A 55,814-nucleotide genomic window follows, 5' to 3' on the forward strand; every position below is an offset into this window, starting at 1 on the left:
GATCGGTTGGCGATGCCCGGAGCTGCCAAGTGCCGTGGTGGAATAGCAGAAGCTGGACGAAGCGGCGGCCGCCTGCTCGAACAGATCGAGGATGCGGGTGCGATCCGGTGCGTCATAGCAGTTCATCAGGCTGAGCAGCCCGCATTCCGACGTGCTCAAACCATGCAGCATCGTGCTCCACTGGCCGAGCTTGATGAGGCCGCTTGCCAGATCGCCGGTCCATCCTTCGGAAACGCAGAACTGCGCCATGAGATCGGGATCGTGACCGCTGAACTCCAGCGATCCCGGAGCAAAAGGTACGGCAAGACTGGCTTTGGCGATCTTGAACAAGATGTTCCCCAACTTGAGGCGCGGGTTCCCCTGCGCGCGCTTCAATCGAATTCCAAGCAAGCAGTGAGCGGAGTATCGCTCCACATTCGCACAGCCACAGGCGGGCGAAGCCGCCTCTTCGCCAACTCCCTGAACCCGGGATGTGCTCCCGATTTCGACCCAATCATTCAGGTCGACTCAAGTAATAATTTTGTGTGCTTTATCTAACGAAAAAATTGAGATCGCAGCTTGATGCGCATCATGCGCTGAAATCAAGTAGAAATCATTGCCCCTGCAACGATCATCTCCAAAATCGCCACGTTGCGATTTATAGGTGCTTTTACAAAAACAGCAATGGGGCAATTTGCACAAATGAAATCTTATGAAGAAAGTATCGCGTCACGGCGGATAAATGAAAAGGGCGGCCCGAGAGCCGCCCTTCGTCCATTCCGGATGCCGGATTGAACAGTCGTAACAGGCGTGGCCTATCACATCATGTCCATGCCGCCACTTCAGGCCGCTTGGCGGCCTGAAGCACTAAAAGTGCATGGGCGAAGCTTTATGGACATTCCTGTAATCGGCCGCTGGCCCATCACATCATGTCCATGCCGCCACTTCAGGCCGCTTGGCGGCCTGAAGCACCAAAAGTGCATGGGCGAAGCTTTATGGACATTCCTGTGATCGGCCGCTGGCCTATCACATCATGTCCATGCCGCCCATGCCACCCATGCCGCCCGGCATGCCGCCAGGGGCATCCTTCTTCGGCAGTTCGGCGATCATGGCTTCGGTGGTGATCAGCAGCGAAGCAACCGAAGCTGCGTCCTGCAGAGCCGTGCGAACGACCTTGACCGGGTCGACGATGCCCATGGCGATCATGTCGCCGTAGACGCCCGTCTGAGCGTTGTAGCCGAAGTTGTCTTCGTTCTTGTCGAGGATCTTGCCGACAACGATGGAGGCTTCGTCACCAGCGTTTTCAGCGATCTGGCGAGCCGGAGACTGCAGAGCGCGGCGAACGATGTTCACGCCGGCTTCCTGGTCGTCGTTTTCGCCCTTGACCGAGATCTTGACGGAGGAACGCAGCAGAGCCGTGCCGCCGCCCGGTACGATGCCTTCCTGAACGGCAGCGCGCGTCGCGTTGAGAGCGTCGTCGATGCGGTCCTTCTTTTCCTTGACTTCGATTTCCGTCGAGCCGCCGACGCGGATAACGGCAACGCCGCCAGCGAGCTTTGCAAGGCGTTCCTGCAGCTTCTCGCGGTCGTAGTCAGAGGTGGTTTCTTCGATCTGGGCCTTGATCTGGGCAACGCGGCCTTCGATGTCGGACTTGGCGCCAGCGCCGTCGACGATCGTGGTGTTTTCCTTGGAGATCGAAACCTTCTTGGCGCGGCCGAGCATGTCGAGGGTGACAGACTCGAGCTTGATGCCGAGGTCTTCGGAGATGACAGTGCCGCCCGTCAGGATGGCGATGTCTTCCAGCATGGCCTTGCGGCGGTCGCCGAAGCCCGGAGCCTTGACGGCAGCGATCTTGAGGCCGCCGCGCAGCTTGTTGACGACGAGGGTCGCAAGAGCTTCGCCTTCGACGTCTTCAGCGATGATGAGGAGCGGCTTGCCGGTCTGAACGACGGCTTCGAGAACCGGGAGCATGGCCTGCAGGTTCGAGAGCTTCTTCTCGTGCAGGAGGATGAAGGCGTCTTCGAGGTCGGCCACCATCTTTTCCGGGTTGGTTACGAAGTAGGGGCTGAGGTAGCCACGGTCGAACTGCATGCCTTCGACGACTTCGAGTTCGGTTTCGGCGGTCTTGGCTTCTTCAACCGTGATGACGCCTTCGTTGCCGACCTTCTGCATGGCTTCGGCAATATCGAGACCGATCTGCTTTTCGCCGTTTGCCGAGATCGTGCCGACCTGGGCGACTTCTTCAGACGTGTTGATCTTCTTGGCCTTGGCGAGCAGGTCCTTGACGACTTCTGCAACGGCGAGGTCGATGCCGCGCTTCAGGTCCATCGGGTTCATGCCGGCTGCAACGGCCTTGGCGCCTTCGCGAACGATGGCCTGGGCAAGAACGGTTGCGGTGGTGGTGCCGTCACCGGCGACGTCGTTGGTCTTCGAAGCGACTTCGCGGACCATCTGGGCGCCCATGTTTTCGAACTTGTCTTCGAGTTCGATTTCCTTGGCGACGGAAACGCCGTCCTTGGTGATGCGCGGAGCGCCGAAGGACTTGTCGATAACGACGTTACGACCCTTCGGGCCGAGCGTGACCTTCACGGCGTCAGCGAGGATATCGACGCCACGAAGCATCTTTTCGCGAGCGCTGCGGCCGAATTTTACTTCTTTAGCTGCCATGTTAGAAACTCCTGAATTCGCGTTGTCCGGGTTTGTGACCCGTCAGCTGTATCGGAAAAAAGGGAACCGGCCGGATCAGCCGATGATGCCCATGATGTCGGCTTCCTTCATGATCAGAAGGTCTTCGCCGTTGAGCTTGACTTCGGTGCCGGACCACTTGCCGAACAGAACGCGATCGCCAACCTTGACGTCGAGTGCTACGACCTTGCCGGATTCATCACGGGCGCCCGAGCCGACGGCGACGATTTCGCCTTCCTGCGGCTTTTCCTTGGCGGTGTCCGGAATGATGATGCCACCCTTGGTCTTTTCTTCAGACTCGACGCGACGAACGACGACACGGTCATGAAGGGGGCGGAAGTTGGTGCTTGCCATTGTCTAATCCCTCGATCAAATGACATTCACGGACCAGCGGGGGGCCCGTATGGATTTTGTTAGCACTCGTCTCTGGAGAGTGCTAGCGACGGTGATTTAGGATTGGCTGCCAAACGAGTCAAGAACAGCGCGATGAAATTTTTCGGACAGCGCTTCGTTGACTTGCCGTGGGTTTTGCCGGAAAATTCTGAATATGGGGTTTGCGAATACCCCACGAGGCGTCATGCCGGAGTTTCGCGTCCATCTTTTTTGAAAGGGACGTAACATGACTTCGTTCAACGCCATCACCCCCGAAAAGCTTCTTCGTCTGCTGGGTACGCCGAAAGCGCCCGCGATCCTCGATGTTCGCGACGCCGATGATTTTGCCGCCGATCCCTATCTGCTGCCGGCCTCCCGACGCCGGGATCACGGGACCGTCCAGGCCTGGGCCGCCGAATTTCGCGACCGGAATGTCGTCTGTCTCTGTCAGCATGGCGGCAAGCTCAGCGAAGGCGTTGCCGCATGGCTGCGGCTGGCCGGCGCTACTGCGGAAATCCTCGATGGTGGCCTCGACGCCTGGCGGACAGCCGGATTGCCGCTGATCCCGGTTTCGATCCTCCCCGGGGCGGACGCGTCGGGTCCGAGTGTGTGGGTGACCCGCGCCCGGCCGAAGATCGATCGCATCGCATGCCCCTGGCTGATCCGTCGTTTCGTCGATCCCAGCGCATCGTTTCTCTTCGTGACGCCGCAGGAAGTCGACGGCGTTGCCGAGCGTTTCGGCGCGACGCCCTTCGACGTGGAGGGGGTATTCTGGAGCCATCGCGAGGAGGAATGCACTTTCGATACGATGGTCAAGGAATTCCGGCTTGACCTGCCGGCGCTTCATCATCTTTCCCGTATTGTGAGGGGCGCCGACACCAACCGGCTCGACCTCGAACCGCAGGCGGCCGGCCTGCTTGCCATTTCGCTCGGACTGTCGCGCATGTATGCTGACGATCTCGAACAGTTGGAAGCGGGCATGCTGTGTTATGACGCGCTCTATCGCTGGGCGCGCGACGCGACGCAGGAAAAGCATGACTGGGTATCGCATGGGGCACGGAAATCGTGAGCGAAACCGTTTTGGCTGACGATCTCGCCCCAGAGCCTTCCTTCGCGGAGGCGACCCGTGTCTGGACGCGCATCGGCCTGTTGAGCTTCGGCGGTCCGGCCGGGCAGATCGCCTTGATGCACCGTATCCTGGTCGACGAGAAGCGCTGGATCGACGAGGAGCGCTTCCTGCATGCGCTGAGCTACTGCATGCTGCTGCCAGGCCCGGAGGCGCAGCAGCTTGCCACCTATATCGGCTGGCTCCTGCATGGCGTGCGCGGCGGCCTGGTCGCCGGCCTGCTGTTCATCCTGCCGGGCTTTGCCGTCATCCTGGCCCTGTCTTCCTTCTACGCGCTGTTTCACGATACCAGCCTGTTGGCGACCGTCTTCTTCGGCATCAAGGCCGGCGTGCTGGCGATCGTGCTGCAGGCTCTGATCCGGCTCAGCGGCCGGGCGCTGAAGACGCGGTTTCATGTCGCCGTCGCGGTGGCGAGCTTCCTCCTGCTCTTCGTCTTCGATCTGCCGTTTCCGCTGGTCGTGCTTCTGGCGGGGCTTACGGGGTACGGCCGTGTGCTGCATCGTGCCTATCGCGACGACGGCTGGCGGCCGCGCCTGCCGCGGTTGGCGCTGTCCGGCTTTGGCATGGGTGGCCTGCGCGGCGTCCGTGCCCGGATGACCTTTCTCACCCTCTTGTGCTGGCTGGCGATCTGGCAGGCGCCGCTCCTGCTGGTGCACGGGCTGGATGGCCCGAAGGATATCATCGCCGAAACGCTGAGCGGCCAGGCGAATGTCTTCGGCGCGATCTTCTCCTTCTTCTCGCGCATGGCGGTCGTCACCTTCGGCGGCGCCTACGCCGTGCTTGCCTATGTCGCGCAGACGGCGGTGCAGCATTATGCCTGGCTGCGGCCGGGCGAGATGCTGGATGGGCTCGCGCTGGCGGAGACGACGCCGGGGCCGCTGGTGCTGGTCCTCTGTTTCGTCGGCTTCATGGCCGGCTTCCGCAACCCCTTCGGCTTCGATCCGCTGACGGCGGGCTTCCTCGGCGCAAGCCTTGCGGCATGGGCGACCTTCGCGCCGAGCTTCCTCTTCATCTTTGCCGGCGCACCCTATATCGAGCGCCTGCGCGGTCATGCCGGCCTGTCGGCGGCTCTGGCCGCCATCACGGCGGCGATCGTCGGGGTCATGGCCAATCTGTCGCTCTGGTTCGGCCTGCATGTGCTCTTTGTCGATGTCAGCCGGCTGGTGCTCCTCGGCCATCGTGTCCGCACCGCGGGTGGCGACTATGCCGATGTGCCGGTCGCCGGCATCGCCTGGCCGGTCTGGGCGACGATCGACGTTTCGGCGCTCCTGCTTTTCATCCTCGCCTGCGTGCTGGTCTTTCGCCGCAAGGCCGGGGTGGCGACCGTGCTCGGCGTGTCCGCCCTTGCCGGCTGCCTGCTCCGCCTTGGCGGCTGACGCGCATGCGGTCTATGTGCGGCGCAAAAACCTGGCGCTCCGCTCTTGTAATTTGCCGGCCGGTTTGCGATGTCAGCCCCGATTTCTTTGAATGCGAGGATGGCATGGGCAAGCGTATCGAAAGCTTTCGCGAGATCGGCGGACATTATGATGTCGCGCTCTGCGATGTCTGGGGTGTGCTGCACAACGGCGTCTCCGCCTATCCGGACGCGCCGGCCGCGCTCGAGGCGGCACGCGGCGAAGGCCTGACCGTCGTCCTCATCACCAATTCCCCCCGCGTGGCACCCAAGGTGGTCGAGCAGTTGCGCCAGATCGGCATTCCCGACAGCGCCTATGACCGCATCGTCACCTCCGGTGACGTCACCCGCCGTCTGATCGCCGAGGGACCGAAGAAGGTCTTCCTGCTTGGACCCGAGCGCGATACGGGCATTCTCGAGGGGCTGGACGTGGTTCGCGTCGAGGCGGAGGAGGCCGAGGCCATCGTCTGCACCGGCTTCTTCGACGACGAGACCGAAACGCCGGATGATTACACCGACATGCTGACGGCATGGGCGGCCCGCAAGGTGCCGCTGATCTGCGCCAATCCCGATCTGGTCGTCGAGCGCGGCCACCGCATGATCCCCTGCGCCGGCGCCATGGCCGCCTATTACGACCGCCTCGGCGGCGAGACGCGGATCGCCGGCAAGCCGCATCGGCCGATCTACGATGCCTCGATCGCCGCCGCCCGCGAGGTGCGCGGCGAATTCCCGCTGTCGCGGGTCGTCGCCATCGGCGACGGCATGCCGACCGACGTGCGCGGTGCGCTCGATTACGGTCTCGATCTTCTTTATATCAGCCATGGCATCCATGCCCGCGAATATGTCGTCGATGGCCACACCGACGAAGCTGCGCTCGGCGCCTTCCTGGCGCGTGAGCAGGCATCGCCGAAGTGGTGGATGCCGCGCCTTGTCTGACCGGAGTGGTAGCCGATGACCGTTTTCCACCGCAACGAGACCCGCGAGCCGCTGCCGGACAATCTGAAGGGCGGCGTCATCGCCATCGGCAATTTCGACGGCGTGCATCGTGGCCATCAGTCGGTGCTCGACCGCGCGCTGGAGATCGCCAGGGAGCGCGGCGTGCCGGCGCTGGTGCTCACCTTCGAGCCGCATCCGCGCACCGTCTTCCGCCCCGACCAGCCGGTTTTCCGCCTGACGCCGGCGCCGCTCAAGGCGCGCATCCTCGAAGCGGTGGGTTTCAACGCCGTCATCGAATATCCCTTCGACCGGGCCTTTTCGCAGCGCTCCGCCGATGAGTTCGTCCATTCGATCCTGATCGACTGGCTGCATGCCTCCGAGGTCGTCACCGGCTTCGATTTCCATTTCGGCCATGACCGCCAGGGCGGCCCGGCCTTCCTGATGAATGCCGGCAGCAAATATGGCTTCGGCGTGACGCTGATCGATGCCTATCGCGATGAGAATACCGATGTGGTCTCGTCAAGCCGCATCCGGACGCTGCTGACCGAGGGCAACGTCGCCGAGGCCGCCGGCCTGCTCGGCTACCGCTATACGGTCGAGGCGGAGGTGATCGGCGGCGAGCAGCTTGGCCGCACGCTCGGTTTCCCCACGGCCAACATGCGCCTGCCGCCGGAAGTGGAGCTGAGAGCCGGCATCTATGCCGTGCGCTTCCGCGCCGCCGATGGCATCATTCGCGATGCAGTGGCCAGCTACGGCCGCCGCCCGACCGTGACCGACCACGGCGCGCCGCTGCTCGAAACCTTCGTTTTCGACTTCAGCGGCGATCTCTACGGCCAGATCTGTTCCGTCTCCTTCTTCGGCTATCTCCGTCCCGAGCTGAAGTTCGACGGGCTCGATCCGCTGGTGGCCCAGATCCGCAAGGATGAGGAAGAGGCAAGGGCGCTGCTGGCCGGCGTACGTCCGCTCGGGGTGATCGATCAATTCATCGCTTTCTCTTAAGCGCGGAGGCTGATCCGGATGGAAGAGCCGTGCCAATGCCGGCCGGATCGCCTCCCGTTGGCCGCGCATGAAAAGGCCCAAGGCGTTTCTATCGCATTCGGCAACGGATTCCTCTTCCTTTCGGCGGAAAAAACGCCTATGAACCGCCCATTATGACCCAATTTCGGCTGAGCCCATCGATACGAATTATTGGCCCGGCCTTCCGCGCGCTCTGAAGCTGCCGGAAGGTCCGGGTTCTTGGCGCCCGTTCCCGAGGCGCTTCCGCCGCCGAAAAATCCCCCTATGGCTGCGCCCCGTTTGGCGCGAGATGCCCGAGCACCCGAGGCAATTGTCAGGACCATGACCGATACCGCTGAAAAACTCGACTATTCGAAAACCCTTTACCTGCCCGAGACCGATTTCCCGATGCGCGCCGGCCTGCCGCAGAAGGAGCCGGAGCTGGTCAAGCGCTGGCAGGAAATGGATCTCTACAAGATGCTGCGCGCTTCCGCCGCCGGCCGCGGGAAATTCGTGCTGCATGACGGCCCGCCCTATGCCAACGGCAACATCCATATCGGCCACGCGCTGAACAAGATCCTCAAGGACGTCATCACCCGCTCGTTCCAGATGCGCGGCTATGACAGCAACTACGTTCCGGGCTGGGATTGCCACGGCCTGCCGATCGAATGGAAGATCGAGGAAAAATACCGCGAGAAGGGCAAGAACAAGGACGAGGTTCCGGTCAACGAGTTCCGCCAGGAATGCCGTGACTTCGCCGCCGGCTGGATCAAGGTCCAGTCCGATGAGTTCAAGCGCCTCGGCATCGTCGGCGATTTTGACAATCCCTATCTGACGATGAACTTCCATGCCGAATCCCGCATCGCCGGCGAACTCTTGAAGATCGCCAAGACGGGCCAGCTTTATCGCGGCTCCAAGCCGGTCATGTGGTCGGTGGTCGAGCGCACGGCGCTGGCGGAAGCCGAAGTCGAATATGCCGATGTCGAGAGCGACATGATCTGGGTGAAGTTCCCGGTCGTGGAAGGTCCGACGGCGCTTGCCGGCGCCTTCGTCGTCATCTGGACGACGACCCCCTGGACGATCCCCGGCAACCGGGCGATCGCCTATTCGTCGCGCGTGTCCTATGGTCTCTACGAGGTGACGGAAGCCGCCAACGACTTCGGCCCGCGTCCGGGCGAAAAGCTGATCTTCGCCGACAAGCTCGCCGAGGAATCCTTCGCCAAGGCCAAGCTGCAATACAAGCGCCTGGGTGACGTGACCGCCGCCGATTTCAACGCGCTCGTCTGCGCCCATCCGCTGGCCTCGCTCGGCTACACCTTCAAGGTTCCCCTGCTCGACGGCGACCACGTCACCGACGATGCCGGCACCGGCTTCGTGCACACCGCGCCCAGCCACGGCCGCGAGGACTTCGACGCCTGGATGTCGCATTCCCGCGCCATCGAAGCCCGTGGGATCTCGTCGCGCATCCCGTTCCCGGTCGACGACGCCGGCTTCTACACCGCCGATGCCCCCGGCTTCGACGGCGGCCGCGTCATGGACGACAACGGCAAGAAGGGCAATGCCAACGATCTCGTCATCAAGGCGCTGATCGAGACCAACACGCTCTTCGCGCGCGGACGACTGAAGCACTCCTATCCGCATTCCTGGCGTTCGAAGAAGCCGGTGATCTTCCGCAACACGCCGCAATGGTTCGTCTATATGGACAAGGACCTTGCCGACGGCACGACGTTGCGCTCTCGCGCCCTTAAGGCGATCGACGACACCCGCTTCGTGCCCGCCAGTGGCCAGAACCGCCTGCGCGCCATGATCGAGCAGCGTCCGGACTGGGTTCTCTCGCGCCAGCGCGCCTGGGGCGTACCGATCGCGATCTTCGTCGACGACGACGGCGAGATCCTACAGGACGACGGCGTCAATGCCCGCATCCTCGAGGCCTTTGATGCCGAAGGGGCCGATGCCTGGTTCGCCGAAGGCGCGCGCGAGCGCTTTCTCGGCGAAAAGGCCAACGAGCCCTGGACGCAGGTCATGGACATCCTCGACGTCTGGTTCGATTCAGGCTCGACCCATACCTTCACGCTGGAGGACCGCCCCGACCTGAAATGGCCGGCCGATCTCTACCTCGAAGGCTCCGACCAGCATCGCGGCTGGTTCCATTCGTCGCTGCTCGAAAGTGCCGCGACGCGCGGCCGCGCGCCTTACGATGCCGTCCTCACCCATGGCTTCACCATGGACGAGAAGGGCGAGAAGATGTCGAAGTCCAAGGGCAACGTCACCTCGCCCCAGGAAGTGATGAAGGACGCCGGCGCCGATATCCTTCGCCTCTGGGTCATGACCTCGGACTATGCGGAAGACCTGCGCGTCGGCAAGGCGATCATCCAGACCAATGTCGACGCCTATCGCAAGCTGCGCAACACCATCCGTTGGATGCTCGGCACGCTGGCCCATGACAAGGGCGAAGTGATCGCCTATGCCGACATGCCGGAGCTGGAACAGCTGATGCTGCATCGTCTGGCCGAGCTCGATGTGCTGGTGCGCGAAGGCTACGACGCCTTCGACTTCAAGCGCATCACCCGCGCCCTGATCGATTTTGCCAATGTCGAGCTTTCGGCCTTCTATTTCGATGTCCGCAAGGACGCGCTTTATTGCGATGCGCCCTCGAGCCTGCGCCGCCGCGCCGCGCTGGCCGTCATCCGCACGATCTTCGACTGCATGGTGACCTGGCTGGCGCCGATGCTGCCGTTCACGATGGAAGAGGCGTGGCTGTCGCGCAATCCGTCCGCGGTTTCCGTGCATCTCGAACAGTTCGTCGCCGTTCCCGCGGAATGGAAGAACGAAGCGCTGGCCGATAAGTGGAAGAAGATCCGCGCGGTGCGCAGCGTCGTCACCGGCGCTTTGGAAATCGAGCGCAAGGACAAGCGCATCGGCTCCTCGCTCGAAGCCGCACCGGTCGTCCATATCGCCGATCCGGAGCTGCTGAAGGCGGTAGAGGGGCAGGATCTCGCGGAGATCTGCATCACCTCGGCGATCACCGTTACCGGCGGCGAGGGTCCGGCGGATGCCTTCCGCCTGGACGGCGACGCCAAGGTCAGCGTCGTGCCGACCCTTGCCGAGGGCCGCAAATGCGCGCGTTCCTGGCGTATCACCACCGATGTCGGTTCCGATCCGGACTATCCCGACGTCTCGGCGCGTGATGCGGCAGCCCTGCGCGAGCTCGCGGCTGTTCACTGAGAAAATTGCCGGGTGAATTGCCTTTGCGGCGTTCATCCGGTAAAAGCTGCCTGAAAATGGCCTGATTTTTACGGCAGTTGCCGAGAAATGGGGTTCTGCAATAATTGCACCGGCATGGCTGGGAAGGGTTTTCATGAGAGCGATGCATAGAGTTCGTGTCGGCGTCAGCTTGGCGGCACTCGTGATTGGCTGCGGCCTGATGTCGGGTTGCCTGAGCAGCCCGCGTTACGGCACGGACAAGACCGCCGGCCAGCAGCTCTTCGACGATCTCGGTGATATCGCTTCCGTCTCGGCCGCCACGCCGAAGGACAAGGGCGTTACCTACCCGAACCGCCCCGGCCTGGTACTGCCCGCTGAAAACCAGAGGGAAAACTTGACCTCGCCGCAGCAATCGCTGGCAAGCAAGGACAATCCGGCCTGGCTGGAATCGCCGGAAGACGCGCGCAAGCGCCTCGCCGCCGAGGCTGAGGAAAACAAGAGCAACACCAATTACCGCTCGCCGCTGGCTCAGGCCGACAGCAGCCGCAACCGCAAGACGGAAGCCGAGCAGACGGCCGCCTATCGCGCCGCGCGCCAGGATCAGGACGGCACCTACGACCAGCGCCGTTATCTGATCGATCCGCCGCAGCAATATCGCCAGGTTTCCGATCCGGCAGCGTTGAGCGATGTCGGCACGCCCGAGAGCAAGAAGGAAAAGCAGCGCAAGAAGGATGCCGAGGCCGCGCAGCAGTCCAACAGCAGCAGCTGGTGGAAGCCGTTCCAATAAGCTTTCAAAAGAAGCGGCGGCCAAAACCGTCGCTTTTTAGTTTTCCACGCGCTTGAGCTGGAAGAATTCCCTGAGAATATCCGCCGCATCCCGTTCGGCCATGCCGGAATAGACCTCCGGCGCGTGATGGCAGGTCGGCTGGCGATAGAAGCGGACGCCGTTGTCCACGCCGCCGCCCTTCGGATCTTCGGCGCCGTAATAGAGGCGACGGATGCGGGCGAAGGAGATGGCCGCCGCGCACATGGTGCAGGGCTCCAGCGTCACATAGAGATCGGCGCCGGTCAGGCGTTCCTGGCCGAGCGCTTCGCAGGCCATGCGGATCGCGGCGATTTCGGCATGGGCGGTGACGTCGTTGAGTTCGCGGGTGCGGTTGCCGGCCTTGGCAATGACGGCGTCTCCGAGCACGAGAACGGCACCGATCGGCACTTCACCGCGTGCGCCGGCGCTTCGCGCTTCGGCGAGCGCCAGCTCCATGAAGTGATTTGTCTTCGCCATTTTGGATTTTCCACTTAACCGCAGGGGCGCGACCTGATAGGAACACGCCTTAAAAATTCAGGCAAACAACAAATGACAATGAATGACAAGCCCAAGCGGCCTGGGTCCAAACCCTTTACCCGCGACACCAAGACGAAGCCGGCGGCGAAACGCGACGATACCAAGCCGAAGAAGGCAGCACCCGCCAGGGTCGCCGCCGAGACGGATGGCGCGGATGGAAAGGCCGAGCGCATTTCCAAGGTGATGGCGCGCGCCGGCGTGGCCTCGCGTCGCGACATCGAGCGCATGATCCTGGACGGCCGCGTCAAGCTGAACGGCGTTCTCTTGGACACGCCGGTCGTCAACGTGACGCTCGCCGACAAGATCGAGGTGGACGGCGTGCCGATCCGCGGCATAGAGCGCACGCGCCTCTGGCTCTATCACAAGCCGGCCGGCCTGGTGACCACCAATGCCGATCCGGAGGGACGTCCGACTGTTTTCGACAATCTGCCGGAAGAGCTGCCGCGCGTCATGTCGATCGGCCGTCTGGACATCAACACCGAAGGTCTGCTGCTGCTGACCAATGACGGCGGCCTTGCCCGCGTGCTGGAACTGCCGACCACCGGCTGGCTGCGCCGCTACCGCGTGCGCGCCCATGGCGAGATCGATCAGGACGCGCTCGACAAGTTGAAGGAAGGCATTGCCGTCGACGGCGTGCTTTATGGCTCGATCGACGCAACGCTCGACCGTACGCAAGGGTCCAACGTCTGGATCACCATGGGTCTGCGCGAAGGCAAGAACCGCGAAATCAAGAACGTGCTCGGCGCGCTCGGTCTCGAGGTCAACCGTCTGATCCGCATTTCCTACGGGCCGTTCCAGCTCGGCGAGTTGCCGGAAGGCCGGGTGCTGGAAGTGCGCGGCCGCACACTGCGCGATCAGCTCGGGCCACGTCTGGTGGAAGACGCCAAGGCGAATTTCGACGCACCGCTCTACAATGCCTCGGCCGGCGCCGCCGAAGATGAAGCCGATGCCAAGCCGGCACGCGGCGCGAAAGAGGAACGTCCGCGGCGCGAGCGTCCCGAAGACAAGCGCGAGCGCGCCTTGAGCCGTCTCGACACCAAGCGCGACGATCGTCGTGACGAGGGACGTCGCGAAGGCGGCCGCAAGGAAGACGACCGTTCGAAGCGTCAGCCGCTCGGCGCGCGCCGCAACGTCAATGTCTGGATGGCGCCCGGCGCCCGTCCGCTCGGCGAAAAGGCCGCCGCCAAGGCCGCCAAGAATGCAAAGACCGCCTTCAAGCGCGGCGAGCCCGAGCGCCCGCAGCGCAGCGGCTTCGACCGTCCGGACGAGGGGCCGCGCGTTCGTGTCAACCGCGTCGACGAGGCGGATGGCGAATGGATTCGCTCCAGCGAGGAAGCGCCGCGCCGGTCCCGTGGCGATGACGAAGGCTTCGACCGCAAGCGCGGCCGCGGCGATCGTCCGCAGGGTGACCGTCCTTTCGGCGACAAGCCCCGTGGCGATCGGGCGTTCAGCGATCGTCCCCGTGGTGAGCGTGGCTCGCGGCCGGAAGGCGGCGACCGTCCTCGTTCGAAATCCTTCCAGGGCGAAGCCCGTTCCGAACGGCCTCGCGGCGAGCGCTCTTTCGGGGATCGTCCCTCTCGCGGCGAACGTTCTTTCGGCGACAAGCCGCGTGGCGATCGTCCCTATGGCGACAAGCCCCGCGGTGACCGCCGGCCGCGCGCCGAAGGTGATGAGCGTCCGCGCGCAAGATCCTTCGACGGCGAGCAGCGTTCCGAGCGTCCCCGCGGCGATCGCCCGTTTGGAGATCGTCCGCCGCGTGGCGACCGTCCGTTCGGTGATCGTCCGTCCCGTGGTGACCGCCCGCAAGGCGACCGGCCAGCCGGCAAACCGTTCGGCAAGAAGCCGGGCGGCGGCAAGTCCTTTGGTGGCGGCAAGCCGTCCGGAAAGCCCGGCGGTGCCCGCGGCTTCTCCGGCAAGCCCGGTGGTCGTCCGTCAGGCGGCCAAGGTCGTGGCGGTCCGAGCCGTGGCGGCTCGGGCAAGGGCGGCCCCAAGGGCGGAAGGGGTTGACGCGCGGTGCGGATCGTCGGCGGTGAGTTTCGCGGTCGCTCGCTTGCAACCCCGAAGTCGAACGATATTCGTCCGACGGCGGATCGCACGCGCGAGAGCCTGTTCAACATTCTGAACCACGCCTATCCCGAGGCGCTCGACGGCACGCGGATGATGGATATCTTCGCCGGCACGGGTGCGGTCGGCCTGGAAGCCGCCTCGCGCGGCTGCCGTCACGTCCTCTTCGTCGAAAGCAGCGTCGAGGGCCGGGGCCTGCTCTGGGAAAACATCGATGCGCTCGGCCTGCATGGCCGCACGCGCATGCTGCGGCGCGATGCGACCGATCTCGGCGGCGTCGGCAATCTCGAACCCTTCGATTTTCTCTTCGCCGACCCGCCCTATGGCAAGGGTCTCGGCGAGAAGGCCTTTGCGGCCGCTGCAGCCGGCGGCTGGCTGGTGCCCGGTGCGCTCGCGATCCTCGAGGAGCGCGCCGACGTTATCGTCAGCGTCGCGCCGGACTTCCTCTTCCTCGAAGAGCGGACGTTCGGCGACAGCAAGATGCATTTCTTCCGTTATCAGCCCCTGCAGGCCTAGTTGCGGAGGGAGAGGATCATGGGCGATTATGCTGATTTCGTCGGGAGCGACTATCCGCTCGCGTCGTCGAGCACGCCGAGTGTCGCGGTCGCCTTCGGTTGCGGCGGTGCGCGGGGACTTGCCCATATCCATATCATCGAGGCGCTGGACGAGCTCGGAATCCGCCCGGTCGCCATCGCCGGCGCCTCCATCGGCTCGATCATGGGCGCGGCCATGGCCGCCGGCATGAGCGGCGCCGAGATTCGCGACTATACGCTTGCCTCGGTCGGCAACCGCCCGGCGGTGCTCAACAAGCTCTGGAGCCTGCGACCGGCCAACATGCGCAGCTTCAGGATCGGCCAGTTCAATCTCGAGCGCATCCTGCGTGCCTTCATGCCGTCAGCCTTTCCGGAGGATTTCTCCGAGCTGCGCATCCCGTTGAAGGTGGTGACGACGGATTATTACGACCAGACCGAGGTGGTGACCGAAAAGGGCGAACTCTTCCCGGTGCTGGCCGCCTCCGCCGCCATTCCCGCCGTCTTCATGCCGGTCAAGGTCGGCGAGCGGGTGATGATCGACGGCGGCATCATGAACCCGGTCCCCTACGAGCATCTGGCCGGTCTTGCCGATATCATCATCGGCATCGACGTGGTCGGCGGGCCGGAGGGCGACGGCAGCCAAATTCCGAACCGTATCGAAAGCCTGTTCGGCGCGGGACAATTGACCATGCAGTCCAATATCGCGCTGAAGCTCAGGCTGCTTGCGCCGCAGATCTTCCTGCGCCCCTCCGTCGGCCGCACCGGCGTCCTCGATTTCCTGAAGGCGCGCGACATCCTCGCCATGTCGGCCGGCGTCAAGGACGAGTTGAAGTTCGCCATCGACCGGGTGATCACCGCGAAGAATTAGAGCATGTCGCGCAAAAGTGTGCAGCGGTTTTGCGACCGCGACATGCGCAACATCAAAGACCTAAAGCGCGGGAAGCGGATCTGAAAGATCGCGATGCGCTTTAGGCCCGTTCGGGCTCTTCCGCCGGCAACACCGAAAGATCGTCGTCGTCGCTGAAGACGTCGGCGGCGCGCTTGGGCTTGACCAGCGGTTCCGGCTTGACCGGCCGGGAATAGAGCATGTCGCTGCCGGCCTGCAGCCCTTCGCTCGTCTGCAGCACCAGCCTCTGCTCGTCGCGCTTGCGGATATCCTCGCCGATCTCGTAGGCATTGGCTTCGCTGACGCCGAGGGCCTCCAGCGTGCGCCGGCCGAAGAGCAGGCCCGATTCCAGCGTCTCGCGCAGCTCGTAGTCCACACCCTTGTTGCGCAGCGCGATCGAATGGATGCGGTCGTAGGAGCGGACGAAGAGGCGGGCATGCGGATAGTCCGTCTGCACGAGCTCGACGATCTTGTCGGTGATCTCGCGCTGATGGGTGGTGACGACGACGATCTTGGCATGGTCGATGCCGGCCGAGCGCAGCACGTCCTTGCGGGTGCCGTCGCCGAAATAGATCCGGAAACCGAAGCTCGAAGCCTGGCGGATGCGGTCGGCGGAAAAGTCGATGACGGTGACGTCGCGGCCGCCGGCCAGCAGGATCTGCGCGGCGATCTGGCCGAAGCGCGAGAAGCCGATCATCAGCACGTCGGAGCCCGCGCCCTCGAAATCCTCATCCAGTTCCTCATGCGCGTCGCCGCTCAGGAGGCGCTTCGAAAGCGCCGAGCCGAGCGGCGTCAGCGCCATGGAGAGCGTGACGATCGCGATCAGCATCGAGGCGGTGCTGGCCGAGAACAGGCCGCCGCTGGCGCTCGCCGTGCTGAACAGCACGAAACCGAATTCACCGCCCTGCGGCAGCAGGCAGGCGATACGGATGGCATCGTCATGCGAGGAGCCGGTCACGCGGCAGAGCGCATAGATGATCACGCCCTTGATGATCATGACGACAGGGACGGCGAGCAGGATCAGCGCCCAGTTGTCGGCAATGACGTCCAGCTGGAGCGACAGGCCGACGGCGATGAAGAAAATGGCGAGCAGCACGCCGCGGAACGGCTCTATGTCCGCCTCCAGCTCATGGCGATAAGAGGATTCCGCAAGCATCACGCCGGAGAGAAACGCGCCCATGGCCATGGAGAGGCCGGCAAGCTGCATCAGGGTTGCCGATCCCATGACGACGAAGAGGGCGGCGGCGATCATCGCCTCGCGCGCGCCGGTGCGGGCGATCACCTGGAACAGCGGGGTGAGCAGGTAGCGCCCGGCAATGATCATCGCCGCGACGGCACCGACGGCGATGGCGAGATCCGGCAGCGGATTGGAGGTTTCCTTCGGACCGTCGAGAATCGTGACGAGGGCGAGCAGCGGCACGATCGCCAGATCCTGCAGCAACAGCATGGAGAAGGAGCGCTGCCCGTATTTCGTGTTGACGTCGCCCTCCTGCTCGAGGATCTGCATGGCGAAGGCCGTGGACGACAGCGCCAGGCCGAAGCCGACGATGATGCTGCCGCGCCAGCCGGCGATGTTTCCGAGATAGGCGGCGAGCGTCAGCGCCAGGCCGCTTAAGACCACCTGCGCCGTGCCGAGGCCGAAAATGTCGCGCCGCATCTGCCACAGCCGCGACGGCTTCAGCTCCAGGCCGATGATGAAGAGCAGGAAGACGACGCCGAGTTCGGCCACGGCAAGCACGGCTTCGCCATCGCCGATGCCATGCAGGACCGGTCCGATGACGACACCGGCGGCGAGATAACCGAGCACGGTGCCCAGCCCCAGTTTCTTGAAGATCGGCGCGGTGACGACGGCGCCTCCGAGCAGCATCAGGGTTTCGGTAAACAAGGCATTCGGCGCGGACATCGTCTGTTTCTCTCTGTGGGGCAGGCGGTGTTGCAGCGCATGGCGGCGGGAAAGAGCCATGCGTTAGGACATTCGGACAAGAATCGGCTTTGCCGCCCTTGATGCTTTATGTAGTGCACAATAAATGGAACGCGAAGGAAAGGCCAAATCATGTCCTCAGAAATCGATTCCGCCACTCTGCTTTCCCGCGCCAGCCAGCTGATCGACCTCGCCCGGAAAGCCGGCGCGGATGCGGCCGATGCCGTCGTCGTGCGCTCGCGGGCGCAATCCGTCAGCGTCCGTCTCGGCAAGGTCGAGGGCACCGAATCCTCCGAAAGCGATGACTTCTCGCTCAGGGTTTTCGTTGGCAACCGTGTCGCCAGCGTCTCGGCCAATCCGGGCTTCGACCTCACGGCGCTCGCCGAGCGCGCCGTGGCCATGGCCAGGGTCTCGCCGGAAGATCCCTTCGCCTGCCTTGCCGATGAGGCCGATCTCGCCAGGACCTATCCCGATCTCGAGCTTTTCGACCCGACCGAGGTCTCGTCGGCCGAGCTGCGCGAGGCGGCGCTGGCGATGGAAGAGGCGGCGCTTGCCGTCCCCGGCGTCAGCAATTCCTCCGGTTCAGGCGCGTCCGCCGGCATGGGCGGCCTCGTGCTCGTGACTTCGCATGGCTTTGCCGGTCATTATATGGGCTCGCGCTTCAGCCGTTCCGTCAGCGTCATCGCCGGCGAGGGCACCGGCATGGAGCGCGATTATGATTTCGACAGCCGCCTCTATTTCGCCGATCTGGAAGCCTCCGAGGAGATCGGCCGCCGCGCTGGCGAGCGGGTGGTCAAGCGCGTCAATCCGCGCCAGGTTCCCACGGGCAAGGACGTGACCGTCGTTTTCGACCCGCGCGTGGCGCGTGGTTTCGTCGGCCATATCGCCGGCGCGATCAATGGCGCTTCCGTTGCCCGCAAGACCAGCTTCCTGCGCGACAAGATGGGGCAGCAGGTGCTGAAGGCCGGCCTGTCGATCACCGACGATCCGCTCATTGTGCGCGGTCCCGCCTCGCGCCCCTTCGACGGCGAGGGCGTCTCCGGCAAGCGGCTGGTCATGATCGAGGACGGTGTTCTGAAACACTGGTTCCTGTCGACATCGACGGCGCGGGAGATCGGTGGTCTCAGGACCAACGGCCGTGGAGCGCGCGGCGGCACCGCCGTTTCGCCGTCCTCCACCAATCTGGCGCTGGAGCCGGGCGATATCTCGCCGGAGGAGCTGATCCGCAATGTCGGCAACGGCTTCTACGTCACCGAGCTGATCGGCCAGGGCGTCAACATGATCACCGGCGAGTACAGCCGTGGCGCCACTGGCTTCTGGATCGAGAACGGCGAATTGACTTTCCCTGTGTCGGAGGTGACCATCGCCTCCAACCTCAAGGACATGTTCATGCGCGTGACGCCGGCGAGCGATATCGATCGCGATTTTGGCGTTGCCGCCCCGACGCTTGCCATCGAAGGCATGACGCTCGCCGGCCGCTGAGCAGGCTCGCCAACACCGGGACGGTGCGATAGGGTCCGTCGGGGGGATACGCCGGCGAAGGGCCGGAGATTGGACATTCGGAATGACCGCTAGCCAAATGGGCGACGAAACGAGCGACCTGGACCTGATTGTCCGCGCCGCGCGCCAGGCAGGCGAAATTGCTCTCGGCTTCTTTCGGCAATCGCCCGAGGTCTGGTGGAAGAACGAAGGCCGATCCCCCGTCAGCGCCGCCGATTTCGCCGCCAACGAGGCATTGGCCTCCATCCTGCGTTCCGCCCGGCCGGATTATGGCTGGCTGTCGGAGGAGACCGACGACGATGCCGCGCGGCTGTCGCACGAAACACTCTTCGTCGTCGATCCGATCGACGGCACGCGCGGCTTTCTCTCGGGGCTAGAACTGTGGTGCGTCAGCGTCGCCGTCGTCACCAGAGGGCGCCCGACCGCCGGCGTGCTCTATGCCCCGGCGCTGGATGAACTGTTCGTCGCCTCCGCGGACGGCCCGGCACTGAAGAACGGCCGGCCGATTGCCGTTTCCGATTGGAAGGGGCACGATACCTATCGGCTCGCCAGCACCGAGGATGCGCTGAAGGGGCTCAGTCCGGATTTCCGCCAGACCGTCGAGCGGGCCAAGCATGTTCCCTCACTCGCCTATCGTCTGGCCATGGTTGCCGACGGTCGGCTTGACGGGACGATCGTCAAGAGCAATTCCCACGACTGGGATCTCGCCGCCGCCGATCTCATCCTGGAGCGGGCCGGGGGTGCGCTGGTCGACCTCTCGGGCAGGGCGCTCCTGTATAACCGCGCCGAGGTCTCGCATGGGGAGCTTTGCGGCGCGCCGGCCGCGCATCTGCCCGAACTTCTGCATCAGCTTGCCCACAGGCGAGACAGTTGACGTTTGGGTCAAAATCCCGCACAGGAAGTGCGGAGGGGGACGACAGCAGAAAGAGACGAAAATGACTGTGACCAGCGATAAAAAACAGCTCCTGCACCTCGTATTCGGCGGGGAATTGGAAAATCTCGAGGAAGTACAGTTCCGCAATCTGAACGAACTCGACATCGTCGGCATGTATCCGGATTATGCGACCGCGCTGACCGCCTGGAAGTCGAAGGCGCAGCAGACCGTCGACAATGCCCACATGCGTTATTTCATCGTTCATCTGCATCGTTTGCTCGATCCGCAGGACAAGGCATCCTAAGGCCGCGTTCCGCTCCATTTTATTTTTGATATCCCCGCCCGGATCGGCATTGTCGCTTTCATTCCGGCCATGACGCGGTATTTTTGACGCAATCAGAAGAAAAAATCGGCCGATCTATTGGCCGTTGGACATTTGGGATTTGGCATCGATGACGATCAGCTTGGGTCGGAGGCAATCGAAATGAGCAGCCTCAGGGCACGTCTCGCTTTGAGTGCTTACCGTTTTGGCGGGATCGCGATCTATCCCCTGATCGGACCCTATCTCGCCATCCGTGCCGCCAAGGGCAAGGAAGACAGCTCCCGCCGGCTGGAGCGGTCGGGCTATGCCAGCGCCAATCGCCCGCAGGGACCGCTGATCTGGTTCCATGCCGCGAGTGTCGGCGAGACTTCGGCGGTCATCCCGCTGATCCGCGAAATCCGTCGGCGCGATATCCATGTCATCCTGACGACAGGCACGATCACCTCGGCGAGGGTGGCGAAGGAGCGTCTCGGCGATGAGGTCATCCACCAATATGTGCCGCTCGACCTGAAGCCGGGCATCAGCCGTTTCCTCGAATATTGGCAGCCCGACTGCGCGATCTTCGCCGAATCCGAGATCTGGCCGGCGACCATCATGGAACTCGGCCGCCGCCGCATTCCGCAGATCCTCGTCAATGCCCGCATGTCGGACCGCTCCTTTGCCCGCTGGAGCCGGCATCCGTCTCTGTCCGAAGCCTTGTTTGAAAATCTTGCCTTGGTCGTTGCCCAATCCGATCTCGATGCCGAGCGTTTTCGTGACCTGCGGGCGCTGCAGGTGATCAAGGCGGGCAATCTCAAGGTGGACACCGATGCGCCGCCTTACGATGCCCCGACGCTTGCGCGCTATTTGAAACAGATCGGCAATCGCAAGACATGGGCCGCCGTCTCGACCTTCGAGGGCGAGGAGGAGGCCGCAGCCGTCGTTCATCAGACCCTGAAGGAACATGACGCCCAGCTCAGCATCATCGTGCCGCGCCATCCGGAGCGCTGTGATGCGATCGAGGCCATGCTGGTCGAAAAGGGCCTGAAGGTTGCCCGCCGCACCCGCAACGACGTTCTCTCGCCCGATATCGATGTCTTCCTCGGCGACACGATCGGCGAGATGGGGCTTTATCTGCGCATGACCGAGATCGCCTTCATGGGCAAGTCGTTGACGAATGAAGGCGGCCAGAACCCGCTGGAGTCGGCCATGCTCGGCTGCGCCATCCTGACGGGCGGCCATGTCCAGAATTTTCGCGACGCCTATCAGTTGCTCGCTCGCCGCGGCAGCGCCCGCATGGTGCGCGACACCGAGATGCTGGCGCGGGGCGTGCACTATCTGCTCATCAATGACGGCGCGCGGCGCGGCATGATCGATGCCGGTTTTGCGGCCGTGCACGAGATGCGTGGGGGATTGGCGGCGACCATCAAGGGTCTGGAACCCTACATCAATCCGCTGACCGTGAAGGCGCGGCTGATGCCGAAGACGATGGCGCAGGGTTGAACGAGGGGGAGTGATTATGGCAGCGGCTGTCAGGCTGGAGACGATTGCGGGCATTCTGTTCGACAAGGACGGCACCCTTCTCGACTATGATGCGAGCTGGCTTCCGGTCAATCGCGAGCTTGCCCGTATCGCTGCCGAGGGTGACGCGACCCTTGCCGATCATCTGCTGTCGGCTTGCGGCATGGACCCGGTGACCGGCCATATCGTGCCCGACAGCCTGCTCGCCGCCGGCAATACCCGGCAGATTTCCGAGGGCCTTGTTGCCGCCGGCTCCAAGGTGGATGTGGCGGAGCTGACGGAAAAGCTGGATGCGTTGTTTTCCCATGCCGCCGATTTTTCGTCTCCGGTTACCGATCTCGCTGCTTTTTTCCGCCGCCTGCACGGGCGCGGCTACAAGCTCGGGGTTGCCTCCAGCGACAATGAACGCTCGATCCGCCAGACGGCCAGCCGCTTCGGTTTCCTCGATTATCTCGATTACATCGCCGGCTATGACAGCGGTTTTGGCACGAAGCCGGAGCCGGGAATGGTGCTGGGTTTCTGCGCGGCGACCGGGCTTGTCCCCTCTCAGGTGGCCGTCGTCGGCGACAACAATCACGATTTGCATATGGGACACAATGCCGGCGCCGGCCTGAGGGTCGGCGTTCTCACGGGCACCGGCTCGCGGGAATCGCTGGCCGCCGCTTCCCATTACTGCCTGACCGATATCACCGAGCTGGAAGGTCTCCTGCCGGCCCGCCAGCCGGCCTGATGTCGGAGGAGGCTTGCTTTTTCGTCCTATCTGCCCTTTCTTGCCGCCTTGCTGACGCATGTCGCGCAAAACTGTGCAGCGTTTTTTCGTCCGGAATTGCGTCAAAACAAATAGGCTGGAGCGGCTCAGCGATTCCGTGAAACGCTGAGCCGCTCCAGGATCGTATGGGCAATGGCCGAGGCGAGGCGGGATTAGATCATGGTATCGGAAGCACCGCCGTTCTGGTGGCGGAAGCCGGATTGGCGGGCCTGGGGACTTTCACCCTTCTCTTTCCTCTATGGACGCGTTGCCGGCCATCGCATGACGCATGGCCGCCGTGCCTCCGTGGCGGTGCCGGTGATCTGCGTCGGCAATTTCACGGTCGGCGGCGCCGGCAAGACGCCGACGGCACTGGCGCTGGCCCGGGCCGCCAAGGCAAGGGGATTGACGCCCGGTTTCCTCAGCCGTGGCTATGGCGGCTCGCTCGATGTGACGACCGTGGTCGATCCGGGTCATCATCACGCCACGGCGGTCGGTGACGAACCGCTGCTGCTCGCCCGCGAAGCATTGACGGTGATTGCGCGCCGCCGTGCCGACGGCGCCGAGCGGCTGGTGCGCGAGGGCGCCGATCTCATCATCATGGATGACGGCTTCCAGAGCGCGCAGATCGCCATCGACTATGCGCTGGTCGTCATCGACGCCATGAGGGGTATCGGCAACGGTCATCTCGTGCCGGGCGGTCCGGTGCGCGCGCCGCTGCGCACGCAGCTGCTCTACACCTCGGCCTTGCTCAAGGTCGGCGAGGGGGATGCCGGCGATCGGGTCGTGCGTCTCGCCGCCCGCGCCGGTAGGCCTTTCTTCTCCGCATCGATCAAGGTGCGCGGGCAGGAGGATTTGTCCGGCCGCAAGGTGCTGGCCTTTGCCGGCATCGCCGATCCCGCCAAGTTCTTCCGCACGGTTGACTCCCTGGGCGCGAGCATTGCCGTGCGCCGTAGCTTCGGCGATCACGAGCATCTGGAAGAGGACGAGATCGCCGACATCCTCGATATCGCCACCCGCGACGATCTGGAGATCGTCACGACATCCAAGGATTATGTCCGCCTGATCGGTCTTCACGGCCGCGCCGGCGAGCTGCTGAAGCGCTGCCGCGTCATCGAGATCGACATGGTCTTCGCCGATCCACATGCGCCGGATCTGATCATCGATCGCGCGATCGTATCCGCGCGCGAACGGCGCCTGCGGGAAGGCTGGACCGGCAAAACCCTTCTGCCTAGCGGAGAGAAGGTGCCTGCTTCTCGGCAAATTCAGGGGGGCGAATGAAACAGCCGAAGCTCAATAGCGCCTCGGCGGGCCGAGACTAGCGCTTCTGGTTCGGAAGGGCGCCGGCGCGCTTTTCAGCTTCCAGCGACGATATGACGTCGGCATAGGGCTCCTGCCGGGCCACGCTCCAATAGCGCAGCTCATCGAGAGCGATCTGCCGGCCGGTCATGGCGCAAACGACATAGGAGCCCGGCATCAGGATCTGGAAATCGCCGTCGAGATAGCGAACCTTCGCCTCGCGGTTTCCATGTCCTTCGAAAAGATTCATCTGATGCCGTCCTTCATTCTCTGTCACGCCTCTGCCATAACGCGACGGGCCTGACTTTTCCAGTTCTTTCGACGTTGGAGCGTTTCCGCTTTTCTTCGAAGCGCGGAAACGCTCTATCTTCTTGCTTCTTTCCGCATTCCGGATGGAAAAGCGCCGCGCGCTTTTCCTGGAAATGCCCTATCGGCGCTCAGCTTCGTCCGAACAGCCGCTCGATGTCCGAGAGCTTCAACTCTATATAGGTCGGCCGGCCATGATTGCACTGGCCGGAACCCGGCGTTGCCTCCATCTGGCGCAACAGCGCATTCATCTCCTCCGGCCGCAGCCGTCGGCCGGAGCGCACCGAACCGTGGCAGGCCATGGTGGCGGCGACATATTCCAGCTTGGCGGCAAGGCCGGAGGCCGTGTCCCATTCGGCGATCTCGTCGGCCAATTGCCGGATCAGCCCCTGCGCGTCCACCTCACCGAGCATGGCCGGCGTCTCGCGCACGGCGACCGCGCCGGGACCGAAACGCTCGACGGCCAATCCGAGCGCGCCAAGCTCGTCGGCAAAGACCATCAGCCGGTCGCAATCCTCTTCCGGCAGGTCGACGATCTCGGGGATCAGCAGCACCTGCGACGCCGGACGCTTGGAATGCAGCGCCTTGCGCATCTCCTCGAAGACCAGGCGCTCATGGGCCGCATGCTGGTCGACGATGACGAGACCGTCCTCGGTCTGCGCGACGATATAGTTCTCGTGCAGCTGCGCGCGGGCCGCGCCCAGCGGAAAGCGGGAGGGCTCCTCCGGCCGCATCGGCTCGGCAAGCGGAGTGCTCTCGGCGCGAGCGGCCGGCATGGCAAGCCCGTCGAAAGCGGCCTGCGGTCGCTCCCTGAGGCCGAAGCCATTCCCATTTGTTGCCGCCGGCTGATAGGGCCGGGACGGAGAGGCGTCCGGTGTCCAGGGCGCGCTCGGCGCCGATGGCCGCCATCCCGGCTGGAAGCCGGAGGTGAAGGCGCGCAGCATGCCGTCGGCGCCTGTCGTCGCGGCGCGATCGCCCTCGCGCGCCAAAGCCTCGCGGATGGCGCCGACGATCAAGCCACGCACCAGGCCGGGATCGCGGAAGCGGACATCGGATTTCGCCGGATGCACGTTGACGTCGAGGAGGGCCGGATCGAGCGTGATGGACAGTACGGCGATAGGATAGCGTCCCGACGGGATGGTTTCGGCATAGGCACCGCGGATCGCGGACAGGATCAGCTTGTCCTGCACCGGCCGGCCGTTGACGAAGGCATATTGATGCGCCGAGTTGCCGCGATTGAAGGTCGGCACGCCGGCAAAGCCGGTGAGGCCCACATCCTCGCGCATGGCATCGAGCTCGATGGCATTGTCCTTAAAGTCCTTGCCGAGCACCTGCGCCATCCGCGCGAGACGGTCGTCGCCGGTCGCCGGGAATTCCAGCGTCGAGCGGTCGCTGCCTGAGAGGACGAAGCGCACCTGCGGGAAGGCGATCGCCATACGCTTGACGACTTCGGTGATTGCCGCCGCTTCGGCCTTCTCGGTCTTCAGGAATTTCAGCCGCGCCGGGGTCGCGAAGAACAGGTCGCGCACCTCGACGATGGTGCCCGGATTGGCCGCCGCCGGGCGCAGATGCAGCACCTTGCCGCCAGCCACCGCGATCTCCGCGCCGCCGGCGCTGCCGACCCTGCGGCTGGCGATCGACAGCCGCGCCACCGAGCCGATGGAGGGCAAGGCCTCGCCGCGGAAGCCGAGGGTGCGGATATCGTCCAGCGTGTCGGAAATCTTCGAGGTGCAATGGCGCTTGATGGCGAGTTCCAGATCCGCCTGTTCCATGCCAGAGCCATTGTCGCTGACCCTCAGCAGCGCCTTGCCGCCGCCCGCCGTCGCGATCTCGATGCGCGTGGCGCCGGCATCGAGCGCGTTTTCGATCAGCTCCTTGGCAGCGCTTGCCGGCCGCTCGATGACTTCGCCGGCGGCGATCTGATTGATGAGGGTTTCGGAAAGTTGCTTGATGGCCATGGTCGCATTTTCGTGGATTCGCTTCGCGCTGGAAAGAGAAAAGGCGTGTCGTCCTCGCTCATCCACCCGATTCAGGCGGATGGGGTTTTGTGGAGAAATTTAATCAATGTTTAAGGGAATGGTGACAGGTTGCATTTGGAAAACTTGAAATGATTGCAGGTGTCGTGCTCTCGCACGTTTACGGCTTTTGGCGGCAGGTTGGTGGCCGCCATATCTCGACGAGCCGGTTTCCGCCTGTTTCAAGTGCCATGCCAGCATGTCATATCCAAAAAATGATCCCGAGAGCTTTCGCAGCCCTCAAGCTTGGCGTGCAGCAGTGTCGGATAGGTGGGAATCGGACGAATGACTGCCGAGATTGGCAAGGCAGCTTTTACAGCGACGACTGAAGATGGGCCGTCGGACGGCAATCTGCAGGCGGCACTGTTCGATGCCGTTTGCGATGGGCTTTCCAGCGCCTTCCTCGTCTATGACAAGAACGACCTGTTGCTGTTTGCCAGCCGGCAGGTCCTGAATTTCTTTCCGATCCCCGCGCCCTTCCTGCAGGCGTCGACGCGCCTGCGCGATTATCTCGGCGCCGTCTTCGATACCGGCGTGCGGCATCCGGACGGCCAGGCGAAATCGACGGTGACGCGCGACGACTGGATCTCGCAGCGCATTGCCTCGCATTGGCGCGAGCGCTTCGAAACGACGGAGCGTCTCGGCACCGGCCGCTGGGTCCGGTTCGTCAAGCGCCGTCTGCCCTCGGGCCTGGGTGTCTGCATCCTCTCGGACATTTCCGAGCTGAAGAAGCGGGAAGAGCAGTGGCGCGTCGACATGGAACGCGCCCAGCTGACCGAGGACATCCTCGACAATCTGCCGTTTCCGCTGTTCGTCAAGGATCGCAACATGGTCTATGTCGCGATCAACAAGGCATTCGGCGACAAATACCAGACCACCCCGGAGGAGATTCTCGGCCGCAAGGGCGCGGATCTGTTCTCCACCGAACTTGCCAACCGCTTCGAGGAAAGCGACCGGCACGTCATCGAGACCGGTGAGATGTCGATGACGCATCAGCGGCAGATTTCCCGGGATGGTGTCGAGCGCGACATCGTCACGAGAAAGCTGCGCATCGGCAAGCCGGGCCGCTATTTCCTCATCGCCACCATGCAGGACCTGCCGAAGGACGGAGCCGATTTCGACGAGTTCGCGCTCGCCTCGGAGATCAAGGAGAACAGCGATCGCTCCTATCGCCGCGCCTATGTGCCGCTGGCGGCGCTGCAGACGCTCTCGCGCCGGCCTCCGGCCATGGAGACCTTCGTCCCCGCCAACTTTTCGGGCCGCAAGATCCTCGTGGTGACCAGCGACCTTGCCGCCGAGACGGCGGCGCTGAAGATGCTTGGCAAATACGGCTTCGACACCTGCTCGGTCAGCAACGAGAGCGAGGAGGCAGCCTTTCTCGATGCGGCAAGTTCGCTCGGGGTCAAGATCGATCTCGTCATCGTCGATAATCAGCTCGGCAAGCGTGGCGTCGAACTGGCCGAGCGGCAGAACGTGCCGGCATTGTCGCTGGATGGGTCGCAGCTCGCCTCCGAGCTCACCTTCCTGATTGCCCGGCATTTCAACCGCAATATCCGCCTCAAGCCCGGTGAAAGCATCGAAAGCGGCACGGAGGATTGGCAGATCGATCCGGCCAACGAGGATCGTGCCTGCCAGATCCTCGTCGCCGAGGACAACGCCATCAACCAGATCGTCTTTTCACAGATTCTCGACGGGCTCGGCTATCGCTACATGATCGCCGCCAGCGGCGACGAGGCGGTGCGCCTATGGAGCGAGCATCGCCCGGAGCTGGTGCTGATGGATATTTCCTTGCCGGGTCTCAACGGCTTCGAGGCGGCAAGGGCGATCCGGGTTGCCGAAGGAGACGGCGCGGGCCGAACGCCGATCATCGGCGTGCTGACGCAGGCCTTCGAGCGAGACCGCACTGAATGTGCCGAGGCCGGCATGGACGACGTCATCATGAAGCCCGTCAGCCCGGATATCCTTGAGACGGTATTTCAGAAATACATGCGCGGCGGCGCCGGATCGCGGACCAGGCAGGTCTCTTGAGCCGCATAGCCGATCAACAAATATTGCCCATATCGAATGACTGTCGCCCCGCCATCCTTTGTTAAGACTTCGTCGTCATTCTCCTCTTCGGGTGGAGAAATGTCGGGACTGAACATGAAATCGGCTGAAATACCGCTCGCGCCAGTCGGTCAGAACGAATTGCCGGCGATGGCTTATACCGATCCCTTGACGGGATTGGGTAATCGCCATCGCATGCGCGATCGTGCGCGGCTGCTTACGGTCGAGCGCGCCAGCGATCCCGCGCCGTTCACCATCGGCATCGTCAATCTCGATTCCTTCAAGCCGATCAACGATCTCTTCGGCGTCGAGGCCGGCGACGAGATCCTGTGCCAGGTGGCGCATCGGCTCAAGGCCTGCATCCCGGACGGCGCCTCCGTGACCCGTCATGACGGCGACGAATTCGCCTTCGTCCTGCCACTCGTCTTCGAGCGTGTCGGCGCGGAAAAGTTCGGCCAGATGATCCGCGAGGTGCTGTCGGCGCCCTACGATCTCGGCGACCGCAATGTTCGCCTGTCCGCCTCCTTCGGTTTCGCCATTCATCCCTTCGCCGGCGATGAATTCGACGATCTCCTGAAGAATGCGGAGACGGCGCTCTATCGCTCCAAGCGCCGCGGCCGCGGCCAGATCACCGTCTATTCCAAGGAAATCGCCCAGGAGATGAAACGGGCCACGCAGCTCGAGCAGGCACTGCGCAATGCGATCATCTCGGATGCCATCGATGTGCATTTCCAGCCGATCGTCTCGCTCTCGAGCAACATGATCGTCGGCTTCGAGGCCTTGGCGCGCTGGAACGACGCCGACCTCGGTTTCGTCTCGCCCGCGGTCTTCGTGCCGCTTGCCGAAGAACGCGGCTTCATCGACGCCCTCTCGGAAACCTTGCTGCGCAAGGCGGCCGAGGCGGCACTCTCCTGGCCGCGCGAACTCTTCCTCTCCTTCAATCTCTCTTCCGCGCAATTGATGGACCCCGGCACCAGCAGCAGCATTCTTGCCATTCTCAGCCGGGTCGGCCTGGACCCTCATCGTCTGGAGCTGGAGATCACCGAGACGGCGGTGATGAGCTCGGCCGATACCGCCAACCGTATCATCGCGGATTTGCGGGCGGCCGGCGTCCGCATCTCGCTGGACGATTTCGGCACCGGGCAATCGAGCCTCGGGCGCCTGCGTGAATTCATCTTCGACAAGGTGAAGATCGACCGCGCCTTCGTCTCTCGCATCAATTCCGAGCGCGCCTCCGAACATATCGTCAAGGCCATCCTTGCCATCTGCCAGGGGCTCGATCTGCAGGTGGTCGCCGAAGGCATCGAGGATCAGGCCGAGGCGGCAAAGCTCAAATCGCTCGGCTGCGCCATGGGCCAGGGTTACTATTACGGCAAGCCCGCCGACAGCGCCGCCGCCCTGCGCTATCTCGACGGCAATCAATCCGAGGCGTGCCGCGAGATGGCAAGCGTCTGAGCCTTGCATAAGCGCAAGCTAAACCCAGGCGGATCGAGGCATCGTCAAGCCTGCGGCAGTGGCAGTTCGTGGCTCTGCTTGATCGTTTCCATCGGCACATCGGTCTTGACGCTCTGAACGCTCGGTATACGTGTCAGATGGTCGGCCTGGAAGCGCCAATAGCTGTGAAGATCGGCGGTAACGATCCGCATGATGGCATCGCATTCTCCGGTCGTGAGATGGCATTCGACGACCTCGGGGAATTTTCGCACCGCCTCGGCGAACTGATGGGTAATCTCGGCATCCTGCGTCTTGAACCAGACACGCGCGAACACCGTAAGGCCCACGCCGACTTTCTTGGCGTCGAGCACCGCAACATAGCGATCGATAACGCCCGATTCTTCCAAGATCCGGACCCTGCGCAGGCAGGGTGAGGGCGAGAGCCCAACCTCTTTGGCCAATTCGACATTCGGAATCCGTCCGTCGCGCTGGAGTACGCGCAGGATACGCCGATCGATGGCATCCAATGAGATTGGCATTTTATGCTCCTTACTCCGATGTCAGTACTATAATATGCCAATACTATGCGCATGTGTAATGCTTTTTGCAAGGAAATTGCGGCAGCTTTGGCCTATCGTTCCAAAAGGTCAATATCGGGAACGAACATCACTCATGGTCAAAGATATCAAGAAGATCGTGCTGTCCTATTCGGGCGGCCTGGACACCTCGATCATCCTCAAATGGCTGCAGGAGACCTATCAATGCGAGGTGGTGACCTTCACCGCCGATCTCGGGCAAGGGGAGGAGCTGGAGCCCGCGCGGAAGAAGGCTGAAATGCTGGGGATCAAGGACATCCGCATCGTGGATGTCCGCGAGGAATTCGTGCGCGACTTCGTCTTCCCGATGTTTCGCGCCAACACGGTGTATGAGGGGCAGTATCTGCTCGGCTCCTCCATCGCCCGTCCGCTGATCGCAAAGCACCTTGTCAGGATCGCTCAGGAGGTGGGAGCGGACGCCATTTCCCACGGTGCCACCGGCAAGGGCAACGATCAGGTCCGTTTCGAACTGACCGTCAACGCGCTCGACCCGTCCATCAAGGTCATCGCGCCGTGGCGCGAATGGGAGATTTTGTCCCGCACGCAGCTCATCGACTATGCCGAGCGGAATCAGATTCCCGTGCCCACGGACAAGCGCGGGGAGGCGCCGTTCTCGATCGACGCGAACCTGTTGCACACCTCGTCCGAGGGCCGGGTTCTGGAAGATCCGGCCGAGATTGCGCCGGATTACGTCTACCAGCGCACGGTCGATCCCGTGGATGCACCCAACCTTCCCGAAACCATCACCATCGGCTTCGAGAAGGGCGACGCGGTTTCGCTCGACGGCGTCAGATTGTCACCGGCGGTGCTGCTGATGAAGCTGAACGAATTGGGTGGCAAGCATGGCGTAGGGCGGCTCGATCTGGTCGAGAACCGGTTTCTGGGCATGAAGTCGCGCGGCGTTTACGAGACGCCGGGCGGCACGATCCTGCTCGCCGCGCATCGCGGGATCGAGTCGATCACACTCGACCGGGGTGCAGCTCATTTGAAAGATGAGATCATGCCGCATTACGCCGAGCTGATCTATAATGGTTTCTGGTATGCGCCGGAGCGGGAGATGCTGCAGGCGCTGATCGACCGGAGCCAGACCCATGTCGAAGGGGAAGTGACGGTAAGGCTCTATAAGGGCTCCGCCAGCATTATCGCACGGACTTCGCCCACGTCGCTCTATTCGATGGATCTTGTGACCTTCGAGGAGGGCTCGGGCAACTACGATCATCACGATGCCGAAGGCTTCATCAAGCTCAACGGGCTGCGGCTCAAGACATTGGCTGCGCGCAGCAGGAGGTTGGGAGTTTAAAGCTGGGTTCTGTCGCACCACAAAAACGGCGGCCGAGTGGCCGCCGTTCTTCGAGCTTGTGCCGGAATCTCGTTACTTGTTGGTCGTCGACGAGGTCGTCGTGCTGTCGGTTCCGGGCACCGTGGCCGTTGCCGGGAGGCGGGCCGCCTTTTCCGATGCCTGCATGGCAAGCGTCTTGAATTCAGGCGCGGATTTCAGCGTATCGGCCGTCTCGGTGGTCGTCAGCTTGATGCTGCCGTCCTGGGCGTTCTGCGTCATGGTGATCTTGTCGAACGGAACGGCGACGTTCTTCTGGCCGAGCCCCAGGAAGCCGCCGACGCCGACCACAGCGGCGGTCACGCCGCCCTGCTTCTGCAGGATCAGGTCGTTGATGCTGCCGATGCTTTCGTTCTGACCGTTATAGACCGACTGGCCCATATAGGTCTTGGCGCTGATCTGGTCCGCCGACTGTTCGGTCAGATAGCCGCCGGCCTGTGCGGTGGTGGTCGTCGGTGCCGGCGCAGGCGCCTGGGCGTCGTTCTGCGGCATCGTGGTCGATGGCTGCGTGGCGTCGGGCGTTGCCGGAGCGGTCTGGGTTGGCGCATTGTTGCCGGTTGATGGCTGCGTCTGGGCAATGGCCATCGGTGAAAGAACCGATGCTGTGGCAAAGATCGCGCCAGCAGCGACGGATGTGAACAATTTGCCGGTCATCGTGAACCTACCTTTCATTCTGATGGGCATGTTCACCAGCGCGGGCGGGGCCACGTCCTGGCTGACCATCACCGTGCCGGTTCGTAAGGAACAATGGTCGGATGCTGGTTTGGTTCCGGCAAAAGTTGCAGGAAGCAGGCTATGGCCGCTTCAGTTCGGAAATATGATCTTGAAAATCAAACGGTTGCGTGTTTTCTAATGCAACCGGAATGATCCGCAGCGGGCCGAATAGCGCCGGCAATCCCTGCGGGGCGGCGTTGTCACGGCGCGCCCCGCATATGCCTTTTCGGCTGCCTTCGCCGCGATCAGAGCTTGTAGGCAGGATCGAAGACGCCGTTCACCGTCGGGCCGAGTTCCAGAAGCGCGCCGGCCTGCGGCTGCGTCGAGCGGGCATCCTCATCGAGGCCCTCCCAGGCCGTGGTCACGGCCAGGCGGTCGCCGTTCTTGCCGATGAAGGCGGGGCAGGAAGGCTGCATGGCGGGTACGCGATAGCGTTCGATGCGCAGGCCGTCCGGGCTGTAGCGATCGACGAAGCCGGAGCCCCAGCGGGCGTTCCAGATATATCCGTCCGCATCGCAGACCGAGCCGTCGAGGCCGCCGGGATCCTCTATACTGTCGACCATGACGATCGGTTCGCCGACCGGAAGCCCGGTCAGCGGGTCGACCAGTACGCGCATCAACTGGCTGACGCGGGTATCGGTGAAGTAGCCGATGGTGCCGTCGGGCGAAAAGCAGATCGAGTTCGGAATGCTGATCTGGTCGAAAATCTTCGTCACCTTGCCGCTGGCGACATGATAGATGGCCCCGGCATGCATTTCGGCGCGCTTGCCCATGGTGCCGATCCACAGGGCACCGGAAATATGCGTGCGTCCGTCATTGGAGCGATTTTCCGGCTTGTCCGCCTCGATCGCGGCGTAGAAAGTCAGTTCGCCGCTGGTGATGTCGCGCAGGAACAGGCCCTCTTCGGTGGCGATCAATTGCCGCCCGGCATCGATGCGGGCAAGCACGCTCGCCATCATCGGCAGCTCATGGACCTGCTTCCTGCCGGTTGTCAGATGCAGCTCATGCAATTCCTTGCCGAGGATGTTGAACCACCAGACCGTATCGGTATCGGGATCATAGGTCGGCCCTTCGCCGAGCACCGAAGCGGTGTCGGAAAGAATGGTGCCCTGGAAGTCGTGAATCGCGGTCATATGCTCAAGCTCCTATGGCGGCGTCATAGGCGTAGATGGTCACCTTGGCGCGTTCGGCAACCTCTGCGGCGGTCATTCCCGGCTTGTAGAGGCTGGTGCCGAGACCGAATGCGAGGATGCCGGCCTTGGTATAATCGGCAAAATTCTTGTCGGAAACGCCGCCAACGGCGGCGATCACGAGCTCCGGCGGCAGCACGGCGCGGATGGCGGTGATGCCAGAGGCGCCGAGCACGCCGGCCGGGAAAAATTTAAGCCCCGTCGCACCGGCGCGGGCGGCAGCGAGCGCTTCCGTGGCGGTGAAGACGCCGGGCATGGTCACCATGCCCTTGTCGCGGCCGCGGCTGATCACGGCGGGCTCGACATTCGGCGTCACCAGCAGCTTGCCGCCGGCCGAATCCAGCCGGTCGACATCCTCGACGGTCAGCACCGTACCGGCGCCGATCAGGCAGTCGGCCGGCGCCGCCTTGGCGGCAATCTCGATCGAGCGGAACGGCTCGGGGGAGTTCAGCGGAATTTCGATCGCCGTCAGGCCGGCATCGACCAGCACGCCGATGATATCGGCGGTTTCCTCGGGCTTGATGCCGCGCAGGATGGCGATGAGCGGGCGTTTCATCGGCGGGAAGGGGATACGGTCGGTCATCAGCTTTTTCTTTCGTTGTTCGGCCAGATCGCCCGGGCGGCGGCGGAAAGCCCGCGGCGCACGGCGGCATCGGCATCGACGGTCGCAAAGGGGAGGGAAAGGATACGGAAGGCGTCCTCATAGAGCGCCTGCAGGCGTCCGGAGGCGACAAGGGTGATGGCCGCCCCTTGTCCGGCGGATGACAGCGCGCCGGCGATTTCCGCGCCGATCAGCGTGCCGGAAATCAGCGCCTGCGCGCCGGCCGCCGTCAGCCCATGCAGAAGCTGGCCGGCGCGGGCGGTGAAGAGCAGGTTGGTGGCGAGCGCCGGTCTGGCAAAGGCAGCCTTGATCGCGGCTTCGAAGCTGGCGCTGTCGGCCGGCTGATCGGCCGCGCCGGCAACGGCATGCGACAGGATGCTGTGCTTGGTGATGACGTCGAAAAGCTCGCCGGTCATGAAGGTCGAAAAGCCGGTGACCTGACCATCGACGACACGCACCCATTTCGAATGCGTGCCCGGCATGCAGACGATCTGCTCACCCTTGCTTTCGGCCGCGATCGCGCCGAGCAATTGCGTTTCCTCGCCGCGCATGACATCGGGCGCATGCCTGTCGCGCTGGGCAAGGCCCGGCAGGATGCGGACATCGCGCGCTTGGCCGGGCACGGAAACCGCACCGGTCAGGATGGCGGAAAGCGATGCCGGCGTATCGATGTAACCGGCTTCCACCCAGCCCTGGCGTGCGCCGGCCATGCCGCAGACGATGACGGGAATATCGTCGGGCGCGGCAAGGGCGGCGAGATGCGATTGCAGCACCTGGGCAAAGCCGGTCTGTGCCGCCGTCGTCATGCCTTCGCCGCTGCGGCGTTCGCCGAGAATGCTGCCATCCTCGGCGATCAGCCACAGTCGGAAGCTGCTGGTGCCCCAATCCACCGCGACATATGCGGGCCTCGTCATGATCAAATACCTCGGTTCTTCATTGGAAATCTTGCGGGCACCGCATCAGAGAAGGCCCCCGTCGACGATGAGGGTCTGGGCGGTGATGCTGCCCGAACTGGCGGATGCGAGAAAGAGCGTGGGGCCGACCATGTCTTCGGCTTTCAGCACATGCTTGAGGCATTGCCGCTCGACCGTCTTGGCGATGCCTTCCTCGGTCAGCCAAAGCTCCATCTGCCGCTCGGTGACGACCATGCCCGGCAGGATCGCATTGACGCGGATGTTTTCCGGTCCGAGCCGTCCGGCAAGGCTCTTGGTCAGGCCGATGACGCCGGCCTTGGCGGATGCGTATGCGGAAAGCTGCGGCGGGTTCATCTTGAAGACGATCGAGGAAAAATTGACGATGGCGCCGCCGCCGGCCGCCCGCATGCCGGGGGCTGCCGCCTGCGAGACGAAGAAGACCTGCTTGAGGTTGATCGCCTGACTGTTGTCCCAGTAGTCCTCGGTGGTGGTGTCGATATCGTGCCGGTCGTCCCAGGCGGCATTGTTGACGAGGACGCGAATGGCGCCGAGGTCGGATTCGACGGCGGCCACCGTGCTCCTGATGGCGCCGACATCGCGCAGATCGGCGTGATAGAAGACGACCGGGTGGGCCGATTGCGTGGACAGGCGCAAGGCGAGAGCCTTGCTCGGTTCCTCGGCTATGTCGATGAAGGCGACCTTGGCGCCCTGCTGCGCGAACCCTTCGACGAGGGCTGCGCCGATGCCGGAACCGCCGCCGGTGATCAGTACGGTGCGATCCTTGAGATCGGGAAATTGTGCCTGTGCCTCGGTCAAGTTCCTCTCCCTCCCTGGATCGGCGTCGGATTTCAGTATCTGCTCGTGGAAAGTTCCATTATTTGGAACCAAATTTGACTATATGGAATTATCGGATTACCCTGGCGCCATGTCAAGAACATGAAGGGTGGTCGGCTCGCATATGAGGCGTTCATGACGATGAAGCAGAGCGATAGCGTCGGCGATGTCGGCCGCGTGCGGGAGACCGGCACGCTCGGCAAGCTCATGGCCTTGCTCGATCTGGTGGCGCTCGCCGATCGCCCCATGCGCTTCACCGATATCCTGTCGCTGTCCGACCAGCCACGCGGCACGTTGCATCGGCAATTGTCGCACCTTCTCGAGGAGGGGTTGCTGGAGGTCGATCGTGATGGGCGCTATCTGCCCGGCATCCGGCTTTTGAGCCTGGCGTCGCGCAGCTGGGCGCGCAATGAATTCCGGGCCGTGGCCGAGCCGCATCTGCGGCTGTTGCAGGAGAAAACCGGCGAAACGGTCCATCTCGGCGTCCTGCGCGGAACCGAGGTGATCTATCTCGACAAGGTCGAGGGGCGGCAATCCGTGCGCATGTATTCGCAGATCGGCAATGCCTCGCCGGCCTATTGCACCGGTGTCGGCAAGGCGGCGCTTTCCGTGCTGGACGATCCCGACGTCGAGGCGAGGCTCGCGGGCGTCGCGTTTCATCCCTATACGGACCATACGCATCGCGACGTGGCGGGGCTCTTGACCGACATAGCCGCCATTCGGCGGCGCGGATATGCCTTCGACCGCGAAGAGCATGAGAGCGGCATATGCTGCGTCGCCGCTCCGATTCGCTCGGAGGACGGCAATATGCTCGCCGGCGTCTCCGTCACCGGACCGGCCTTCCGCGTCACATCGGAAAAACTGCAGGAATGGGCGCCCTTAGTCCGGGCCGCGGCTGCCGCGATCATGCAGGATATGCACAACCGTCTGGGTCCGAAGCGTTAATTTCGCGGATTTTCTTGACGGTCATGCGAAATTCATTGTTTTAACGTTTACGTGCACTGGACCTAGGTCGGTTTAAGCGTTTATTCTGCAGTACTTATTGAGATATGCGGACGAACCGTCATTCCCCATGAGTACTTGTTGCCGAGCTTGGGAGGAGTCTGGCGAAATGTTTTATTTGGCGCCGTCGTAGCGCATACCGCAGCGGATGATATCCTATTTAATTCATTGAACGCCGGTGTCCGACGTTCTTGCGATGACCCCGGGGCCACGAGGCGATGATGTCGAATTTATTCCATCGTCTTCTCCTTTTACATAAAGAAGACTGATGATGGCAGCATTGGTGCAGGTAGGAACGCCTCCCCGGGGGGAGGATTACATTGACGAAATCGCGGGGCTGAAAACCCAGTTCGATGTCTTTCGCTTCATGAAGCGTCTGACGGAAGCCTATCGTTGCCGGGCTTTCATGGTGGTGAATTTGCCGCCGCTCACGTCATTCGACCTGCAGAGCAACCTGGTCATCAACAACTGGCCGGCCGAGCTGCTGGCCATATACGACCAGGAAAGTCTCCTGCAGAGCAGTCCGGCCTTGCGGCGCCTGCGCAGTTCGACATTGCCTTTCGTCTATGAAGTCGCCCCGAGCACCAATCGCGACGATACCAGGGGCCAGCTTATCTTCAGCCTGTTCGAGCGGTTCCGCATGACGCGGCTCATCTATCTGCCGACCCATGATGCGTCCGGCATTCGCGGCGCGGTATCGCTTGCCGGCGATCGTGAGCCCTTCACCCCCGGGGAAATCAAGGATCTTTGCTATATCTCGATCCATGTCTTCGATCGGCTGGCGGAAATCCGCAACATGGACGTGCGCGTCACCGATGCGCTGACGGATCGCGAGATCGATTGCCTGAACTGGACGGCGGCGGGCAAGACCAGCGCCGAAATCGCCGAGATCCTCACGCTCTCGGAACATACGGTCAATCACTATCTGAACCGTGCCACCAAGAAGCTGGATACCGTCAACCGTACGCAGGCGGTCGCCAAGGCGCTGCGCGTTGGATTGATCAAGTAGACCTATAGGCCTGCGGGATGGAATCGGGGCAATTTTCTGCGTGAATTTTGTGCGCTGCCTATTAAATTTGCGGGCGATATCCGCTTCGTGCCGGACCGCCACATTGCTGTCCTGCATCTATCCGAATGAAAATAAACGATTTTCTTGATTTTATGAAACTGGCACGCTTTCTGCTTTTCAATAGGCAGAGGTCCAGAGGGGACTTTGATAACAGCGCCGATTAACGCGCGCGGATCAGGCGGCCGTCGTCGATGCCATTGTCGTTGCTTCTCCCGGCGACAGGTATTGACGGCGGCTGTTGCTTATTTAGCACGTTCGCAAGACCAACGCGCGTCGCGAGGCGGTTTTTTGGCGTCTTGCCCTATTCCTTCCCAGGCTTTGCTTTATTGAGCGCCCCCGCAAAGATTTGCGTCTCCAAGCGAGCGTTGCGGCTGGTGGGGTTATAAAACCCGGCGGACCTGCCGGCCGCAACGGACCTGCCTTTTTGTCGGCGGTTCACCCGATTTCGTTTGGCGAAGCCTCGTCGCTCCACTATCTAAGCCAGAGGGATCCGCAACGCCGGCCAGTGCGGCGCGTTGCGGATGATTATGGCGTAGTGAGGATGGCATGGCAGACATCACCAAGGAACAGGTTCTGGAAACGCTGAAGACCGTTCGCGGTCCGGACCTGGAGCACAATATCGTTGAGCTCGGCATGGTGTCGGACGTCTTCATTTCCGATGCCAAGGTGTATTTCTCGATCACCGTCCCGGCCGATCGCGCCAAGGAACTGGAGCCGATGCGCCTGGCTGCCGAGCGGGTGATCAAGGACATGCCCGGCGTGAAGGGCGCCCTGGTGGCGCTGACGGCGGACAAGAAGGCCGGAGCGCCGACGCCGCGCCCCGCGCCCGCGCAGCCGCATGCTCATTCGCATTCCCACGCGCCTGCGCCGCAGCAACAGCCCCGCGCCGCCAAGATCGGCGTGCCCGGCATCGGCGCCATCATCGCCGTTGCATCCGGCAAGGGTGGGGTCGGCAAGTCGACCACTGCCGTCAACCTGGCGCTCGGCCTGCTCGCCAACGGCTTGCGCGTCGGCATATTGGATGCGGATATCTATGGTCCGTCCATGCCGCGCCTCCTGAAGATTTCCGGCCGGCCGACCCAGATCGATGGCCGTATCATCAATCCCATGGAGAATTACGGCCTCAAGGTCATGTCGATGGGCTTCCTCGTCGAGGAGGAGACGGCGATGATCTGGCGTGGGCCGATGGTGCAGTCGGCGCTGCTGCAGATGCTGCGCGAGGTCGCCTGGGGTGAACTCGACGTTCTCGTCGTCGACATGCCGCCCGGCACCGGCGATGCGCAGCTCACCATGGCGCAGCAGGTGCCGCTGGCCGGTGCCGTCATCGTCTCGACGCCGCAGGATCTGGCGCTGATCGACGCGCGCAAGGGTCTCAACATGTTCCGCAAGGTGGAAGTCCCCGTTCTCGGCATCGTTGAGAACATGAGTTATTTCATCGCGCCCGACACCGGCGCCCGCTACGATATCTTCGGTCATGGCGGCGCGCGCAAGGAGGCCGAGCGCATTGGCGTGCCCTTCCTCGGCGAGGTGCCGCTGACCATGGGCATCCGCGAGACGTCGGATGCCGGCACCCCGCTCGTCGCCTCTGATCCGGGCGGCGTGGTGGCCGGCATCTACCGCGACATCGCCGCCAAGGTCTGGGCACAGGTCGGCAATACGCCCCAGCGGGCGGCGCCCTCCATCGTCTTCGAATAATTCGCGCGGATCGCGCCGCTCGGCCATCGGCGCGATTGCCTTGCCCGCGCCATGTGCTATGACTTCGCTAAATCGGAAAAACGCGGTGAAAGCGCGCATGGAAAGGGTTGTGGCTTGATTCTTCGCGCGCTTTGCTGCATATGCGCCGCCGGCGTGAATTTGGTCGGACATTTCGAATGACGACCGTCCGTCGAATGGTGACTTCGTCTCGCCCGAGCGATCGGCGTTGTTTATGTCGAGCGAAGGATTGGTACAGCAGCGCAATGAGCATGGACACGGATTCCCGGCCGGACCGGCGGGATACCACCGGAGTTTTATGAGTTTTTTTCATTGGCCATCGGCAGGATCGCGGCGAGGGTGCGCAAAGCGCCCCGGCGATAGCTGCGCCTCGAAGGCGCTGGGAGCCATCCGGTGATCACGGCCTATTGTTCTGATTCCAAGTCGATCGAACTCGAGAACCTCTCGGCCATGGCCGCATTGCCCGACCACGTCGTCTGGATCGACATGATCGAGCCGTCGCGCGAAGAAGAGGCCAATATCGAGCGCCTGCTGGGGCTCGAGGTGCCGACCCGCGAGGACATGAAGGATATCGAACCGTCGGCCAGGCTCTATGTCGAGGATGGCTCGGTCTTCCTGACGGCCTCGCTGCTGTGGAAGGCCGATACCAATCTGCCGATGCTCACCGACGTCGCCTTTATCCTGACGGGGCATCGCCTGGTCACGATCCGCTATGCCCGGCCGAAATCCTTTGCGCTGTTCATCGCCGCTCTGCAGCGGATTCCGCATGAGCGGCTGACGGGTGTCTCGCTGCTGGCAAAACTTCTCGAAACAATTGTCGATCGCACCGCCGAGGTTCTTGAACAAACGGTCGCGGGCATCGATATATTGTCGGCGCATGTATTCGGCGACCGGGTGAAGAAGATCCGTCGTCCGGCAAACTATCTGGAAGAGAAACTGAAGGACATTGCAGGCTACCATCGCACGATCAGCAAGGTGCGCGATAGCCTGAGCTCATTGTCGCGGCTCTTGACCTTCCTCAATACCATCCCCGCCATGCAGCAGGACCATGAGGCCAAGGAATTGTGCCGCAATGTCTCGCGGGATGTGCAGTCTCTATCCGAGCATGCGTCCTTCGTGGCGGGTAACATTACCTTCCTGCTGGATGCGTCGCTCGGCCTGATCAATATCGAGCAGAACGCCATCATCAAGATTTTCTCGATTGCCTCCGTGGTCTTCCTGCCGCCGACGCTTGTGGCGTCGGTCTACGGCATGAATTTCGCGCATATGCCCGAACTGCAATTCGCCTACGGGTATCCGGCATCGCTGTTGTTGATGGTGGTATCCGCCATCGTTCCGTTTTTCTTTTTTCGCTGGAAAGGCTGGCTCTGAGAGTCTAGTGATCCTGAATGTCTGACGAAACCCATCATTCTCCCGACGGGAAAATGGACCCTCGCAAGCTCTTCTACCTCGCCCTTGGGTCGATTGGCGTGGTGTATGGCGATATCGGCACCAGCCCGCTCTACGCCTTTCGCGAAGCGCTGAAGCCGGTGGCCTCCGACGGCCTGACGCGCGGCGAGGTCATCAGCCTCGTCTCGCTGATGTTCTGGGCGCTGACCATCATCGTCACCATCAAATATGTTCTTTTTCTGCTGCGCGCCGACAATGACGGCGAAGGCGGCACGCTGTCGCTTCTGGCGCTGCTGATGAAGACGGCGAACGGCCACACCGCCGTCTTGATGCTGCTGGGCCTGTTGGGTGCCGCGCTTTTCCTCGGCGACGCAATGATCACGCCCGCCCTGTCGGTCCTGTCGGCCGTTGAGGGCTTGAAGCTGGTCACGCCGACGCTTGCCGATTACATCGTGCCGATCTCGGTTGCGATCCTGGCGCTGCTGTTTGCCATCCAGTCGCACGGCACCAGCGCGGTCGCGCGGTTCTTCGGCCCGATCACGGCGCTCTGGTTCATCGTCATGGGCGTTGCCGGCATCATGCATATCTCGGATGATTTCGGCATTCTGGCCGCCTTGAACCCCTGGTATGCGGTGAATTTCCTGATGAACGAGGGTTTCCTCGGTGTCGTCGTGCTCGGCGCGGTCTTCCTGACCGTTACCGGCGCGGAAGCGCTCTATGCCGACCTCGGCCATTTCGGCCGGCGGCCGATCCAATGGGCCTGGTTCGCGCTGGTGTTCCCGTCGCTGACGCTGAACTATCTCGGCCAGGGTGCACTGGTGCTGCGCGAGCCGCTCGCCATGTCCGATCCCTTCTTCCTGATGTATCCGCACTGGGCAATCCTGCCGGTGGTCATTCTCGCCACCATGGCGACGATCATTGCCAGCCAGGCGGTTATTACTGGTGCCTTCTCGCTGACGCGCCAGGCCATCCATCTCGGCTTCCTGCCGCGCATGGAAATCCTCATCACCTCCGAGACCAATACCGGCCAGATCTTCCTGCCGTCGGTCAACACCGTGCTGTTCTTCGGCGTCATCTTCCTGGTGCTGAGCTTCAAGACCTCGGATGCGCTGGCGACGGCCTATGGTATCTCGGTGACCGGCGCGATGGTCGTCACCTCGATCATGGCGTTCGAATTCGTCCGCGTCCGCTGGAACTGGAGCTTGCCGATGGCGATCGCCGTCCTGGCGCCGCTGCTGCTGTTGGAATTCGTCTTCCTCGGCGCCAACCTCCTGAAGATCCATGACGGCGGCTATATTCCGGTGCTGATCGCGACCGTCTTCACCATCATCATGTGGACCTGGCGCCGCGGCAGCGCGATCCTGATGGAAAAGACCCGGCATACGGACATCCCGCTGTCGTCTTTCGTCAGCTCCATCGAGCGCAAGAGCGACCATTCGCCCGCCCATGTGCCCGGCACGGCGATCTTCCTCACCAGCGATCCGGAATCGGCGCCGGCCGCGCTGCTCCACAATCTGAAGCACAACCACGTTCTGCACGACAAGAACGTCATCCTGACGATCCGCACCGTCAACAAGCCGCGCGTCGCCCACGAGGATCGTTATTCGGTGGAAAAGGTCTCCGACCGCTTCTCGCGCGTCGAGCTGCGTTTCGGCTTCATGGAATCGCAGAACGTCTCGCAGGCGCTGGCGACGCTGCGCAAGACCGGGCTGAAGTTCGACATCATGTCGACCTCTTTCTATCTCGGCCGCCGCAAGCTTGTGCCCGATGCCAAGTCCGGCATGCCGCATTGGCAGGATCGGCTCTATATTGCGCTCGCCAACGCCGCGACTGACCCCTCCGACTACTTCCGCCTGCCGGCCAACCGCGTGGTGGAACTGGGATCGCACGTCATCATCTGAGGCGTGGCCAATATCGCTTTGCAGAAAACCCGGCGGACCACACCGCCGGGTTTTTGTTTGCGGGCAGCGCTCTCGTGTTCGTGACCATAGATTCGCCCGAATTAACCATCCATCAAGGTTAATGGGAGATTATTCCGGCTCCTGGTTCCGAGTGCCGTTGGAGTTCGGTGTTGTCTCGTCCGCGTCGCGTTTTCCGCAAGTTTGGTTTTTTGCCGAAAAACTGGACTTCGCCAGCCACCTTCGGGCTCTGCGCCTGGCTGATTTTTCCCTCGACGGCCGCCTATGCCGATCTTGCCGCGTTGCTGGCCGGCATCGACAGGGGCGGCGATACCTGGCGCATGGTGATGACCAACTCGCCGGCCGGTTCCACCCATCAGGCCGAGCTTGCCTTCGGCAGCGCCGGGACGGCGGCCGCCATCGGCGATGGCGGCCTCGTTCTGCCCGACGGCCGTCGGGTCGCCTTCCTGTCGGAAGAGAAGGGCAGCGATCCAAGGCCGGATGAGGAGCGCATCAATCGCGACGACAAGAAGGGCCGGGTGGTTGCGGTCTCGCCGATGCAGCCGCCGAAGGATTTTTCCGCCGGCTCCGTGCTGCAGCGCCAGAGCCTGCTGTTCCAGGCTGAACCGAATACCAAGGAACGCACCGCCTTCCTGAAGCCGCGGATCGGCGGCAAGGAGATCCAGATCGCCACGGCCTTCTACAAGAAGCAGCCGCCGAAGCCGGATACCAGCGTGCCGTCCTATCTGGCGAACCTCGTGACCAGCCAGGATGCCGACGTCCTTGCGGCAGCCTATGCGTCGCCGGCGCCGGACTATGCCCGCGTTTCTCCCTTCGATTCCATCCTCGCCAAGGACCAGGACAATCAAGGCCGCTTCGTGCCGCAGATCGGCTCCAAGGACCATGCCTGGGCTGCGAGTGTCCTGCCGCCCTCGGTCTTCTCCTCCGACGAGCAGCAATGCCTTGCCACCGGCATCTATTTCGAGGCGCGGGGTGAATCGGTGAAAGGGCAGGCAGCGGTCGCGCAGGTCATCCTCAATCGTGTGCGCAATCCCGCCTATCCGAAGACCATTTGCGGCGTCGTCTACCAGAACGACGACTGGCACAATGCCTGCCAGTTCTCCTTCGCCTGCGACAATGTCAAGGATCGGGTCAATTCGCAGGAACATTGGAAGATCGCCCGCCAGGTGGCGATGGCCGTCACCGCCGGCAAGATCTGGTTGCCTGAAGTCGGCTCTGCCACGCATTACCATGCCGTCTATGTCAGGCCCAAATGGGCGGCCGAGATGGTAAAGGTCGGCCGCATCGGCATGCATGTCTTCTATCGCACCTATGGCGGTGGCTGGAGCTGAGGCAATCACTGGTCCGCCACTGGAGCGATAGGCATCGGCAAAAAAAGCCGCGTCGATGCGCAGCCTGAAGAGGATTCTTCGGCTCAGATTTCGCCAAGTGCCGTATTTTGACGCTAAGATTATGATTTAATTCGGCTAATTTATGGCTGGACAGATGACGTCTACGCCTTGACTATGCTTTTTCCTAAAACTATGTTGCGCGCGACTTCAAAACGGGCCGAAAGGTGGCGAAACCTGCTGTTCGTTTACGCGTTGACCGGGGAAATGGGACTGCGCGCGACGAAAAGGGGGAGGGTGCCATCATGACGGACGACCGCGACGAAAGTCTGGAAGAGCGTCGGGCGCACTTGGGAGCCGAACTGGCAAGCAAGCGCGCCGAGATGAAAGAGGATGAACGCGGGGAGGTTCGCGCCGAGACAAGCCGGAAAGGCTATGCTCAGGCGATGAAGCTTTCCAGTGAATTCATCGCTGCCATCATCGTCGGTGCTGTTCTCGGCTATGTCTTCGACCGTTTTGTCGGCACGGCGCCGTGGGGCATGATTATTTTGCTGCTTCTCGGATTTTGTGCTGGTGTGCTGAATGTTCTGCGCTCCGCGGGCAAGGTGACGACGCCGAAGCTCGACGCGCGCGGGCCTGGCGAGAAATGAGCGGAAATTGCGCTGTGGCGTGGTTTCCTGGTGAGAGGCATCCGCTCGGTGGAGCGGAAAAATGAAAGAGAACAAGCGGTGGCAAACGGTCCTACCCATCAGTTCCTGATCTACAAGATTATCCCGATCGATATCGGCGGAATTGATTTTTCGTTCACCAATGCTTCGCTGTTCATGGTTGCTGCCGCGGTTCTGTCCGCCGGCTTCCTCTATTTCGCGACCTCGGCGCGCAGCGTCGTTCCGGGCCGCTCCCAGTCCGTGGCTGAAATGGCATACGAGTTCATCGCCTCGATGCTAAAAGAGGGGGCGGGCACCAAGGGGATGAAGTTCTTCCCGCTGGTCTTCTCGCTCTTCATGTTCGTGCTGACCGCGAACCTGCTCGGCATGGTTCCCTATTTCTATACCGTCACCAGCCAGATCATCGTCACCTTTGCGCTGGCGCTTCTGGTCATCCTGACGGTCATTCTCTACGGCTTCATCAAGCACGGTTTCGGCTTCCTCAAGCTCTTCGTGCCGCATGGCGTTCCCGGCGTTCTCCTTCCGCTGGTGGTGATCATCGAAATCATCTCCTTCCTGTCGCGGCCGATTTCGCTCTCCGTTCGTCTTTTCGCCAACATGCTGGCCGGCCATATCACGCTCAAGGTGTTCGCGGGCTTCGTCGCCTCGCTCGGAGCCCTCGGCGCGCTCGGCATCGGCGGTGCCATTCTTCCCCTCATCATGACCGTCGCCCTGACCGGTCTCGAATTCCTCGTCGCCTTCCTCCAGGCTTACGTCTTTGCGGTGCTGACTTGCATGTACCTCAATGACGCAGTCCATCCGGGTGGCCACTAAGGATAAAGACATTGACGTCTGCAGGGCGTCAGTCAATTGCCGCAACAACAACCATTTCAAAGGAGTTCAACATGGAAGCGGAAGCAGCAAAGTTCATCGGCGCAGGTCTGGCTTGCTTTGGTATGGCCGGTACGGCTCTCGGCCTCGGCAACATCTTCGGCAGCTACCTGTCCGGCGCACTTCGCAATCCGTCTGCCGCTGACAGCCAGTTCGGCCGTCTGGTATTCGGCTTCGCCGTTACGGAAGCTCTGGGCATCTTCTCGCTGCTCATCGCTCTCCTCCTGCTCTTCGCCGTCTGATATCAGCGGTGTGTGATAGATCACGGTTCGCGATATAGCGAGCCGTGATTCTTTGTATTTGCAGACCACCTGGAGGTGAGCATGTTTGTGACCCCGGCTTATGCTGAAGAAGCACCGCCGGCAGCCGGCGAGGTGCATACGGAAACGGGTGCGCCCGATCAGGGCCATCACGCAGGCGTTTTCCCGCCGTTTGACCATACGACCTATCCGTCACAGCTGCTTTGGCTGGTGATCACCTTCGTCATCTTCTACGTGGCCATGCAGAAGATCGTCATTCCGCGCGTCGGCAGCATTCTGGAAAGCCGGCATGACCGTATCGCGCAGGACATCGACGAAGCTTCGCGCCTGAAGGCCGAGGCCGACGCCGCCGTCGCCACCTATGAAAGCGAATTGGCCGCAGCCCGCGCCAAGGCGAATTCCATCGGTGCGACCGCTCGCGATGCCGCCAAGGCCAAGGCCGAGGAGGATCGCAAGGCGATCGAAGCCAATCTTTCCGAGAAGCTGAAGGCCGCCGAGGTCCGCATCGCCGAGATCAAGGCGAAGGCATTCGGCGATGTCGGCGCGATTGCGGAAGAAACGGCCTCCGCCGTCGTCGAGCAGCTCGTCGGCAATGTCGCCGGCAAGACCGACGTCGCTTCGGCCGTTGCCGCGGCATCCGCGAAGCGGGAGGGTTGATCCATGGCATTTCATCTCGATGAAACTTTCTTTGCTTTCCTCGCGCTCATCATCTTCCTCGGCCTCATCGTCTATCTGAAGGTGCCGGGCATGATGGCGAAGTCGCTGGACGACCGCGCCGACCAGATCCGCAACGATCTGGCCGAAGCCAAGCGCCTGCGGGAAGAGGCTCAGCACCTGCTGGCCGAATATCAGCGCAAGCGCAAGGAAGCGGAAGCGGAAGCAGCGCAGATCGTTGCCGCCGCCGAGCGCGAAGCCGAAATGCTGACGACGGAAGCCCGCAAGAAGACCGAGGAATTTGTCGCCAACCGCACGGCGCTGTCCGAGCAGAAGATCAAGCAGGCTGAAGCCGATGCGATGAAGGCGGTTCGCTCCGCCGCCGTCGACCTGGCCGTCGCCGCCGCTGAATCCGTCATCGCCAAGAAGGCTGGCACCAAGGTGCAGTCCGAGCTCTTCAACACCGCCGTCAGCGAAGTGAAGACCCGGCTGAACTGAGCAATTCCAGGAAAAGTGCGAAGCGGTTTTCCGCCGGGAATTGCGTAAAAACAAAAAACTTCATGCGCGCAAGCGATCGATTTTTCGAAAGGCCCTGCTTCTGCGGGGCCTTTTGTTTTGTGCCCTTCCGCTGTTTGACGATGGCCGAGGGCTGGAATTACAGTGCCGGCGGTTAGGGGGAGAGTGCGATGCGGGGGATTGATGACGACGAGGGTCCGTTCCGCCAGGGCGATCACATCCTGCGGCCCGTTCGCCCCTGGACGGCGGGCGTGCAGGCCTTGCTGGCGGCTCTGCGCGCGCATGGCTTCACCGAAGCGCCCATGCCTGCCGGCCATGACGCCACATGGGAAAAGGTGAGCTTCCTTCCCGGTCTAAGCGGCGATCTCGATACGTGCGAGGATATGCGGTCGCTCGGGGTGTTGCGATCGGCGGCGTCGTTGCTGCGGCGCTATCACGATTGCTCGGCTTTGTTCGTCGGGCAGTTCGCCGCAGCATCTCCATGGCAGTTGCCGGCGCGCATGCCGGCCGAGGTTTTCTGTCACGGCGATTTCGCGCCCTATAATATCGTCCTCAATGATGGAATGGCGACCGGCATCATCGATTTCGAGACGGTCCATCCCGGTCCGCGCGGTTGGGATCTCGCCTATGCGATCTACCGCTGGGCGCCGCTCTCTACAGCCGTTGCGGCGCAGATGGGCGGGCTGCATGAGCAGATCGACCGCGCCAGTATCTTCCTCGATGCGTATGATTTCCCCTTGAAACAGCGCCGGATGCTGCCGGACATGCTTGTCGAGCGGCTGCAGGCCCTGGTCGGGTTCATGGAAGGCGAGGCGGCGCGAGGCGTGGAGAAATACCGCCGCGATCTCCAGGACGGCCATGACCGGATCTATCGGCGCGATATCGCCTATATCGCCGAGCACCGCGACGAGATCCTCGCCGGTCTTGAGGGGTAGCGCGAGAGAGGCAGGGCCGGTCAGGCCTCGTCTCGCCTCAATGGCCGGAAGCTCATGCGGTGCAGGGGGCAGGGCCCGTGTTTCTCAATGCCGGCGCGGTGCTGGGCGGTGCCATAGCCGGCATGGGCGGCAAAGCCGTAGGCCGGAAAGACATCGCCGGCGCGGGCCATCATCCGGTCGCGGGTGACCTTGGCGACGATCGAGGCGGCGGCGATGGAGAAGGAGCGGGCATCGCCCTTGACCACCGCCTTGCCGGGGCAGGCCAGTCCGGCGGGTACGTCCAGCCCGTCCGTCAGCACATAGCTGGCCGGTACGGCAAGGCCGCAAATGGCGCGGCGCATGGCATCGAGGCTCGCCTTGCGGATATCGGTGATATCGATGCGAGCTGCGCTCGACGAGGCGATGGAAACCGTCGCCGTTGCGAGGATGTCTATGAACAGGGCCTCGCGTCTGGCCGCTGAAAGCTGCTTGGAATCGTTCAGTCCCTGCGGAATCCGCTCGGGGTCGAGGATGACCGCAGCGGCCACCACCGGCCCTGCCAGCGGCCCGCGCCCCACCTCATCGGCGCCGGCAACCGGCCAATGTCCGGCGCGGCGGGCGATCAGCTCCAGCTCGAAGGTCGGAACGATCGGGCCTTCGTCGAAAAGCATCGGAGAATCGGGTGATGTGCTGCGTGGCATGCGGCGAAGCTCGCACACCACCCGATCTCCTGCAAGCCCCCGGTGGATCAGAGCGGCAGAACCAGGGGCGTTTCCAGCGGGCAGGGAAACCCGCGGGGAATGGTCAAAGCAGCGACAGCTGTACGCCGCTGCCGTCTGGCGGCACGAACAGGTCGTCGCGCAGCGCTATAGTGCGGCGGGTGAGCCCCAGCCGCTTGGTCGCCATTTCGAAGCGGCGGCTGATCTGCCAGGCATAGGGGCCGGCACCCTTCATCCGCTTGCCGAATTCGGCATCGTAATCCTTGCCGCCGCGCATCGAGCGGATCAGCGACATGACGTGCCGATAGCGGTCCGGATAATTCTGCAGCAGCCAGTCGCGGAAGAGCGGACTGACCTCCAGCGGCAGACGCAGGATGACATAGCTTGCCTCCATCGCGCCGGCCGCCTTGCCGGCGTCGAGGACGCGTTCGATCTCGTGATCGTTGAGGGCCGGGATGATCGGCGCCATCATGATCGCCGTCTGGATGCCGGCTTCGCTGAGCGCCCGTATCGCCTCCAGGCGGCGTTGCGGCGTCGCCGCGCGCGGCTCCATGGTGCGGGCCAGCTTGCGGTCGAGCGTCGTCACGGAGAGGCCGACCCGCACCAGGTTCTTGGCCGCCATCTCCTGGAGAATATCGATATCGCGCATGACCAGCGCCGATTTGGTGACGATCGCCACCGGATGGTTCGCCTTGTTCAGCACCTCGAGGATCTGGCGCATGATCCGCCATTCCTTCTCGATCGGCTGATAGGGGTCGGTATTGGTGCCGATGGCGATGACGCGCGGCTTGTAGCCGGGCTTTGCCAGTTCGCGTTCCAGGAGCTTTGCCGCATCCGGCTTGGCAAACAGCTTCGCCTCGAAATCGAGCCCGGCCGAGAGGCCCATATAGGCATGTGTGGGGCGCGCGAAACAATAGATGCAGCCATGCTCGCAGCCGCGATAGGGGTTGATCGAGCGGTCGAAGGGAATGTCGGGCGATTCGTTGCGGGTGATCGCCGTGCGCGGCTTTTCCACCTGCACTTCGGTCTTGAAGGGCGGGAGCTCCTCCAGCGTCTGCCAGCCGTCGTCGAATGCCTCGCGCTGCAGCGGCTCGAAGCGCCCGCCCGGATTGAGCCCGGCGCCACGACCGCGCCTGCGATCGATCTCGATCCTAAGGCCGGCGTCGGCGATCAAAGCGTTGGCAATATCTGCCGTATTGGCAGGCGCAAATGCAGCCTGCCCTGCAAGGGACTGCTCGTTCATCGGTAACTCCGGGGCGGTGCGTGGCACTCTATGCCGCGCCTGAGATGATTAAATTCCTATCCGACAAATGAGAACATTGCAAGAACAAAATTGTGAGATCATCTACTGCATCCCTTCCCCTGGAGGGAACGGATAGGCGCCGGAGCAGCAATTTTCTGGTTGCATATGATCCTTTCCTGAAACGCTCAGGTTTGCCGCTTAGGTGCTGGCAATAAATTGTGCGGCGCTCTATAAATGGGCAATGTTGACGGTATTAATCGAATGCCAGGATCAGGAGCCTGAACTGGCGCAGACATTGGCGGCATTGGTGGCGGGCGCGATCGAGGGGCTGGTCTGCGATGTCGTCGTCCTCGACCACGGTTCGCGCGACGGCACTTCTAGGGTTGCCGATGCTGCCGGTTGCCGCTTTTATTCGCAATGGGATATCAAGGACATATTGCGGTCTGCGCGCGGCGAATGGCTGCTGCTGGTCGAACCGGGCGCAAGGCCGCAGGCCGGCTGGATCGATGAGATCGCCGAATATGTCTCGCTGAACAAGGTGCCGGCCCGCTTCACCGCGTCGCGCGGTTATCGCCGGCCGTTGTTGCAGCGCATCGGACGCAGCTCGCCGCCGCTGGAACTGGGCCTGCTTCTTTCCAAGCGTCAGGCCATTGCCGCGGCCCGGACCGGCATGCGGCTTGCCGAATTCGCCAAGGGGCAGAAGGGCCGGCGGCTCTCCAGCGAGATCATCCCCTCCTGGGTCGCCCGCGCCGCGCGCTAACACGATCCGTCTCCATTTTCGATTTCATTTGAAAATAGGAGAATAGGTGTCATAATTTATTCGTGGCGGCACCTCTCGCGTGTCGCGTCGGGTGGCCGACCATAAGATGCCGGTATGCGGCAGGACAGGTCAGCGGAACTCTCCTTTTCTGCCGGGGTGCCGGCGAAAGGAGGTGCGTCATGGAACGCACGATGCTCAGCCGCCTCATCGGAACGGCCCTTGTGGCAACGGCAATCCTCTATCCGAACCCAGCAGCGTCGCAGGCGATGCTTGCCTGCACGGAGCGCGCCAATCTCGTCGCTTTCCTTGGCGAACATTATTCCGAAAAGCTTTCGGCCGTCGGTCAGCTCGATGCGAAGACGATCGTCGAGATCTTTGCGTCTGATAATGGTAGCTGGACGATGATGATCACCAATGTCTCCGGCCAGAGCTGCGTCATTCTCACCGGGCAGAATTGGGAATCAATTCCTGCTCTGCCGGGGTCGAAGGCATAGGGTCAGGATTACCGGCATCGCCCCGGCAAACGCGGGTCCTATTTCGAGCCGCCGCGCTTCAGATGCTCATCGAGACGCGGCATGATCTCCACGAAATTGCAGGGCATGTGCCGATAGTCGAGCTGGGCTTTCAGGATGCCGTCCCAGGCATCCTTGCAGGCGCCGGGCGAACCGGGCAGCACGAAGATGAAGGTAGCGTTGGCGACGCCGCCGGTCGCGCGGGACTGGATGGTCGAGGTGCCGATCTTGTCGTAGGAAATCCGGTGGAACACTTCGGAGAAACCGTCCATCCGCTTTTCGAACAGAGGCTCCAGCGCCTCGGGCGTGACATCGCGGCCGGTAAAGCCCGTGCCGCCCGTGGTGATGACGACGTCGATCGCCTCATCATGGGTCCAGGCTTCCACCTGGCTGCGGATACGCTCCTTGTCGTCGGGAACGATGGCGCGGGCCGCCAGCCTGTGGCCGGCTTCCGTGATGCGCGCGACCAGCGTATCGCCTGATTTGTCGTCGGCAAGCGTGCGCGTATCGGAGACGGTCAGCACGGCGATGCCGACCGGAATGAAGGACCTTGCTTCGCCTGGGCCGGCCATCACGCATCTCCCTCGATCGTTTCCGTCGCCTGGAAATACCAGTCCGGCCGCAGCCTGTGAAGCGCCGACGCGGCGGCTCTTGCCTGCTCAAGATCCTGAAACAAGCCGAAACAGGTGGCACCGGAGCCGGACATGCGGGTCGCGAGCGCCCCTTCATCCGTGATCATCTGCGACAGCACGGCGATCTCGCCGCAAAGCGCCCGCGCCGGTGGTTCGAGATCGTTGCGCAGGCCCGCCATGGCCTCGATCCAGTGGGCGCGGTCGTTTGAGCTGCTCGAAGGGAGCATCAGCGGTGCATTGTCCTTGCGCGCCAGCCGGCGAAATACGTCGGGCGTCGAAACGCCGACGAGGGGATTGCCGAGCACCATGGCGAAGGAGGGGAAGTCCGGCAGCAGCTCGATCGCCTCTCCAATGCCGCGTGCGATCAGCGGCCGGCTCGCAAGGCACATCGGCACATCGGCGCCAAGCTTCAGGGCAAGCGCCGTTATCTCGTCGGGCGGCAAGGCCAGGCCCCAGAGCCTTGCCAATCCGCGCAGGGTCGCCGCCGCATCCGCCGAACCGCCGCCGATCCCTGAAGCGACCGGCAGGTTCTTTTCCAGATGGATGTGCACGGGCGGCGTAGCCAAGCCGGCCTCACGGGCCGCCTGCCGCAGCAGGTCGCGCGCCCTCAGCACCAGATTGCCGCCGGCATCGGCCTCAGTGGCAAGAAGCGGCGAGAAGCGTCCGGAAAGGCTGAATTCGTCATGCCCGCTCGCGCTAAAGCCAAGCCGGTCGCCATGCTGTGTGAAGGTCACCAGCATGTCGAGCAGATGGTATCCGTCTGCCCGCTGGCCGGTGACATGCAGGGCAAGATTGATCTTGGCGGGCGCCTCCTCCGTGAGGTCGAAATCGCCCGCCGTCAAGATCATGGTCATCGCGGGTCTTAGGACTTCTTGTCGACTGGCGGCGTATTCGTATTGGGGTCGGTCGCCGGCGGCGGAGTCGGATCCGGCTGCTTGCTCTTGTCGACCGTCTTCGGGTCGGTATCGAGCGCCGGCAGGCCCTTTTCGATCTTTTCCTTGATCTTCGGAATATCCGCCTCTTCCGGCTTGGAAGCCAAAGCGCGGTTCCACTGGTAGACCGCTTCGAGCTTGCGGTTGACGCGCCAATAGGCGTCGCCGAGATGATCGTTGATCGTCGGGTCGCCGGCCTTCAGCTGTGCGGCGCGCTCCAGTTCCGTCACCGCGTCGTCGAAGCGGTTGAGGCGGAAATAGGCCCAGCCGAGCGAATCGACGATGTAGCCGTCATCCGGCTTCAGATCGACGGCCTTGCGGATCATGTCCAGGCCCTGGTCGAGGTTGGTGTTCATGTCGACCCAGGAGTAGCCGAGATAGTTCAGCACCTGCGGCTGGTCCGGGTTCAGCTCCAGCGCCTTCTTGAAGTTCGGCTCGGCCTGCGGCCATTTCTTCAGCCGTTCATAGGCGATGCCGCGCTGGAAGAACACGGCCCAATCGCTGCGCTTCGGCAGGGCGCCAATGACTTCGACGGCCTTGTCGTAATTCTCGGCCATAGCCTGAAAGTCCTTGGCGTCGGACAGAACGCTGCCATAGGCGAGATAGCTGCGAATATCCTTGGGATCGGAATCGATCAGCGCCTTCAGATGCTTGCGCGCATCCTCGACCTTGCCGGCCTGGGCGAGCGCGAGGCCGAGCTGCAGCTCGGAGATGCGGGTCATCGGCGAATTGGCGGGCACCTTCCTGTAGAAGGCGATGGCGCGATCGACCTGCTCCTGCTTTTCGGCGAGCCCGCCGAGCAGCACCAGCGTATCGGCGCTCTTCGGATCGAGCGTATTGGCGATCTGCAGGTAGAGCGAGACGACATCTTCGGCGCCGTCGCGGTTCAATGCGGCGCCGATGGTGAAGAGTACGGAGGCGGCGCCCTGCGTGGCGTCGGTCACCTGCTGTTCCGGCTTCTCGCCCTTGTTGATGCTTTCGCGCAGCGCATTTAAGGGCGCGTAATTGTTGATCAGATTGTCGCCGACCGAGACCGCGTCCAGCGCCTTCTGCTTGTCGCCGGTCTTGGCTTCCAGCCGCGCCAGCGCCATGACCGCGCGCATGAAGGTATCCGGAGCGGTGGCGCCGCCGGCCTTATCGAGAATGGCGTCGTTCAGGTGCGAACGGGCGGATTTCGTGTCGCCGATGGTCAGTGCGATGGCGCCGGCATGATAGTTCTTGAAGATGTTGAACCAGTCCGGGCCCTTCATCTTGTCGATCATCGCGATCGCGTCCTTGCCGCGGCCGGCGCCGGCGCGCGCCCAGGCAAGCAGCAGATTGTTCATCATCCGGTCGAGATCGTTCGGACCACTATATTTGAGAATCTCCTGCGCGGCCTTGTAGTCATGCCGGCGGATGGCTTCCATGCCGCGCACGATCGTGGTGACGCGCTCGACGGAGGTGTCGTTCTTCAGCTCGTTGGCGTATTTCACGCCTTCTTCGAGATTGCCGTTGAGCAGCAGCGAGATCATCAGCCGCTGGCGGATTTCAGGATTGCCCGGTTCGAGCATCAGCGCCTTTTTATAGAGGGCGATGGCGTTATCGTAGTCATGATCGACATCGGCGGTGCGGGCGGCGAGGAAGGCACCCGCGAAGGTGTCGACGGCTTCCGCATCGAAGACGACCGCCTCGTTCTTGGTGTCCGGCGTCTTGGCTGCATCTTCCGCGCGAGCGCCGTTCAGCGCCGACATCGAAAGGATCGCGGCCAAAGCTGCGCCCGAGAGGAAACGGATGGCAAGTCTCTGCCGCATTAGAATGCCTTTCATCAAGGGATTGCCGGCGAGGGCGCCGGCGACACAAAGCGTTCGTGTCAACTGATTCACAACAGGATGGCTTTTTTGAAGCGGCCGCGCAAGAAATTCGGCCTGTCGCGATCAGTTCACGCGTTCGATGCAGAAATCGATCACTTCCATGAGCGCGGATTTCCACGGCGTTTCCGGAAGCGGCGCCAACGCATCGCGGGCGATGGTGCCGTAGTGAACGGCGCGGGCGATGGTGTCGGTGAGCGCGCCATATTTGGTGATCAGGCCCAGCGCCTTTTCCAGGTTCTCGTCGCTGTTGTTGCCGGTCTCGATGGAGTCGCGCCAGAAGGCCCGTTCCTTCTCGGTGCCGCGGCGATAGGCGAGAATGACGGGAAGCGTGATCTTGCCTTCGCGGAAATCGTCGCCGACATTCTTGCCGAGATCGGCGGCCTTGCCGCCGTAATCCAGTGCGTCGTCGACCAGCTGGAAGGCGAGGCCGAGATTGGTGCCGTAGGATTTCAGCGCATTGCGCTCGGCCTTGCCGGCATTGGCGACGATCGGGCCGACTTCGGCGGCGGCGGCGAAAAGCGCTGCCGTCTTGGCGCGGATGACGGAGAGATAATCGTCCTCGGTGGTCTCCATGTTCTTGGAGACGGAAAGCTGCAGCACCTCGCCCTCGGCGATGACGCAGGCGGCCGACGACAGCACGTCGAGCGCTTCGAGCGAACCGACTTCCACCATCATGCGGAAGGCCTGGCCGAGCAGGAAGTCGCCGACGAGAACGCTCGCCTGGTTACCCCAGATCATGCGGGCGGTGGATTTGCCGCGGCGCAGGTCGCTCTCATCCACCACGTCGTCGTGCAGCAGGGTTGCCGTATGCAGGAACTCGACCGAGGTCGCGAGCTTGATGTGATTGTCGCCCTGGTAATTGTAGAGCGCGGCGGAGGCGATGGTCAGCATCGGCCGCAGGCGCTTGCCGCCGGACGAGATCAGGTGCTCCGCCACTTCCGGAATCATCTGCACATCGGAACCGGCTTTCGACAGGATAAGCTGGTTGACGCGTTCCATATCCGCCTTGGTCAGATCCACCAATGGCTTGATGGATGCCTGTTTATTCTTGCTTTCTTCAAGCGGTATCACGACGCCCAACTGTCCGGACTCCTGTTCATTTTTCACAAAGCACAATAAGAAGGGGCGAAAGAGGCGGCAAGAGGCGAATTGTCTCGTCGCGTAAATTTGACAGGAAACGCAAGGCTTATGCACGAAC

At 62.7% G+C, this 55,814-nt stretch carries 53 protein-coding genes (2 of these 53 only partly in view); 34 read left to right on the forward strand and 19 right to left on the reverse strand.

The window, feature by feature from the left end; genetic code table 11:
* The 3 genes from FHX11_RS06770 to groES all read right to left on the reverse strand — a co-directional run.
* On the reverse strand, window positions 1–330 hold the 5' portion of the coding sequence (locus FHX11_RS06770) for a hypothetical protein (protein WP_246780914.1). The gene continues 117 nt to the left of window position 1, outside the view; only the first 330 of its 447 coding nucleotides appear in the window; it begins with the start codon at window positions 328–330; its stop codon lies off the left edge, out of view.
* 675 nt (window positions 331–1,005) lie between these two features.
* On the reverse strand, window positions 1,006–2,646 hold the full coding sequence (gene groL / locus FHX11_RS06775) for a chaperonin GroEL (protein ID WP_184356351.1): 1,641 nt from the start codon (window positions 2,644–2,646) through the stop codon (window positions 1,006–1,008).
* 75 nt (window positions 2,647–2,721) lie between these two features.
* Window positions 2,722–3,018, reverse strand: a complete 297-nt coding sequence (gene groES / locus FHX11_RS06780; protein ID WP_004109735.1) for a co-chaperone GroES — start codon at window positions 3,016–3,018, stop codon at window positions 2,722–2,724.
* A 265-nt stretch (window positions 3,019–3,283) separates the two neighbouring features.
* On the opposite strand from groES, the gene FHX11_RS06785 reads away from it, so the two are divergent.
* From FHX11_RS06785 to FHX11_RS06810, 6 genes are all read left to right on the forward strand, one after another.
* Window positions 3,284–4,105, forward strand: coding sequence for a sulfurtransferase/chromate resistance protein (locus FHX11_RS06785; RefSeq protein WP_184356353.1), 822 nt, complete (start codon window positions 3,284–3,286; stop codon window positions 4,103–4,105).
* On the forward strand, window positions 4,102–5,538 hold the full coding sequence (gene chrA, locus FHX11_RS06790; protein WP_184356355.1) for a chromate efflux transporter: 1,437 nt from the start codon (window positions 4,102–4,104) through the stop codon (window positions 5,536–5,538). The genes FHX11_RS06785 and chrA overlap by 4 nt, the downstream gene beginning before the upstream one ends.
* A 104-nt stretch (window positions 5,539–5,642) precedes the next feature.
* On the forward strand, window positions 5,643–6,491 hold the full coding sequence (locus tag FHX11_RS06795) for a TIGR01459 family HAD-type hydrolase (RefSeq protein ID WP_184356357.1): 849 nt from the start codon (window positions 5,643–5,645) through the stop codon (window positions 6,489–6,491).
* A gap of 15 nt (window positions 6,492–6,506) precedes the next feature.
* The gene (locus tag FHX11_RS06800) at window positions 6,507–7,490 is read left to right on the forward strand and encodes a bifunctional riboflavin kinase/FAD synthetase (RefSeq protein ID WP_184356359.1); all 984 of its coding nucleotides are present in this window, start codon (window positions 6,507–6,509) and stop codon (window positions 7,488–7,490) included.
* A gap of 339 nt (window positions 7,491–7,829) precedes the next feature.
* Window positions 7,830–10,712, forward strand: a complete 2,883-nt coding sequence (gene ileS / locus FHX11_RS06805; RefSeq protein WP_184356361.1) for an isoleucine--tRNA ligase — start codon at window positions 7,830–7,832, stop codon at window positions 10,710–10,712.
* 133 nt (window positions 10,713–10,845) lie between these two features.
* Window positions 10,846–11,478 (forward strand): hypothetical protein, encoded by a 633-nt coding sequence (locus tag FHX11_RS06810; RefSeq protein WP_184356363.1) that lies wholly within the window; start codon window positions 10,846–10,848, stop codon window positions 11,476–11,478.
* 36 nt (window positions 11,479–11,514) lie between these two features.
* Here the strand turns inward: FHX11_RS06810 and FHX11_RS06815 are convergent, their stop codons facing one another.
* Window positions 11,515–11,973, reverse strand: a complete 459-nt coding sequence (locus FHX11_RS06815) for a nucleoside deaminase (protein WP_184356365.1) — start codon at window positions 11,971–11,973, stop codon at window positions 11,515–11,517.
* Between the two features lie 72 nt (window positions 11,974–12,045).
* On the opposite strand from FHX11_RS06815, the gene FHX11_RS06820 reads away from it, so the two are divergent.
* From FHX11_RS06820 to FHX11_RS06830, 3 genes are read left to right on the forward strand one after another with little or no spacing between them, the layout of a single operon-like run.
* A complete protein-coding gene (locus tag FHX11_RS06820; RefSeq protein WP_184356367.1) occupies window positions 12,046–14,040 on the forward strand; it encodes a pseudouridine synthase in 1,995 nt (664 codons plus the stop codon).
* A gap of 6 nt (window positions 14,041–14,046) precedes the next feature.
* Entirely contained in the window at window positions 14,047–14,613 is a 567-nt protein-coding gene (gene rsmD / locus FHX11_RS06825) for a 16S rRNA (guanine(966)-N(2))-methyltransferase RsmD (RefSeq protein WP_184356369.1), read from the forward strand.
* 18 nt (window positions 14,614–14,631) lie between these two features.
* The gene (locus FHX11_RS06830; protein WP_184356371.1) at window positions 14,632–15,498 is read left to right on the forward strand and encodes a patatin-like phospholipase family protein; all 867 of its coding nucleotides are present in this window, start codon (window positions 14,632–14,634) and stop codon (window positions 15,496–15,498) included.
* Window positions 15,499–15,598: 100 nt separating this feature from the next.
* On the opposite strand, the gene FHX11_RS06835 is transcribed toward FHX11_RS06830, so the two are convergent.
* Window positions 15,599–17,419: a monovalent cation:proton antiporter-2 (CPA2) family protein gene (locus FHX11_RS06835; protein WP_184356373.1), complete on the reverse strand. Its 1,821-nt coding sequence runs from the start codon at window positions 17,417–17,419 to the stop codon at window positions 15,599–15,601.
* Between the two features lie 150 nt (window positions 17,420–17,569).
* On the opposite strand from FHX11_RS06835, the gene FHX11_RS06840 reads away from it, so the two are divergent.
* From FHX11_RS06840 to lpxK, 6 genes are all read left to right on the forward strand, one after another.
* The gene (locus tag FHX11_RS06840; RefSeq protein ID WP_184356375.1) at window positions 17,570–18,919 is read left to right on the forward strand and encodes a TldD/PmbA family protein; all 1,350 of its coding nucleotides are present in this window, start codon (window positions 17,570–17,572) and stop codon (window positions 18,917–18,919) included.
* Between the two features lie 82 nt (window positions 18,920–19,001).
* A complete protein-coding gene (locus FHX11_RS06845; protein ID WP_184356377.1) occupies window positions 19,002–19,811 on the forward strand; it encodes a 3'(2'),5'-bisphosphate nucleotidase CysQ in 810 nt (269 codons plus the stop codon).
* 61 nt (window positions 19,812–19,872) lie between these two features.
* Entirely contained in the window at window positions 19,873–20,115 is a 243-nt protein-coding gene (locus FHX11_RS06850) for a DUF4170 domain-containing protein (RefSeq protein WP_184356379.1), read from the forward strand.
* 180 nt (window positions 20,116–20,295) lie between these two features.
* The gene (gene waaA, locus FHX11_RS06855; RefSeq protein WP_184356381.1) at window positions 20,296–21,615 is read left to right on the forward strand and encodes a lipid IV(A) 3-deoxy-D-manno-octulosonic acid transferase; all 1,320 of its coding nucleotides are present in this window, start codon (window positions 20,296–20,298) and stop codon (window positions 21,613–21,615) included.
* Between the two features lie 16 nt (window positions 21,616–21,631).
* The gene (locus FHX11_RS06860) at window positions 21,632–22,363 is read left to right on the forward strand and encodes an HAD family hydrolase (RefSeq protein WP_184356383.1); all 732 of its coding nucleotides are present in this window, start codon (window positions 21,632–21,634) and stop codon (window positions 22,361–22,363) included.
* 198 nt (window positions 22,364–22,561) lie between these two features.
* A complete protein-coding gene (lpxK, locus tag FHX11_RS06865) occupies window positions 22,562–23,662 on the forward strand; it encodes a tetraacyldisaccharide 4'-kinase (RefSeq protein WP_184356385.1) in 1,101 nt (366 codons plus the stop codon).
* Between the two features lie 37 nt (window positions 23,663–23,699).
* Here the strand turns inward: lpxK and FHX11_RS06870 are convergent, their stop codons facing one another.
* Both FHX11_RS06870 and mutL read right to left on the reverse strand, forming a co-directional pair.
* Window positions 23,700–23,930, reverse strand: a complete 231-nt coding sequence (locus FHX11_RS06870; RefSeq protein WP_184356387.1) for a DUF2093 domain-containing protein — start codon at window positions 23,928–23,930, stop codon at window positions 23,700–23,702.
* Window positions 23,931–24,117: 187 nt separating this feature from the next.
* A complete protein-coding gene (gene mutL, locus FHX11_RS06875) occupies window positions 24,118–25,944 on the reverse strand; it encodes a DNA mismatch repair endonuclease MutL (RefSeq protein ID WP_184356389.1) in 1,827 nt (608 codons plus the stop codon).
* 342 nt (window positions 25,945–26,286) lie between these two features.
* Here mutL and FHX11_RS06880 point away from each other — a divergent pair, with 342 nt between their 5' ends.
* Together FHX11_RS06880 and FHX11_RS06885 are read left to right on the forward strand one after the other, a co-directional pair.
* Window positions 26,287–28,029 (forward strand): response regulator, encoded by a 1,743-nt coding sequence (locus tag FHX11_RS06880; RefSeq protein ID WP_184356391.1) that lies wholly within the window; start codon window positions 26,287–26,289, stop codon window positions 28,027–28,029.
* Between the two features lie 114 nt (window positions 28,030–28,143).
* The gene (locus FHX11_RS06885; RefSeq protein ID WP_184356393.1) at window positions 28,144–29,502 is read left to right on the forward strand and encodes an EAL domain-containing protein; all 1,359 of its coding nucleotides are present in this window, start codon (window positions 28,144–28,146) and stop codon (window positions 29,500–29,502) included.
* Window positions 29,503–29,546: 44 nt separating this feature from the next.
* On the opposite strand, the gene FHX11_RS06890 is transcribed toward FHX11_RS06885, so the two are convergent.
* On the reverse strand, window positions 29,547–30,020 hold the full coding sequence (locus tag FHX11_RS06890) for an Lrp/AsnC family transcriptional regulator (protein WP_184356395.1): 474 nt from the start codon (window positions 30,018–30,020) through the stop codon (window positions 29,547–29,549).
* Between the two features lie 133 nt (window positions 30,021–30,153).
* On the opposite strand from FHX11_RS06890, the gene FHX11_RS06895 reads away from it, so the two are divergent.
* Window positions 30,154–31,377 (forward strand): argininosuccinate synthase, encoded by a 1,224-nt coding sequence (locus FHX11_RS06895; RefSeq protein ID WP_184356397.1) that lies wholly within the window; start codon window positions 30,154–30,156, stop codon window positions 31,375–31,377.
* Between the two features lie 72 nt (window positions 31,378–31,449).
* On the opposite strand, the gene FHX11_RS06900 is transcribed toward FHX11_RS06895, so the two are convergent.
* A complete protein-coding gene (locus FHX11_RS06900) occupies window positions 31,450–32,067 on the reverse strand; it encodes a PRC-barrel domain-containing protein (RefSeq protein WP_184356399.1) in 618 nt (205 codons plus the stop codon).
* Here FHX11_RS06900 and FHX11_RS06905 point away from each other — a divergent pair.
* On the forward strand, window positions 31,991–32,266 hold the full coding sequence (locus FHX11_RS06905; protein ID WP_184357548.1) for a hypothetical protein: 276 nt from the start codon (window positions 31,991–31,993) through the stop codon (window positions 32,264–32,266). The genes FHX11_RS06900 and FHX11_RS06905 overlap by 77 nt on opposite strands.
* 106 nt (window positions 32,267–32,372) lie before the next feature.
* On the opposite strand, the gene FHX11_RS06910 is transcribed toward FHX11_RS06905, so the two are convergent.
* From FHX11_RS06910 to FHX11_RS06925, 4 genes are read right to left on the reverse strand one after another with little or no spacing between them, the layout of a single operon-like run.
* Window positions 32,373–33,260, reverse strand: coding sequence for an SMP-30/gluconolactonase/LRE family protein (locus FHX11_RS06910; protein ID WP_184356401.1), 888 nt, complete (start codon window positions 33,258–33,260; stop codon window positions 32,373–32,375).
* A 4-nt stretch (window positions 33,261–33,264) separates the two neighbouring features.
* Window positions 33,265–33,900, reverse strand: coding sequence for a 2-dehydro-3-deoxy-6-phosphogalactonate aldolase (locus tag FHX11_RS06915; protein WP_184356403.1), 636 nt, complete (start codon window positions 33,898–33,900; stop codon window positions 33,265–33,267).
* Window positions 33,900–34,832, reverse strand: coding sequence for a 2-dehydro-3-deoxygalactonokinase (locus tag FHX11_RS06920; RefSeq protein WP_184356405.1), 933 nt, complete (start codon window positions 34,830–34,832; stop codon window positions 33,900–33,902). Before FHX11_RS06920 ends, FHX11_RS06915 begins: the two co-directional genes overlap by 1 nt.
* A gap of 45 nt (window positions 34,833–34,877) precedes the next feature.
* Complete coding sequence (locus FHX11_RS06925) at window positions 34,878–35,648, reverse strand: SDR family oxidoreductase (protein ID WP_184356407.1); 771 nt, start codon at window positions 35,646–35,648, stop codon at window positions 34,878–34,880.
* 153 nt (window positions 35,649–35,801) lie between these two features.
* On the opposite strand from FHX11_RS06925, the gene FHX11_RS06930 reads away from it, so the two are divergent.
* From FHX11_RS06930 to FHX11_RS06985, 12 genes are all read left to right on the forward strand, one after another.
* On the forward strand, window positions 35,802–36,611 hold the full coding sequence (locus tag FHX11_RS06930; protein ID WP_246780915.1) for an IclR family transcriptional regulator: 810 nt from the start codon (window positions 35,802–35,804) through the stop codon (window positions 36,609–36,611).
* Window positions 36,612–36,939: 328 nt separating this feature from the next.
* Window positions 36,940–37,677, forward strand: a complete 738-nt coding sequence (locus FHX11_RS06935; RefSeq protein ID WP_184357507.1) for an autoinducer binding domain-containing protein — start codon at window positions 36,940–36,942, stop codon at window positions 37,675–37,677.
* 606 nt (window positions 37,678–38,283) lie between these two features.
* Complete coding sequence (locus tag FHX11_RS06940) at window positions 38,284–39,432, forward strand: Mrp/NBP35 family ATP-binding protein (protein WP_184356409.1); 1,149 nt, start codon at window positions 38,284–38,286, stop codon at window positions 39,430–39,432.
* A gap of 411 nt (window positions 39,433–39,843) precedes the next feature.
* On the forward strand, window positions 39,844–40,821 hold the full coding sequence (locus FHX11_RS06945; protein ID WP_184356411.1) for a magnesium transporter CorA family protein: 978 nt from the start codon (window positions 39,844–39,846) through the stop codon (window positions 40,819–40,821).
* A 17-nt stretch (window positions 40,822–40,838) separates the two neighbouring features.
* The gene (locus FHX11_RS06950) at window positions 40,839–42,740 is read left to right on the forward strand and encodes a potassium transporter Kup (protein WP_184356413.1); all 1,902 of its coding nucleotides are present in this window, start codon (window positions 40,839–40,841) and stop codon (window positions 42,738–42,740) included.
* A 170-nt stretch (window positions 42,741–42,910) separates the two neighbouring features.
* Window positions 42,911–44,089 (forward strand): cell wall hydrolase, encoded by a 1,179-nt coding sequence (locus FHX11_RS06955; RefSeq protein ID WP_184356415.1) that lies wholly within the window; start codon window positions 42,911–42,913, stop codon window positions 44,087–44,089.
* Window positions 44,090–44,391: 302 nt separating this feature from the next.
* The gene (locus FHX11_RS06960) at window positions 44,392–44,736 is read left to right on the forward strand and encodes an AtpZ/AtpI family protein (RefSeq protein WP_184356417.1); all 345 of its coding nucleotides are present in this window, start codon (window positions 44,392–44,394) and stop codon (window positions 44,734–44,736) included.
* Window positions 44,737–44,814: 78 nt separating this feature from the next.
* On the forward strand, window positions 44,815–45,567 hold the full coding sequence (locus tag FHX11_RS06965) for a F0F1 ATP synthase subunit A (RefSeq protein ID WP_184356419.1): 753 nt from the start codon (window positions 44,815–44,817) through the stop codon (window positions 45,565–45,567).
* A 71-nt stretch (window positions 45,568–45,638) separates the two neighbouring features.
* Window positions 45,639–45,866, forward strand: coding sequence for a F0F1 ATP synthase subunit C (locus FHX11_RS06970; RefSeq protein ID WP_028750571.1), 228 nt, complete (start codon window positions 45,639–45,641; stop codon window positions 45,864–45,866).
* Between the two features lie 81 nt (window positions 45,867–45,947).
* Window positions 45,948–46,541, forward strand: coding sequence for a F0F1 ATP synthase subunit B (locus FHX11_RS06975; RefSeq protein WP_184356421.1), 594 nt, complete (start codon window positions 45,948–45,950; stop codon window positions 46,539–46,541).
* A 3-nt stretch (window positions 46,542–46,544) separates the two neighbouring features.
* Window positions 46,545–47,036 carry a F0F1 ATP synthase subunit B gene (locus FHX11_RS06980; protein ID WP_184356423.1) on the forward strand — a complete coding sequence of 164 codons (492 nt, stop codon included), beginning with the start codon at window positions 46,545–46,547 and terminating at the stop codon, window positions 47,034–47,036.
* 188 nt (window positions 47,037–47,224) lie between these two features.
* Window positions 47,225–47,989: an aminoglycoside phosphotransferase family protein gene (locus FHX11_RS06985; RefSeq protein ID WP_184356425.1), complete on the forward strand. Its 765-nt coding sequence runs from the start codon at window positions 47,225–47,227 to the stop codon at window positions 47,987–47,989.
* 20 nt (window positions 47,990–48,009) lie between these two features.
* Here the strand turns inward: FHX11_RS06985 and FHX11_RS06990 are convergent, their stop codons facing one another.
* A complete protein-coding gene (locus FHX11_RS06990) occupies window positions 48,010–48,669 on the reverse strand; it encodes a ribonuclease HII (RefSeq protein ID WP_184357508.1) in 660 nt (219 codons plus the stop codon).
* Between the two features lie 103 nt (window positions 48,670–48,772).
* Entirely contained in the window at window positions 48,773–49,930 is a 1,158-nt protein-coding gene (locus tag FHX11_RS06995) for a PA0069 family radical SAM protein (protein WP_184356427.1), read from the reverse strand.
* Between the two features lie 241 nt (window positions 49,931–50,171).
* Here FHX11_RS06995 and FHX11_RS07000 point away from each other — a divergent pair, with 241 nt between their 5' ends.
* Together FHX11_RS07000 and FHX11_RS07005 are read left to right on the forward strand one after the other, a co-directional pair.
* Entirely contained in the window at window positions 50,172–50,690 is a 519-nt protein-coding gene (locus FHX11_RS07000; RefSeq protein ID WP_184356429.1) for a glycosyl transferase, read from the forward strand.
* A 179-nt stretch (window positions 50,691–50,869) separates the two neighbouring features.
* On the forward strand, window positions 50,870–51,184 hold the full coding sequence (locus tag FHX11_RS07005) for a hypothetical protein (RefSeq protein WP_184356433.1): 315 nt from the start codon (window positions 50,870–50,872) through the stop codon (window positions 51,182–51,184).
* Window positions 51,185–51,222: 38 nt separating this feature from the next.
* Here the strand turns inward: FHX11_RS07005 and moaB are convergent, their stop codons facing one another.
* From moaB to FHX11_RS07025, 4 genes are all read right to left on the reverse strand, one after another.
* A complete protein-coding gene (gene moaB / locus FHX11_RS07010) occupies window positions 51,223–51,774 on the reverse strand; it encodes a molybdenum cofactor biosynthesis protein B (protein ID WP_184356435.1) in 552 nt (183 codons plus the stop codon).
* On the reverse strand, window positions 51,774–52,688 hold the full coding sequence (locus FHX11_RS07015; RefSeq protein WP_184356436.1) for a 4-(cytidine 5'-diphospho)-2-C-methyl-D-erythritol kinase: 915 nt from the start codon (window positions 52,686–52,688) through the stop codon (window positions 51,774–51,776). Before FHX11_RS07015 ends, moaB begins: the two co-directional genes overlap by 1 nt.
* An 8-nt stretch (window positions 52,689–52,696) precedes the next feature.
* Window positions 52,697–54,556: a tetratricopeptide repeat protein gene (locus tag FHX11_RS07020; RefSeq protein ID WP_184357509.1), complete on the reverse strand. Its 1,860-nt coding sequence runs from the start codon at window positions 54,554–54,556 to the stop codon at window positions 52,697–52,699.
* Window positions 54,557–54,679: 123 nt separating this feature from the next.
* The gene (locus FHX11_RS07025; RefSeq protein ID WP_184356438.1) at window positions 54,680–55,696 is read right to left on the reverse strand and encodes a polyprenyl synthetase family protein; all 1,017 of its coding nucleotides are present in this window, start codon (window positions 55,694–55,696) and stop codon (window positions 54,680–54,682) included.
* A gap of 108 nt (window positions 55,697–55,804) precedes the next feature.
* On the opposite strand from FHX11_RS07025, the gene FHX11_RS07030 reads away from it, so the two are divergent.
* Window positions 55,805–55,814, forward strand: the start of a protein-coding gene (locus FHX11_RS07030; protein ID WP_184356440.1) for a DUF2007 domain-containing protein. The gene runs 221 nt beyond the window's last position; the window shows 10 of its 231 coding nt (coding positions 1–10); the start codon lies at window positions 55,805–55,807; its stop codon lies beyond the right edge, outside the window.

Origin of the sequence: Rhizobium sp. BK602 (assembly GCF_014195095.1) — a bacterium.
Lineage (GTDB): Bacteria > Pseudomonadota > Alphaproteobacteria > Rhizobiales > Rhizobiaceae > Rhizobium.

What these genes read in the sequence shown, in the direction of transcription:
- groL (WP_184356351.1), bottom strand. Translation starts at nt 2,646, where the DNA reads ATGGCAGCTAAAGAAGTAAAATTCGGCCGCAGCGCTCGCGAAAAGATG.
- groES (WP_004109735.1), bottom strand. Translation starts at nt 3,018, where the DNA reads ATGGCAAGCACCAACTTCCGCCCCCTTCATGACCGTGTCGTCGTTCGT.
- FHX11_RS06785 (WP_184356353.1), top strand. Translation starts at nt 3,284, where the DNA reads ATGACTTCGTTCAACGCCATCACCCCCGAAAAGCTTCTTCGTCTGCTG.
- FHX11_RS06795 (WP_184356357.1), top strand. Translation starts at nt 5,643, where the DNA reads ATGGGCAAGCGTATCGAAAGCTTTCGCGAGATCGGCGGACATTATGAT.
- FHX11_RS06800 (WP_184356359.1), top strand. Translation starts at nt 6,507, where the DNA reads ATGACCGTTTTCCACCGCAACGAGACCCGCGAGCCGCTGCCGGACAAT.
- ileS (WP_184356361.1), top strand. Translation starts at nt 7,830, where the DNA reads ATGACCGATACCGCTGAAAAACTCGACTATTCGAAAACCCTTTACCTG.
- FHX11_RS06810 (WP_184356363.1), top strand. Translation starts at nt 10,846, where the DNA reads ATGAGAGCGATGCATAGAGTTCGTGTCGGCGTCAGCTTGGCGGCACTC.
- FHX11_RS06815 (WP_184356365.1), bottom strand. Translation starts at nt 11,973, where the DNA reads ATGGCGAAGACAAATCACTTCATGGAGCTGGCGCTCGCCGAAGCGCGA.
- FHX11_RS06820 (WP_184356367.1), top strand. Translation starts at nt 12,046, where the DNA reads ATGACAATGAATGACAAGCCCAAGCGGCCTGGGTCCAAACCCTTTACC.
- FHX11_RS06830 (WP_184356371.1), top strand. Translation starts at nt 14,632, where the DNA reads ATGGGCGATTATGCTGATTTCGTCGGGAGCGACTATCCGCTCGCGTCG.
- FHX11_RS06835 (WP_184356373.1), bottom strand. Translation starts at nt 17,419, where the DNA reads ATGTCCGCGCCGAATGCCTTGTTTACCGAAACCCTGATGCTGCTCGGA.
- FHX11_RS06840 (WP_184356375.1), top strand. Translation starts at nt 17,570, where the DNA reads ATGTCCTCAGAAATCGATTCCGCCACTCTGCTTTCCCGCGCCAGCCAG.
- FHX11_RS06845 (WP_184356377.1), top strand. Translation starts at nt 19,002, where the DNA reads ATGACCGCTAGCCAAATGGGCGACGAAACGAGCGACCTGGACCTGATT.
- FHX11_RS06850 (WP_184356379.1), top strand. Translation starts at nt 19,873, where the DNA reads ATGACTGTGACCAGCGATAAAAAACAGCTCCTGCACCTCGTATTCGGC.
- waaA (WP_184356381.1), top strand. Translation starts at nt 20,296, where the DNA reads ATGAGCAGCCTCAGGGCACGTCTCGCTTTGAGTGCTTACCGTTTTGGC.
- FHX11_RS06860 (WP_184356383.1), top strand. Translation starts at nt 21,632, where the DNA reads ATGGCAGCGGCTGTCAGGCTGGAGACGATTGCGGGCATTCTGTTCGAC.
- lpxK (WP_184356385.1), top strand. Translation starts at nt 22,562, where the DNA reads ATGGTATCGGAAGCACCGCCGTTCTGGTGGCGGAAGCCGGATTGGCGG.
- FHX11_RS06870 (WP_184356387.1), bottom strand. Translation starts at nt 23,930, where the DNA reads ATGAATCTTTTCGAAGGACATGGAAACCGCGAGGCGAAGGTTCGCTAT.
- mutL (WP_184356389.1), bottom strand. Translation starts at nt 25,944, where the DNA reads ATGGCCATCAAGCAACTTTCCGAAACCCTCATCAATCAGATCGCCGCC.
- FHX11_RS06880 (WP_184356391.1), top strand. Translation starts at nt 26,287, where the DNA reads ATGACTGCCGAGATTGGCAAGGCAGCTTTTACAGCGACGACTGAAGAT.
- FHX11_RS06885 (WP_184356393.1), top strand. Translation starts at nt 28,144, where the DNA reads ATGAAATCGGCTGAAATACCGCTCGCGCCAGTCGGTCAGAACGAATTG.
- FHX11_RS06890 (WP_184356395.1), bottom strand. Translation starts at nt 30,020, where the DNA reads ATGCCAATCTCATTGGATGCCATCGATCGGCGTATCCTGCGCGTACTC.
- FHX11_RS06895 (WP_184356397.1), top strand. Translation starts at nt 30,154, where the DNA reads ATGGTCAAAGATATCAAGAAGATCGTGCTGTCCTATTCGGGCGGCCTG.
- FHX11_RS06905 (WP_184357548.1), top strand. Translation starts at nt 31,991, where the DNA reads ATGGCCATCGGTGAAAGAACCGATGCTGTGGCAAAGATCGCGCCAGCA.
- FHX11_RS06900 (WP_184356399.1), bottom strand. Translation starts at nt 32,067, where the DNA reads ATGACCGGCAAATTGTTCACATCCGTCGCTGCTGGCGCGATCTTTGCC.
- FHX11_RS06910 (WP_184356401.1), bottom strand. Translation starts at nt 33,260, where the DNA reads ATGACCGCGATTCACGACTTCCAGGGCACCATTCTTTCCGACACCGCT.
- FHX11_RS06915 (WP_184356403.1), bottom strand. Translation starts at nt 33,900, where the DNA reads ATGACCGACCGTATCCCCTTCCCGCCGATGAAACGCCCGCTCATCGCC.
- FHX11_RS06920 (WP_184356405.1), bottom strand. Translation starts at nt 34,832, where the DNA reads ATGACGAGGCCCGCATATGTCGCGGTGGATTGGGGCACCAGCAGCTTC.
- FHX11_RS06930 (WP_246780915.1), top strand. Translation starts at nt 35,802, where the DNA reads ATGACGATGAAGCAGAGCGATAGCGTCGGCGATGTCGGCCGCGTGCGG.
- FHX11_RS06935 (WP_184357507.1), top strand. Translation starts at nt 36,940, where the DNA reads ATGGCAGCATTGGTGCAGGTAGGAACGCCTCCCCGGGGGGAGGATTAC.
- FHX11_RS06940 (WP_184356409.1), top strand. Translation starts at nt 38,284, where the DNA reads ATGGCAGACATCACCAAGGAACAGGTTCTGGAAACGCTGAAGACCGTT.
- FHX11_RS06950 (WP_184356413.1), top strand. Translation starts at nt 40,839, where the DNA reads ATGTCTGACGAAACCCATCATTCTCCCGACGGGAAAATGGACCCTCGC.
- FHX11_RS06960 (WP_184356417.1), top strand. Translation starts at nt 44,392, where the DNA reads ATGACGGACGACCGCGACGAAAGTCTGGAAGAGCGTCGGGCGCACTTG.
- FHX11_RS06970 (WP_028750571.1), top strand. Translation starts at nt 45,639, where the DNA reads ATGGAAGCGGAAGCAGCAAAGTTCATCGGCGCAGGTCTGGCTTGCTTT.
- FHX11_RS06975 (WP_184356421.1), top strand. Translation starts at nt 45,948, where the DNA reads ATGTTTGTGACCCCGGCTTATGCTGAAGAAGCACCGCCGGCAGCCGGC.
- FHX11_RS06980 (WP_184356423.1), top strand. Translation starts at nt 46,545, where the DNA reads ATGGCATTTCATCTCGATGAAACTTTCTTTGCTTTCCTCGCGCTCATC.
- FHX11_RS06985 (WP_184356425.1), top strand. Translation starts at nt 47,225, where the DNA reads ATGCGGGGGATTGATGACGACGAGGGTCCGTTCCGCCAGGGCGATCAC.
- FHX11_RS06990 (WP_184357508.1), bottom strand. Translation starts at nt 48,669, where the DNA reads ATGCCACGCAGCACATCACCCGATTCTCCGATGCTTTTCGACGAAGGC.
- FHX11_RS06995 (WP_184356427.1), bottom strand. Translation starts at nt 49,930, where the DNA reads ATGAACGAGCAGTCCCTTGCAGGGCAGGCTGCATTTGCGCCTGCCAAT.
- FHX11_RS07000 (WP_184356429.1), top strand. Translation starts at nt 50,172, where the DNA reads ATGTTGACGGTATTAATCGAATGCCAGGATCAGGAGCCTGAACTGGCG.
- FHX11_RS07005 (WP_184356433.1), top strand. Translation starts at nt 50,870, where the DNA reads ATGGAACGCACGATGCTCAGCCGCCTCATCGGAACGGCCCTTGTGGCA.
- moaB (WP_184356435.1), bottom strand. Translation starts at nt 51,774, where the DNA reads ATGGCCGGCCCAGGCGAAGCAAGGTCCTTCATTCCGGTCGGCATCGCC.
- FHX11_RS07015 (WP_184356436.1), bottom strand. Translation starts at nt 52,688, where the DNA reads ATGACCATGATCTTGACGGCGGGCGATTTCGACCTCACGGAGGAGGCG.
- FHX11_RS07020 (WP_184357509.1), bottom strand. Translation starts at nt 54,556, where the DNA reads ATGCGGCAGAGACTTGCCATCCGTTTCCTCTCGGGCGCAGCTTTGGCC.